Origin of the sequence: Micromonospora sp. NPDC005367 (assembly GCF_040606825.1) — a bacterium.
Classification (GTDB): Bacteria; Actinomycetota; Actinomycetes; order Mycobacteriales; family Micromonosporaceae; genus Micromonospora.
Map to the genome: position 1 here is coordinate 1 of NZ_JBEXFP010000008.1, position 55,776 is coordinate 55,776.

A 55,776-nucleotide genomic window follows, 5' to 3' on the forward strand; every position below is an offset into this window, starting at 1 on the left:
GGCCCGGCCTGGACATCATCATCGGCGGTGACGGCAAGGACTTCACCAACGGCGGTCTCAACGCCAACCAGCGTGGGTACGGTCAGCGGCGGCCGATGGTCAGCACCGGCTTGGTGACCTCGGCGAAGAAGTCGTTGCCCTTGTCGTCGACCACGATGAAGGCCGGGAAGTCCTCCACCTCGATCTTCCAGACCGCCTCCATGCCCAGCTCCGGGTACTCGAGCACCTCGACGTGCTTGATGCAGTCCTGAGCGAGCCGGGCGGCCGGGCCACCGATCGAGCCGAGGTAGAAGCCGCCGTACTGCTGGCACGCGTTGGTGACCTGGGCCGACCTGTTGCCCTTGGCCAGCATGACCTGCGAGCCGCCGGCCGCCTGGAACTTCTCCACGTACGCGTCCATCCGGCCCGCGGTGGTCGGACCGAACGATCCGGAGGCGTAGCCCTCGGGGGTCTTGGCCGGGCCGGCGTAGTAGACGGCGTGGTCGCGCAGGTACTGCGGCATCGGCTCGCCCGCGTCCAGCCGCTCGGCGATCTTGGCGTGGGCGATGTCGCGGGCCACCACCAGCGGACCGGTCAGTGAGAGCCGGGTCTTCACCGGGTACTTGGACAGCTCCGCCCGGATCTCGTCCATCGGCCGGTTCAGGTCGACGCGGACCACCTCGGAGGTGTCCAGCTGCGCGTCGGTGACCTCCGGCAGGTAGCGGGCGGGGTCGGTCTCGAGTCGTTCCAGCCACACACCCGACGGGGTGATCTTCGCGACGGCCTGCCGGTCCGCCGAGCAGGAGACGGCGATGGCCACCGGGCAGGACGCACCGTGCCGGGGCAGCCGGACGACCCGTACGTCGTGGCAGAAGTAGCGACCGCCGAACTGCGCGCCGATGCCGAAGTTGCGGGTCAGCTCCAGCACCTCGGCTTCCAGCTCCAGGTCCCGGAAGCCGTGCGCGGTCATCGAGCCGGAGGTGGGCAGGGCGTCCAGGTACTTGGCGCTGGCGTACTTGGCCGTCTTCAGCGCGTACTCGGCGGAGGTGCCGCCGATGACGATGGCCAGGTGGTACGGCGGGCAGGCGGAGGTGCCGATGAGGCGCAGCTTCTCCTCCAGGAACTGCATCATCCGCGTCGGGTTCAGCAGCGCCTTGGTCTCCTGGTAGAGGTACGACTTGTTGGCCGACCCGCCACCCTTGGCCATGAAGAGGAACTTGTACGCGTCCGGATGCCCGTCCGGGTCCTCGGCGTAGATCTCCACCTGCGCCGGCAGGTTGCTGCCGGTGTTTCGCTCCTCCCACATGGTCAGCGGGGCGAGCTGCGAGTAGCGCAGGTTCAGCCGGGTGTACGCCTGCCAGACGCCCCGGGAGATCGCCTCGGCGTCGCCGCCGTCGGTCAGCACGTGCCGGCCGCGCTTGCCCATCACGATCGCGGTGCCGGTGTCCTGGCACATCGGCAGCACACCGCCGGCGGCGATGTTGGCGTTGCGCAGCAGGTCGAGGGCGACGAACCGGTCGTTCGGCGACGCGGCCGGGTCGTCGATGATCGACCGCAGCTGGGCCAGGTGCGCGGGACGTAGGAAGTGCGCGATGTCGTGCATGGCCTCGGCGGTCAGCGCGGTGAGCGCGGCCGGCTCCACGGTGAGGAACCGGCGACCGCCCGGGCCGTGCACGACGTCGACGCCCTCGTCGGTGACCAGGCGGTATTCCGTCTGGTCGGGGCCGGTCGGCAGCAGGGGGGCGTACGAGAAGGCGGCGGCACTGCTCATGAGCGGAAAGCCTAGGGCAGACCGGTCGATCATTCCCACCCGCCGGGCCCCCCTGGGACGCCGCTCTCACCGAACCTGTGAGCCGGGCAAATCGAGCGGCCGGTCCCGGCGGTGTCGTTGGGAGCCGACGCCGAGGTCAGCCGCTGGTCCCGTCGGGGCAAAGCTCACGTTTCGGCCCGCAGTCGGCGTCGTCGCCGCGATCGCCGGGGGGCGGAGCGCTGCCGGCCGGGCCGGGCGCACCGTCGCCGTCCGACGGATCGGGCTCGCCGCCCGCCGTCGATCCGAACCGGACGTACCCGATCTCCCGCCCCTCACCGATCACCATGCCGGCCGGGCCTACCGCGAGCGCGTTCGCCGAGGTCCGCAGCACGGCCAACTCCCGTCCGGTACGCGGATCCAGGGCGATCAGCCGGGACGGCTTCTCGTCGACGATCACCGCGGCGTGCGGGGTGAGTGTCGCGCCGGCCTTGCCGCCCGCCGGGCGGGTCCAGAGCGTGCGCTCGGCGCCCAGCCCACGGGCGAGGATCGACCGCTGGTCGGCCGCGCGGACCAGCGCGTACCGGTCGTCGACGGCGAGCAGCTTCTCGCGGTCCGCGCCGACCCAGAGCAGCCGGCCGTCGTACCCGTCGAGCACCGCCTCCCGGGCATCCGGGCTGACTCCGATGAGCACGTTGCGTGCGCCCTGCGGATCCTCCCGCTGCACGCAGCCGGCCTTGTCGGCGGTACGCAGGTTGATCCCGGCCCGACGCCAGGTCTCCCGGCCGGTGGCGGGGTCGACGCCGGAGATGGCGAAGTAACAGTTGTCGTCCTGGGAGCGCGCGGAGATGCGCAGCAGCCGCCCGCCGACCACGGAGAGGCGCTCCTCCCGGCCCGGCTCGACGTTCTGCAGCACGGAGCCGGTCGCGGTGTCCACGACGTGCACCCGGCCGTCGACGGGGAAGCCGAGCAGCGGCGGCACCGGCTCCGGTCCCGCTATCTCCTCGTCGAGCCGCTGCGCGGTCAGCCGCCGGGTGCCACGCAGTCCGGGGTTGTCCGCGAAGAGCCCGCTGCCCACGCCGGGCAGGAACGCGGTCCACAGTGGTTTGGTGCCGCGCGGGTCCCAGGCGCTCAGCGTGCAGTCGGTCGGCTGGGCGCAGCGCGCGTCGAGCAGCAGGTTGCGGTACGTCCAGACGGCCACCGCGTCGTCGTCCCGCCGGCGGGTCACCCCGGTGGTCGGGTCGAGCACCTCGTACCCCTTGACCAGCAGCTTGCCCACGACGACGACCGTGTCGCGGTCGGCGCCGGCGACCGCCGCCCAGTCGGCCTTGCGCTCCCAGAGCTGGCCGCCGGTGGCGAGAGCACGCGCCTCGACGCGGGTGCGCTGCTCGACGACCACCGTGTCGCCGGCGATGGTCACGCTCTTCGGTGTGCCACCGATCCGCTGCTGCCAGACCACGTCCGGCTCGGCGATCGGCTCGCTCCGGTCGACCCAGTCCCAGACCCTGGGGAACGGGTTCCAGACTCCGGTCGCGGAGAGGGCGACGACGGCGATCAGCGCGAGCAGCAGAACCGCTCGTACGCTCCGACCCCTCCCCTTCGCCACACGCACACGTTAGCCACGATCACGTAGCTCCCATACGCCCGCACCGCCGTGTCGCCGCGCTTTCTACCGCCGAAGGTGTTAACGGGGTCGCCCGTCCGCCCACTGTCGACCCCCGCCGGGGAGCGGCCCGGCGGCGGCCGGGCCACCGAGGTGTCGGGCAGTGGCCCTGCTCAGCTGCGGGCGGCGGAGCGGACCAGTGGCAGCGTGCGGTACGGAATCTGCTCGGCCAGCGCGATGATCGTCGAGGCGCGGGTGATCCCCTCGGAGGACACGATCTGGTCGATCACCCGCTGGAGGTCGGTGTTCGATCTGGCCACGATCCGGCAGAGCAGGTCACTGGAGCCGGTGATGGTGTGCGCCTCCAGCACCTCGGGGATGCCGGCGAGGTGGGCGGTGACCGGGTCGTGCCCGTGCCGCTGGCTGATCTCCAAGGTCACGAAGCTGGTCACACCGAACCCGATGGCGGCCGGCGAGATCTCGGGGCCGAGGCCGGCGATGACACCCCGGCCGATGAGCTTGTCGAGGCGCGCCTGGACGGTCCCCCGGGCCACACCGAGCCGCCGCGAGCACTCCAGCACACCGATCCGAGGCTCCTGGGCAAGCAGTTCGATCAACCGGGCGTCCAGGTCGTCGAGCTGGACATCTTGACCAGTGTTCATAGAGTTTCACCTTACTCGATGCACAACCTGATCAGCGATTCGGCGAACTATTGCCCAATCGCGGGCGGCACCGCAATCCTCAGCTCAAACCACTCACGGCGGCCCACGAGGCCGGCCGGTACGCAAGGGAGGCCACCATGACCCAGGCGATCGACCGACCCCAGTCCGGCGACGACACGGTCGACGTCGACCGGCTCATCGGCGCCGTCGACCACGACATCACCCGCGACCCCTTCCCGGTCAAGGGCCTCGACCACGTGCACTTCCTGGTCGGCAACGCCAAGCAGGCGGCGCACTACTACTCCACCGCGTTCGGCATGACCTGTGTGGCGTACCGCGGCCCGGAGCAGGGCTACCGGGACCACGCCCAGTACGTCCTGACCAGCGGCTCGGCTCGCTTCGTGCTGACCGGCGTCGTCCGCCCGGACGCCGAGGGCGCCGAGCACGTCGCCAAGCACAGCGACGGCATCAGCGACATCGCCCTCGAGGTGCCGGACGTCGACACCGCGTACGCGCACGCCACCGCCCAGGGTGCGACCGGCCTCGTCGAGCCGCACGACGTGAGCGACGAGCACGGCACCGTCCGGATGGCGGCCATCGCCACGTACGGCGACACCCGGCACACCCTGGTCGACCGGTCCCGGTACACCGGGCCGTTCCTGCCGGGCTTCGTGGCCCGCGGCCCGATCGTGGACCGGCAGCCGATGATCGCCGCCGGCATTCAGCCGAAGCGCTTCTTCCAGGCGGTCGACCACGTGGTCGGCAACGTCGAGCTCGGCCGGATGGACGAGTGGGTGGAGTTCTACAAGCGCGTCATGGGCTTCACCAACATGGCGGAGTTCATCGGCGACGACATCGCCACCGACTACTCGGCGCTGATGAGCAAAGTGGTCGCCAGCGGCACCCGCAAGGTGAAGTTCCCGCTCAACGAGCCGGCGATCGCCCGCAAGAAGTCGCAGATCGACGAGTACCTGGAGTTCTACCAGGGCCCCGGCGCCCAGCACATCGCCGTCGCCACGAACGACATCCTGGCCAGCGTCGACGCGATGCGGGCCGCCGGCGTCGAGTTCCTGGAAACCCCGGACTCGTACTACGACGACCCGGAGCTGCGCGCCCGCATCGGTGAGGTGCGCGCGCCGATCGAGGAGCTGAAGGCCCGCAAGATCCTGGTCGACCGGGACGAGGACGGCTACCTGCTCCAGATCTTCACCAAGCCGGTCCAGGACCGCCCGACCGTCTTCTTCGAGCTGATCGAGCGGCACGGCTCGCTCGGCTTCGGCAAGGGCAACTTCAAGGCCCTGTTCGAGGCCATCGAGCGTGAGCAGGAAGCACGCGGCAACCTGTAACACTTGCCAACGTGACGCAACCCCCGTCGTACCCGACGCCGCCGGCCGGTGGGCCCACGCCCACCGGCGGCGGCTTCACGCCGCCCGCCGGTCCCGCCCGCCAGCCGCATCGCGACCACCCGGGCGCCGTCCCGCCCCCACCGCCGAGTCCGGCCCTGTGCCGCCACGACGGGTTCGGCGGGACGGTCGTCGTTAAGGTGGCTGCGTGAGCGTGCAACCCGGCTGGTACATCGACCCCGCCGATCCCGAGACCCGACGGTACTGGGACGGCGAGGGCTGGATCGGTGCGCCCATCCCCGTCGACGCCACGCCGCCGGAGGGTCCGCCCCCGGTAGAGGCCCCGCCGGAGCCGCCGGAGCCGGTCGCGCCCGGCCCGGCGCCAGTGACCCCGGCCTCCGCGCCACCGGCCGCGGGCTGGCCCGGCCACCCCGGCCCTCCACCGGGGTACGGCCCTGCGGGCACGCCACCCGGTCACGGCCCCCAGGGCCCCGGCTACGGCCCGCCCGGGACGCCACCCGGCTACGGCCCGCAGGGCGGCCCACCCGGCTACGGACCCGAGGGCACGCCCGGTTACGGGCCGGCCCAGGGCACGCCCGGTCACCTGCCTCCGGGCACCCCGCCCGGCTGGGTTCCCCCGGGCTGGGCCGGGCGGATGCCCGAGCCTCGACCGCACGGGCTGCCGCTGGCCGGCTTCGGCCGCCGGCTGGCCGCCCGGCTCATCGACTTCGCCATCGTCCTGGCGCTCAACGTCGTGGTGAACGGCTGGTTCGTCTGGCGGTTCCTGGAGGAGATGGAACCGTACTGGCGTGAGGTCCTCCGGCGGGCGATGGAGGGCAACACGTCCCGCGAGGGGCTGCCCCAGATCGGTGAGCAGGCCGGGGGCCTCCAGTTGGCCATCGTGGCGATCGCCGCCGCGCTCTGGCTCGCGTACGAGGTGCCCGCGACGGCCTCGTCCGGCCAGACGATCGGCAAGCGAGCGATGCGGATCAGGGCGGTCCCACTCACCGCCTACGAGCCCCTCGGCTTCGGCCGGGCGTTGGCCAGGTGGAACACCTACGGCGGCGTGCCCACCCTGCTCTGGTGCTGCTTCGGCCTGGGCGTGCTGATCCAGCTCGTCGACGCGCTCTCCCCCCTCTTCGATCACCCCCTGCGACAGGCGCTGCACGACAAGCGGGCCCAGACCGTCGTCGTCCAGCTGCCGCAGTCGGACCCGAACCGCCCCCTGCACGACCGTTCCGACCCCCAGGAGACACCCCATGACCCAAACCGGAAGAGCTGAGCCGGCGGTACGACTGACCCGCGCCGACCTGGACTCGCTGCCCAGCTACGTACCGGGTCGCAACCCGGCCGACCTGGCTCGGGACCTCGGGCTGCCCGAGGCGATCAAGCTGGCCAGCAACGAGGTTCCGTACGGCCCGCTGCCCGGTGTGGTCGAGGCGGTCACCGAGGCCGCCGCCGGGGCGCACCGGTACCCGGACATGGGCGTGATCGCGCTCCGCGACGCGCTCGCCGAGCGGTACGGCGTGGACGCCGACCGGATCGCGACCGGCTGCGGGTCGGTCGCGCTCGCGGAGCACCTGGCCCGTGCCACCAGCCTGCCCGGCGACGAGGTGCTCTACTCGTGGCGTTCGTTCGAGGCGTACCCGATCATCGCGGCGACCAGCGGCGCGACCAGCATCCGGGTACCCAACGACGCCCACCACGCGCACGACCTGACCGCCATGGCGGCGGCGGTGACCGACCGGACGCGGCTGATCCTGGTCTGCACCCCGAACAACCCGACCGGCACCGCGATCCGCAAGCCGGAGCTGGACCGCTTCCTCGACGCCGTGCCGGACGACGTGCTCGTGGTGATCGACGAGGCGTACCGCGAGTTCGTCACCGACCCGGAGGTGCCGGACGGGCTGACCTACCTGGACCGGCCGAACGTGGCGGTGCTGCGCACCCTCTCCAAGGCGTGGGGGCTGGCCGGGCTCCGGGTCGGTTTCCTGGTCGCCCAGCCGGAGGTGGCGGCGGCGGTCCGCAAGGTGGTCACCCCGTTCTCCACCAGCGCGGTGGCCCAGGCAGCCGCGCTCGCCGCGCTCGCGCAGGCCGACGAGGTCGAGCGCCGCTGCGCCCTGGTCGTCGCCGAGCGGGACCGGGTGACCGAGGCGCTGCGCAAGTTCGTGCCCGACGTCCCCACCAGCCAGGCGAACTTCGTGTGGCTGCCGCTGGGCGACCGGGCGGTGGCGTTCGGCGAGGAGTGCGAGTCGCGCGGCGTGATCGTCCGGCCGTTCCCCGGCGACGGGGTGCGCGTCACCATCGGCACCCCGGCCGAGAACGATGCCTTCCTGGCCGCCGCCGAGGCGGCCCTAGCCTGCCTAGCCTGACACAAAGCGCGAATCACTACCATTTGCGCCTTTAGTCCGTTTTAGTCCTATTTCTGCCCTATGTTCCAAGTAGCCGGCCTGCCGCGCCCCGAGTGGCGTCCGAACCGCGCCGGCCCACTTCGAGAACGGGGTAAGAACCAGTGCGTACTGCCAAGATCTGGACCACCGCCGCGGCCACCGCCGCGGCGGTGGGCCTCCTCGCCACGCCGGCCGCCGCCGCGCCCACCGACACCACGGACAGCACGTTCGAGGTGCTCGTCGGCACCCTCGACGTCGTCACGCCGGCCACCGCCGACCTGGGTACCGGCAACACGGGCGGCACCATCACCGGCGCCCTCGGCACCGTGACCGTCGACGACTCCCGGGGCGCCGCCGACGCCTCGTGGACCGCCTCGGTCACGGCCACCGTCTTCCAGACCGGCGGCGGCAGCCCGGAGGAGACGGTGCTGCCGTCGGAGATCGACTACTGGTCGGGACCGGCGACGGCGACGACCGGCACCGGCACCTTCACACCTGGCCAGGCCGCCGCCGGCGACGCGCAGCCCCTGGACAGCGTCACACCGGTGACGGCGTTCAGCCACGCGGGCGGCACCGGCGGGAACACCGCCGGGTGGAACCCCACCCTGGTGGTCAACGTTCCGCTGGACAGCGTCGCGGGCGAGTACACCGGGACGGTGACTCATTCGGTGGCGTAGCCGCCGGCTGCGGTCGGCCGTGGCGACCACGGTCGTCCTGTTCGGTCTCGCCGGCCCGGGTCTGCCGACTCGGGCCGGCGCGGCCGAGCCGGACGAGGGCAGCATCGGGATCCGGCTGCTGGAGGCACCGACGAACCGGCGCGACGACCCGCGCGCCCTGCGCTACATCGTTGATCACCTTCGGCCGGGCACCACCATCAAGCGGCAGCTACTGATCGTCAACCGCAGCGCCCAGCGTCACGCGGTCGAGCTCTACCCGGCGGCGGCGAGCGTGGACGACACGAAGTTCGTCTTCGCCGGAGGGCGGGCGGCCAACGAGCTGACCTCCTGGATCACCATCGATCGGGACGCCATCGAGTTGGAACCGTGGGAGGAGACCCGGGTCCGGGCGACGATCGCCGTGCCGGCCGACGCGCCCGCCGGCGAGCGGTACGGGGTGCTCTGGGCGTCCGCCGCCTCCTCGCCGTCCCCCTCCGGCGGCCAGGTGACCCAGGTTCACCGGGTCGGCGTGCGGGTCTACCTCGATGTCGGCGAGGGCGGCGAGCCGGTCTCCGACTTCACCATCGGGGAGATGCGCCCGGCCCGCAGTTCGCAGGGCGAGCCGTCGGTCACGGTCCGGGTCGCCAACACCGGCGGACGCGCGGTGGATCTGACCGGGACGGTCATGCTGAGCGACGGACCGGCCGGCAGCCGTGTCGGCCCGTTCCCGGTGTCGGAGGGCACCACCCTGGCGGCGGGTGCCACCGGCCAGGTCAGCGCGCGGTTTCCGGCCGAACTGCCGAACGGCCCCTGGAAGATCGAGGTCAACCTGAAGAGCGGCCGGGTGGAACGGAGCGCGACCGGCCGGATCCAGTTCCCCGACCCCGGCGGCGAGGGTGTACGGGCGACGCTCTACTCCCGGATGCTCACCGGGTGGGGGGCCGTCGCCGCCGTGGCGGGCCTACTGTTCCTGGCCGGACTCGCCGTGCTGGCACGCCGCTTCCGGCGGACACCGACGCGCGTGCCCTGCGAGCGGATCTCCGCGAACCGCTGAGATCGACTGCCGGCACAAGCCCGGCCGGCTCGACGTCGTCACCCGCTTCCGCCGACCGGGGGCGCGCGGTTCGCCCGTCCCGCCGGAGGGCCGACGCCGGCTCGGAGCCGGACGGTGTCGGCCGGGGTCAGCTCGGTCGCCGGTGGCGAACCGCCAGCCAGCCGAGGAGGAGCAGGACGGCTCCGAGGCCGGCGAGCAGCGGGACGGACCCACCTCCGCCGGTGACCGGCAGCTGGCCGCCGTGGGTCGGCTGCGGGGTCGGCGGAGCCGGCTGCGGCGTGGATGGGGTCGGCTGCGGGGAGGCGGGTCGCACCTCGAAGGTGACCCGACCGTTCCTCGGGGGCTCCGTCGGGGCGGCACCTCCGGCCACCGGTGGCTGCACTCGAGCGACCGCCGACGCGGCAGCCGGGTCGAACGCCGGCGTCACCACCAGCATGAGGCCCGCCGCACCGGCGAGCGCCACGCCGACGAGTCGCTCGGCTGCCGTCCTACACATCCGCACGATCCCTTCCCGCAGGAACATGAACCGTCCGTAATGTAACTTTTTCTGAACTAGATGGCGGTTTATTCGGTTTCACTCATCCCGACGCGCCCGAGCGGGGACGCGTCGGGCCCGGCTCACTCCCGGGCGACGCTGCCGGCACCCGACGCCGCTGGCAGGGCGCTGTCGGCGCCGGACGCCGCTGGGGCCACCGGAGGCGTACGGAGAGCCGGAGCGGCGTCCGCCGGCGCGGGGCTTATCAGGATGATGATCACGCCCACCAGGGCTGCCACGAGTCGCACAAGAGTGACTATAAGTAACGTATGTCCGATTTGTCGAGCATGCGAGGCGGCGTTTCGGCTCAGGTCGCGGCAAGCACCAGCGGCTCGGAGGTGAGGAAGTACGCCTGGTCGTCCGCATCCGGATCGACCGGCTGCCGCAGGCGCTCCACGACCACGTAGCCGTGCGCCGCGTACACCGCACCCGGCACGTAGCCGGTCCCGTCCTGCCCGACGGTGAGCGTAAACCGGGACCGCTCGGCGCCGGTCGCGGGATCGAGCGTGATCAGCTCCCGGGCATCGGTCAGCACGTGCACCCGGCCCGGCTGCACGGCGATCACCCGTCCCGGTCCCAGGTCGGGGCGGCGCCACAACTCGGTCCCGTTCCGGGCGGAGCGGCCGACCAGCACACCGTCGACCGTCCCGACCACCTGCTCACCCGCGAGCTGGCTGTCGAGCCCGTCCAGCGCCGGTGCGGCGACCGGTGCCCCGGCCCCGACCAGCCACGCCCGCCCCGCCGCGTCACCCGGGCCGGCCATGCGCAGAGCGGAGCAGCCGGACGTCGCGATGCGGCAGCCGACCGGGGTCACGACCAGTTCGCCGGCCACGCCGGGCGGCCGCCAGCGACTCGTCACCTCGCCGGTGGCCGCGTCCCGGAACTCGACGGCGGCCTCCCCCGCGCACCCGTCCACGCTGACCAACTGCCCGGTCGGCGTGGTACCGACGTCGCTCCGGCACTGCGTCCCGAGCTCCGACCGCCATAGCTCGCGCCCACCGGCCAGGTCGACGCCGCGCGCCTCGCCGTCACCGGTCGCCACCAGCACGTCCCGACCGTCGGCCGTGCGGGTGAGGTAGAGCCCGGCGGGATCCCACACGATCGCCGACCCGGTGCGCCGCACGCCCGACCTGTGCTGCGGCACGGGCCCGTCGGCCCGCCAGGCCACCCGCCCGTCCCGCGCGTCCAACGCCACCAGTCGCCCGTCCGACCACCGGCTGACCACGGTGGTCCCGCTCGCCACCACGCCGACCAGTTCGGCCGGCCAGCGGCGGTACGACCAGAACGGGGTGGTGCGGTGCTCGCCGTCGACCGGGGTGTCCGCGTACACCTGGCGGTGGCCCGCGTACACGCGAAGGCGGCCGTCCACGATCAAGGGAGCAACGGGCAGCCGCCCGATCACTCCCACCGGAGGTTGCGCCGGTGCCGGGTAGTCCGAATGGGCGACCGTGCTGACCTCGGCAGGGGCGAGCACCCGGTAGACCGTCACCGTTACCGCGGCGGCGACGAGCAGCGTTGCGACCGCCCGCACGACACCCCGCCGGCCGTTCCGGAACCCCATGCGCACCTCCGCCCGGCACAGTACTAGGGCGGGTTCCGTGCGGCTCGCCGGAGCGGAGCCGAGGCCCCGGCGGCGGTCCGGCGCAGCCGGACACGGTGTCCCCGGACGTGCCTCGGCGGCACACGCCGGATCCGGAGCGTTGAGATTCAGGCGGCCCGGACCGCGCCGGAACGCCCCGCGACCGCGGCGGTGGCCAGGTCGGCGAGGTCCGTCCGCAGCGCGTGTTCCATCGCGCGCGCCGCCAGCGCGCCGAGGAACAGTGCGGCCACCCGACCGTACGGGTCGACCGGCATCGCCTCCAGCGTGACGCTAACCAGCGTGCGGCCGTGGTGCCGGCGTCCCGCCCTGCGCAGCTCCCAGGTGATCCGGTAGTCGACGCCGACTCCGGACGAGACGAGGACGAGGCGCCGAGGGGGGACCGCCTCCACGACGCAGAACTCCTCGACGAGGAGACCGCCGTCCGGCTGGGAGCGGGGCTCGCGCCATGAGGTACCCGGCCCGAACGGCCCGGGGGTGAGCAGCTCGACCGGGCCGGCGAGGTGTCGCCGGACCCGGCCGGGCAGGTCGGTCAGGAGGCGCCAGACATCGACGGCATGCGCCTCGATACGCCCGGTAACCGTCACTGTCGACATGCCACCTCCCGTGGCGTCGACGGTACGCGGCGTGAGCGCGGTACGGGGGTCTCCGGGCGCAATTCCCGCCGGAGACCCCGAAAAGGTACGTCTGCCGCCGGTACCGGGTCCGCCCGCACGGACCGGAACCTGGGCGACCTGGTCCGCGAGGCCGGCGGTCAGCTGTCGAACTGCCCTGCGCGGATCGCGCCGACGAAGGCCGCCCAGCCGGGCGGGCTGACCGCGAGCGTGGGACCGGTCTGGTCCTTCGAGTCGCGTACCGCGACCACCCCGAGGACGTCGACCAGGTTGTCCGCCACCTCCACACAGAGCCCCTGGTCGTTGGAGCGGCTGCTGGTACGCCAGACGGCACCCGTCAGATCGTGCATCGTGAACTACCTCCCGCTGCGTCGGGACGCCCCGTCCGCGACCGGCGGGACCAGTCGCGGGCCCGTCCGGCGCGACGGGGCGTCGGAATCCGGAGCGATCAACGCGGAAGGTTGTCGGCCCGGTCGCACCGACTGTGCGATCGGCTGATCACGGTTGGGACGACCTGTCGTGCGCCGCTGACCGGCATGTCCGGCCTGGTCAGCGGGGCGGCAGGATGGTGCCGGTGACCTCGCCCAGGGCGATGGTGGTGCCGTCCGGGCCGGGCGCGGTCGCGGTGATCGTGACCGTGTCCCCGTCCTGCAGGAAGGTCCGCAGTTCGTCCCCGCCGAGCTGCACCGGCTCGGCACCGCCCCAGGTCAGCTCCAGGAACGAGCCGACCTGGCCGCGTTCCGGACCCGAGACGGTGCCGGACGCGTAGAGATCACCGGTACGCAGCGACGCTCCGTTGACGGTCAGGTGCGCCAACTGCTGGGCGGGCGTCCAGTACATGGTGGCGAAGGGCGGTTCGCTGACCCGCTCGCCGTTCCACTCGACGACGATCCGCAGGTCCAGCCCGCGGTGCGGCACGTCGCGCAGGTAGTCGACGACCGGTGGTTCCTGCTCGGGCGCGGGCACGAACGCGTCGGTGAGGGCGTCCAGCGGTGTCACCCACGCCGAGACGGACGTGGCGAAGGACTTGCCCAGGAACGGACCGAGCGGCTGGTACTCCCAGGCCTGGATGTCCCGGGCGGACCAGTCGTTGACGAGCACCACGCCGAAGACGTGGTCGGTGAAGTCGTCGACGGAGACCCGGGCGCCGAGCGGACTGGGTACGCCGACCACGAAGCCGACCTCGGCCTCGATGTCCAGCCGGGCGGAGGGACCGTACGTGGGTCCGTCCGCGCCCGGCCGCTGACCCGACGGACGGATCACCGGGGTCCCCGAGACGACCACCGTGCCGGCCCGGCCGTGGTAGCCGATCGGCAGGTGCTTCCAGTTCGGCAGCAGCGGCGGCTGGCCCGGCCGGAAGATCTGCCCCACATTGCCCGCGTGGTGCTCCGAGGAGTAGAAGTCGACGTAGTCGGCCACCTCGAACGGCAGCAGCAGGCGCACCTCGGCCAGCGGCACCAGCAGCGGCTCGACCACGGGCCGGTGCGCCGCCTCGCTGAGCAGCTCGGTGACCCGCTGTCGCACCGCCGTCCACTGCGGACGCCCGAGCGCCATGAAGTCGTTGAGGGTGCTTCGGCCCAGCGCGCCGGCCGCCAGCACCAGGCCGGCCACCTCGGCACCGGCCAGGTCGAGCACGAAGTCCCCGATGCGTACGCCGATCCGCGGCTCCCGCCCGTCGTGCACGAACACCCCGTACGGCAGGTTCGTCACCCCGTACGCCGAGCCTTGCGCACCCGTCACCCAGGTCATACGTCCTCGCCCCCGTTCCCGTCGGTCCCGTTCATCGCCACCGGCCCGTCACGTCCTCGGCCCGTCCAGCAGGCCCAGGCGGTCCAGGTCCGCCAACGGCTCGCCGATGCTGCACGAGCCGTAGCCCACCCAGAGCGGACGCGGCCCGCCCAGCCGGCCCTCGACCGCCTCCAGGAGCGGACGCGGATCGGTGACCGTGAGCAGCTCGGCGACCTCCGCCAGACCCGCGCCCTGCGCGGCGGCCAGCGTGGCGGCCAGCACGTTCACGAAGCCGTGGTGGACGAGGCCGGTCTCCGGCTCCAGGTGGCGGACCGCGTTGTGCAGCCCGGCGGTCAACTTGAACGGCAGGGCCCGGTCCCGGCAGCCGCAGATCACCGCGGCCAGCTCTATCGGAGTCGGGAAGAGTTCGGCGGCCAGCCCGCCGGTGCGGAACTTCGCCGCGATCGGCAGCCCCTCGGCCCGGATCGCGGCGAGCCGGTCCAGCGCCCCCATGAGCCCGAACGTCAACGGAATCTCGGCGTAGACGGCTTCGACCCCCGCGAGCTTGTCGACCACGCGCAGCAGGGCGGCGATTCCGGGCAGGGGGTCCTCGCCCCGTTTCGCCACCGCCACCTCCACCTGGCGGGCTGTCACGCCATCGGGTGGCAGGAAGGACAGCGCGAACGGCAGGCCCTCGACCCCGGTGTCACCGATGACCCCGACGACGAAGCCCTCGGCCGGGTCGACGAGACCGGTCAGTTCGCCCGCGGTGACGGTCGAGGCGGGCACCAGCAGTGGGCCGACCAGGTCGGCGTACCAGGCGGCGCGATGGCGTCGATGTGCGACGACGGCGTCCGGGAGCGCGGCGCTGCCGGGCGGGAAGACGGCCGCGTCGTCCACCAGGCCGTCGAGGAGCGCGGGCACCTGCGTTGACACGGAACAAGAATCTACGGGACGCTACGAGGAACGGACAACAGCGTCCGATTATCGGACGTCCCTAGCCGGTCAACGGGACACACCGGGAGGCGAGATGCCCTACTACCGCAGCGTCGGCGAGGTGCCGCGCAAGCGCCACACCCAGTTCCGCCAGCCCGACGGCAGCCTCTACGCCGAGGAGCTGATGGGGCAGGAAGGCTTCTCCTCCGACTCGTCCCTGCTCTACCACCGGCACGCCCCGACCGCGATCGTGGCCGCCGAGGAGTTCACCCCGCCGGCCTTCACCCGGTCGCCGAACCTGCCGCTCAAGCCACGGCACCTGCGCACGCACAAGCTCGACGGCACCGGCGCCGACCCGGTGCTCGGACGGCAGTACCTGCTCGCCAACGACGACGTACGCATCGCGTACGTGCTGGCCGACCGTCCCTCCCCGCTGTTCCGGGACGCCATCGGCGACCACTGCCTCTACGTCGAGGCGGGCGACATGCGGGTCGAGTCGACGTTCGGGACGCTCGACGTGACCGCCGGCGACTACGTCATCATCCCCACCTCCACGATCCACCGGCTCGTGCCCACCGGCGACCAGCCGGTACGGCTGCTCACCATCGAGGCGTCCGGTCACATCGGCCCACCCAAGCGCTACCTCACCGTCCGCGGGCAGTTCCTGGAGCACTCGCCGTACTGCGAGCGCGACGTCCGCGGGCCGGACGCGCCACTGCTGGTCGACGGCGAGGACGTCGAGGTCCTGATTCGCCACCGTCGTGGTTGGACCCGCCACACCTACGCCCACCACCCGTTCGACGTGGTCGGCTGGGACGGGCACATGTACCCGTGGGCGTTCTCCATCCACGACTTCGAACCGATCACCGGGCGGATCCACCAGCCGCCACCCGTGCACCAGACCTTCCAGGGCCCGAACTTCGTCGTCTGCTCGTTCGTGCCACGCAAGGTCGACTACCACCCGGACGCGATCCCGGTGCCGTACAACCACCACAACGTCGACTCCGACGAGATGCTCTTCTACACCGGCGGCAACTACGAGGCCCGGCGCGGCTCCGGCATCGAGCAGGGCTCGATCTCGCTGCACCCGTCCGGCTTCACCCACGGCCCGCAGCCCGGCGCCGCCGAGCGGGCGATCGGCGTCGACTTCTTCGACGAGCTGGCAGTCATGGTCGACACGTTCCGCCCCCTCGACCTCTGCGACGCCGCCACCGCCTGCGAGGACCCGGGCTACGCCTGGACCTGGGCGCGTCGGGCCTGATCGTCCCTGGGTTTCGCCGGAGCCCGCCCCGCTCCGGGCGGTCAGGCTTGATCCCTCCGCGGGTCGGGCTCCGGCGAACCCCGACCGGGTCGAGCCAGGCCGCGCTAGCAGATCTTCCAAACGTCGCGGGTGGTCAGGCTGGGGTTCGGGTGGCTGGTACGACCTCGGCGATCGCGGCCACGGCGATGGCGAGCACCAGCGGCCACGGGGTGCCGACGACGGCGTAGAGCAGGATCAGCACCGGCGAGGCGAACGCCGCGTAGACGGCGAGGGCGAGGGCACGGTCGGAGCGGAGCAGCCCCGGCAGGACGGTCCGCGCCAGGCCTGGCATCCGGGCGGCGAAGCGCCAGATGACCAACGCCCCACCGAGCGCGGCGAACGCCGCCGCGACACGGGACAGCCCTCCGCTGCCGGGCGCGAGGCAGGCGACCAGCACCGCCGTGATCATCGACCAGCCCGCGCCGTAGAGCACCAGCTGCCGCAGGCCGGCGGAGATCGTACGACCCGAGTCGATCTGCCCCGGGTTCATCGCGGCGGCCTCGGCCAGATGCTCCAGCGCCTCACTCCAGCGCCGCTGCTCCAGCCGGATCACGCCGATGTCGTGCCGCGCCTCGGCAAGCTGCGGGTCCAGGCGCAGCGCCTCCCGGTAGGCCCGCTCAGCGAGGTCGTAGAGCCGCATGTTCGCGGCCACCAGACCGAGCACCAGGTGCGACTCGGGCTCCTCGGGCGTCAGCTCCACCGCCCGCCAGGCCGCGTTCAGCGCCGTCTGCCCATTGCGGGAACCGGCCAGGATCGCGGCGCCGCCGCGCTGGGCGTACGCGTCGTCCGGGCCGCTCGCCAGGATCTCGTCGGCGGACCGGGCCGCCTCCGCGTACCGCTGCAGGTCGGCGAGCGCCATCCCCCGGGCCAGCAGCGGCGCCACGGTGCCCGGGGCGGCGGCGATCGCCGTGTCGGCGGCCGTGAGCGCCTCGGCGGGCCGGCCGGCGGCCAGATGCAGCCGGGCGAGCAGGGTGAGTCCCACCGGGTTCGCCGGCTCGATCGCCACCGCGTACGAGACCTCGGCGACGGCCTCGTCGTAGCGGCCCAGCTCGGCGAGGAGCTTCGCCCGCTGGAGATAGCCGTCGGTGGCGGACTGATCGGACGCGGCGTCGCTGGACATCGCGGCGAGCCTAGGCGGCCGGGGCCTCGTACACCAGAGCCACCGCGATTCCGGCGAGCCCCTCGCCGCGTCCGGTGAAGCCGAGCCCGTCGGTCGTCGCGGCGGAGACGGTGACCGGCGCGCCGACGGCGGCGGAGAGCACCCGTTCGGCCTCCGCCCGGCGCGGCCCGATCTTCGGTCGGTTCCCGACCACCTGGACCGAGACGTTGCCGATCGTCAGCCCCTCGGCGCGGACCCGACGGGCCGACTCGGTGAGCAGCGCCACGCCCGACGCCCCGGCCCACTCCGGCTGGTCCACGCCGAAGTTCGCGCCCAGGTCACCGAGGCCGGCCGCGGAGAGCAGGGCGTTGCAGGCCGCGTGGGCCGCGACGTCCGCGTCGGAGTGACCGGCCAACCCGTCCTGGCCGGGCCAGTGCAGGCCGGCCACCCAGCACGGCCGGCCGGCGGAGAAGGCGTGCACGTCGGTGCCGATGGCCACCCGGGGAACGATCATGATCAGAGGGTACGCGTCAAGCACCGCTGGTCAGCAGATGCTCGGCCAGCGCCAGGTCGAACGGGCGAGTGATCTTGAGGGCGTACTCCGAACCGGGCACGCAGGAGACCGGTACGCCCTGTTTCTCCACCAGGCCGGCGTCGTCGGTGAGCGCGTCACCGGCCGCGGCGTGCGCTGCGGTGAGCACCGACCGGCGGAAGCCCTGCGGGGTCTGCACCGCGCGCAGGGCGGAACGGTCGACGGTGCCGAGCACGACCTCCCCGGCGCCGACCTCCTTGATCGTGTCGACGACCGGCAACACCGGGATGACCGCCGGCCGCCCCGCGCGAACCGCCGCGGCGACCGCCTCGACCAGGTCCGGTGGGGTGAGCGCCCTGGCCGCGTCGTGCACGAGGACGATCTCCGGACCAGGGGGCACCGCCGCGAGGGCGGCGGCCACGGATTCCTGCCGCTCCGCGCCGCCGGGCACGACGCTCACCGGGGCCACCGGAGCGAGCAGCTCACGGACCGCCTCGACCTCGGCCACGGGCGCCGCGACGACGATGGTGTGCACGCTGCGGGCCGCGGCGAGCCGGCGCACCGCGTGCACCAGAAGTGGTTCCCCCGCGAGCAGGCGCAGCGCCTTGGGCCGACCGGGGCCGAGCCGCACGCCGGCACCCGCCGCAGGGACGAGGACCGCGACGTCACCGCGCGGATTGAGCTGCGCGGTCACGTCGCGGTCCTCGGTGGTTTCTTCGCTACGAACTGGGTACGACGATGCTGTGCGGACTAGGCCTCGGCCAGCACCTTGTCGAGGAGCGTCTCCGCCTCGTCCTTGGTGCTCTTCTCGGCCAGCGCGACCTCGCCGACGAGAATGTCCCGGGCCTTGGCGAGCATGCGCTTCTCACCCGCGGAAAGACCCCGCTCCCGCTCCCGACGCCACAGGTCACGAACAACCTCGGCGACCTTCAGCGGGTTGCCGGAGGCGAGCTTCTCCAGGTTGGCCTTGTAACGCCGCGACCAGTTGGTCGGCTCCTCGGTGTGCGGGGCACGGAGCACGTCGAAGACCTTGCCCAGGCCCTCTTCGCCGACCACCTCGCGCACACCCACGATCTCGGCGTTCTCGGCGGGAACCCGGACCGTGAGGTCACCCTGCGCGACCCTCAGGACGAGATACTGCTTCTCCTCGCCCTTGATGACCCGAGTCTCGATTGCCTCGATGAGTGCGGCCCCGTGGTGGGGGTAAACAACGGTCTCGCCGACACTGAAAACCATAGGTTCGAAACCCCTTTCGCTGTGTCTAGGGTAACACGCTCAGGCACCGATGTCTCACCGCTGTCCTGATCGTTGGCGCAGCTCAGGGGCCCTGTGAGAGGTATTTCTTCGACTTGACAGGCAGTCAAATCGATGGTTTGAACACGCTCCGTAGTCTCCGGATGACACCCCGGGACGAGTGAACGGAACGTCGAGATCAAGGGCTATGCGCTTCGTTCATGATATCCCGCCGGCCGCTTCTGCGCCCAGGTGTAGCGGGAGCTGCCCTCGGTACGCGAGGCTGGAAGGCGAGCCAATGTCGGCTCCAAGAGACGGTTCCAGGGGGACGGCGATGAATACGCCGGGCACAGAGGGGAACGGGCTGCCGGACCTGCCGCCGGAGTGGGGTCGGGTGGTCGTACCCGACGACGCCTCGGCGCTGGCGCAGGAGGCCGCCCAGGTCCGACGCGAGCTGCGCGAACGCGCCCGCCTGGCCACCAGGAAGCGCCTAACAGCGCTCCGGATGCCCCTCGTGTGGCTGGTGGTCGCGGTGCTCATCACACTCGCCGGCCTGGCCGCCGTCACCCGGCCCGGTCCGACCCCCGCCCCCGCGACCAGCCCGGCGGCGCCACCCGCCGCGCTCACCGGGCGGCCGCTGCCCGCTCTGGACCTGGTCGACGCGGGGCAGGATCCGGTGCCGCTGCGCGGCCTGCTGCCCGCGATGATCATCCTGGTCGACGGTTGCGCGTGCCCCGAACGAGTGAGCGAGGCGGCCGCCGCCGCGCCGCCCCAGGTGAACCTGGTGGCCGTCAGCGGAGGGCGGTCGGTCCCCAGCGCTCCACCAGCCGGCGGGACCGGCGTACGTACACTCGCCGACCCCGCCGGCGGTCTGCGCTCCTTCCTGCACCTGTCGCCCCGTCCGGACGCTGCGGTGGCCGTGCTCGTCGACCGGTCCGGCGTGGTGGTCCGGGTGCTGCCGGAGCTCGGCCCGGCCGAGGCGTACCGCGCCGACCTCGATCGCCTCGCCGCCTGAGCCACGGCGATCAGCGGCACCACCGGGTGTCAGTCGACCGCGGCGAGCTGCATCTGCACCCGGACCGGCTCGGCGCCCAGGGGCCCGACCTCGACGCGCAGCGGTCCACCGACAGCGATCAGCAGGCTCCTTCGAACCTGGCCGTCGCAGATCGGCCGGAGATCGACGCTCTGGCTGCCCTTGATCGTGACGATCAGCCCACTCGACCCGGTGCACAGGTACTCGAACAGGTACGGGTCGTCCGGCCGGCCGTTCACCTGTCGGATCAAGCTCCGTTCCGGCGCGATGAGGGTGCGCTCACGCCAGAGCGTGTTCGGGTACCGCGACAGCTCGCCACTCCCCCACTGTCCGCTCGGGCCGGGACGGGGCTGGACCTCTCCAGTGCCCCAGCCCTGGTCGAGCGGGTACGCCGCGCCGGTCTCCGGGTCGATGCGGAAGGCAGAGCCGTCCTCCTCCACCCGGAAGACGTACCTGCTGCCGGGATCGACGCGGACGGCGACACCGGTGGCGGGATCCACCACGGCCACCTGGCGGGCGCCGGACCTCGGAGGAACGAGCGGAACACCCAGCGCCAGCGGAGCGGCCAGACCGGCCACCGGAGGAGCCACGCCGGGCGCCCGGGCGGCCAACCCGGGTAACGACACGGCCAGGCCGAGACTTCTCTCGTCCACCGGGGCGTTGGCCCGCCACCACGAGCCGCCCGCGACCAGGGCGAGCACGGTCAAGCCGACCAACACCCCACCGCGCAGCCGGTCCCGCGCCCGCACGTCCACCAACCGAGGGTAAGCCGGACGCTCAGCCCTGTCGATCGAGCAGTACGGCGTAGAGCGTGAGACCGGGGCCGAAGGCGAGCATGAGGATCCGCTCCGGCGGGGTCGGGGCACGACGCAGCCGGTCGAGGATGAGCAGCACCGTCGGGGACGAGCAGTTGCCGTGTTCGTCCAGCGTCGCGCGGGACGCCGCCAGCGCCTCCGGTGGCAACCCCAGCTCGCGCTCCACCACGTTGAGGATGCGGGGGCCGCCCGGATGCACCGCCCAGCCGTCCAGCTCGTCGAGCGTGGCGCCGTGCCGGGCCAGCAGGTCGTCGACCAGGCCACGCACGTGCGTGGAGAGCACCTGTGGCACCTTCGGCGACAACCCCATCCGGAAGCCGGAGTCGGTGACGTCCCAGGTCATGTGGTCGGCGGTGGAGGTGTCGGTGACCGACGTGACCTCGCGCACCGCGTACCCGGGGCCGCCGGGCAGCACCACGGCGGCGACCGCCGCGTCCGAGAAGAGCGCGTGCGAGACGATCTGCTGCGTGTCCACCCGGGCCGTCGACGGCTGAATGTGCAGGCTGGTCAACTCGGCGCAGAGCAGCAGCGCCGGGCGGCCCCGGGCGGTGACGAAGTCGCTCGCCGCGCCCAGCCCGGGCAGCGCCGCGTAGCAGCCCATGTGGCCGACGAACATCCGCTGGGTGCCGGGGGCCATGCCGAGGTCCCGGGCGAGCAGGATGTCCAGCCCCGGGGTGGCGTACCCGGTGCACGAGCAGACGACGAACAGCCCGATGTCACCGGCGTCCAGACCGGCGGCGGTCAAGGCCCGGCCGACCGCCTCCTTGCCCAGCGGCAACGCCTCCACGAGGTAACGACGCATCCGCCGTTCGGTCGGCCAGTCGGAGACGTCCTCCAGCAGCGGATTGACCGCCGCCTGCCGCGTGGTGACCCCGGAGTTGGCGAAGATCCGTTGTGCCAACGACCGGGTGGTGCCGGTGAAGTGCCGGGAGAAGAAGCCCTCCCACAACTCGTCCTGCCGGGCCGACGGCGGCTGCGCCGTCCCGAGGCCTGCGATCACTGGTACCGACACGATCCCCACCTCTCGTCCGACGCCGCCCTCGCCCGGACCGTCCCCACCGGAACGGCCACGGCGGGCCCCACGCTCACCAACGAGGCGCCGAGCCGTCGCGGTCCGGGTCACCTCCCAACGCGGCGATGCCGAGCCAGTCGGCGCAGACGTCCGAGGTGGCCGGATGCAGCGATCCGCAGCGGGCGTCCCGGTAGAGCCGCTCCAGCGGATGGCCTCGCCGGGTCGCCGAGGTACCGGCCGCCTCGAGCATCGACGCGGCGACGTCGGCGGCGGTCGTACCGGCCAGCAGCTTCGCCCGCCACACCCAGCGGTTGGTCTCGGCGTCGCCGGCCGCCTCGTCCACCCGGCGGGCCGCCTCGCGCACCACCAGCTCGGCCGCCGCCACCGCCGCGTCGGCCCGGCCGAGGCGCGCCCGCACCGCCGGCAGCCCGGCGAGGTTGCGGGCGTTCAGGTGCTCGGCGGCCGCCTCGATCGCCGCCCGCGCGACGCCGACGTAGACGGCCGCGTAGCTGGCCACCAGCCAGTGCGGCATGAGCTGGGCGACGACCAGCGCCAGCCCTTCCACCCCACCCAGCAGCCGGTCGGTCGGAACCGTCGCCTCCAGGTGCAGGTCGTGCGAGGCGGTGGCGCGCATGCCGAGCGAGTCCCAGGTCGGCTCGACGGTGAGCCCGGCCCCGGCCGGGACCAGGAACTGGGAGACCACCGACGGGTCGGCGGCGCTGCGCGCGGCGACCAGGTAGCCGTCGGCGTGCCCGGCCCCCGAGCAGAAGGTCTTGCTGCCCTTGACGTGCCAGCCGCCCTCGATCGGCTCGTAGACCGTGCTGAGCTGGGAGAGCCGCGCCCCCGCGCCACGCTCGCTCATCGCCACCGCGTACCAGGAGCCCTCGGCGGCCGCCCGCAGCAGCCGGTCCCGGGCGGCGAGCGCCTCGTCCGGGACGCCGAGCGCCTCGGCCAGTTCCTCGGTGACCGCGCCGAGCGCGCCGGTCACCGAAGCGTGCATGTTGAACACCAGCGCGGTGGCGCCGTTGCCCTTGGCCAGCTCGGTGGCGACGGCCGCGTACTCGGCGAACGTCGCACCGAACCCGCCCAGCTCGCGGGGCACCATCAGCCCGAAGAGGCCCGCCTCGCGCAGATCCTCGAAGTCCTCGACCGGGAAGGTGCCCTCCCGGTCGTACTCGGCCGCGCGGGCGGCGAGTCGCGGCGCCAACCTGCGCGCCGCATCCAACGCGTGCACCGTCATCTACGCCCCCTCTTCGGCGTCCTTACCCCCGCTGGGGTCGGAACTATCCTTTCCGGACCCCCCAGCCCTGGTACAGCACCGCGGTCGAGCGCGTCGGCACCATCCGTGGGGCCCGGCCACCCGGCGCGGTCCCCACGGCGCCCCGCGCCCGGCGCAACAGCCAGCCGAGCAGGCCACCCAGCTGCGGCCGTACACCGCGCAGTTGCAGTGTGACGCCGTGCCGGGCGCACTCGGCGACCAACGCGCGGGCATCCACGAACAACCGTGGGTCGTGGATGCCACGCGGCACGGTCGGCAACCGCTCGCCGATGTGGACCGCCACCAACCGGCTCAGCGCGGTGTCGTTCAGCGTGTCGAGCACGAGCAGACCGCCCGGCCGGAGAAGCCGGCACGCCTCGGCCGCCGCGCGACGCCAGTCCGGCACGTGTTCGAGCATCTCGCCGGCCGCCACCACGTCGGCGCAGCCGTCCGCGAGCGGCACGGCGGTCGCGTCGCCGTTGACCGGCGTGACGCCGTGCCCGGCGGCCTGGGCCAACGCCGAACGGGTCAGGTCGACACCCACGTGCCGGTAGCCCTTCCCGGCGAGGTGGGGCGCGAGCAGCCCGGCCCCACAGCCGAGGTCCACCAGCAACGCGCCGGGACGCTCGGCCGGCGGCACCAGGGCCGCCCGTGCCTCGGCCAGCCAGTGCAGCATCGCGAAGACGCCGTCCGGCCGCCACCACTCGTCGGCCAGGTCGTCGTACTGGCGCGGGTCGTTGCGCGGCAGCACTCGGGGCCGGGTGGGCACCGGAGCCACGTCTCGCATGGAATCGAGCGTGGCACGACTCACGGGTAACATCCAGACTTCCCTTATGTCGACTTCGGTGTTAGGGCTGGTCAGGGCGAGCCATCCGGAACCGGCCGCGGCGGTGACCCTGGTGGCCGGTCTGCTCGCCGTCGGCGTGGGACATCGACCCGCCGGAGTCGCCGCCGTCGTCCTCGCCGTGCTGGCCAGCCAGCTCGCCGTGGGCTGGGCCAACGACGCGCTCGACGCCGACCGGGACACCGCGGTGGGGCGTACCGACAAACCGATCCCCGCCGGCGCGATCAGCCGGCGCACCGTGGCCGTGGGCGCGGTGCTGGCCGCGTCCGCCACCCCGGTGCTGGCACTGTTCACAAACGCCACAGCGGCCTTCTGGGTGACGCTCGCACTCGTCTCGGCGCTGGTCTACGACTGGCCGCTGAAGTCCAGCCCGGCGTCGGTGCTGCCCTACGCGGTCTCCTTCGGCGCCCTGCCCGCCTTCGTGGTGCTGGCGCTGCCCGGGACGCCGGCGCCGCCGGCCTGGCTGGTCGCCGCGGGGGCGTGTCTCGGCGCCGGAGCGCACTTCGCCAACGTCCTGCCCGACCTGGCCGACGACGCCCGCACGGGAGTGCGCGGCCTGCCGCACCGCCTCGGCGCGACCGGCAGCCGGGTGGCCGCCGCGGTGCTGCTGCTCGCGGCGACCGGGACGCTGGTCTTCGGTCCGCCCGGGCCCCCGTCCGGACTCGGGCTCGCCGCGGTTCTCGCCGCCGTCGTGGTTCCGCCGCTCAGTTGGTACGGCGGCCGCGGGGCGGCCCGGGCGGGGCGGCGCCCGGTGGCCGCCTTCCGGGCAGTGATGCTGGTGGCGCTCATCGACGTGGTGCTGCTGGTCACGAGCGGCCGGGTGGTCTGATCGTCACCCCGAGAGGTGGCATCCCCGGGTCGGGGTGCGGCCCTCGATCAGCCCCAATTACCCTGGAGCGCGGTCTGCGCGGGCATGGCCAGCCGTGCCCGGCGTACGCACCGGGTGTGATCGTGACGAGGAGGACCGACGTGACGCGCTCGATCAGGGGTTCCCGGCGGGCGGCTCTGCTGCTGTCCGGGGTGGCGGCGGCGACGAGCCTGCTGCTGTCCGGGTGCGGCGCCGGCCAGATATCGGAGACCGCCGAGAAGGTGCCGTCGGTCCAGGGCGTCAACATCGAGACGGAGAACGGCCAGCTCGCGGTGCGTGGCCTGCTGGTCGAGTTCCCCGGCGTCGAGGGTTACAAGGCCGGCGAGAACGCCCCGCTGAACGCGGTGATCTACAACGACTCGAAGGAGCCGGTAACGGTCACCGTCACCAGCCAGGACGCCCGCGAGGTGGTTCTCACCCGCACCGGCGCGTCGGCCGGCTCGAGCCCGTCCGAGTCGCCCTCGGAGTCGGCTTCGCCGAGCGGCTCGGCGTCGGCCACCCCGTCGGACTCCGCCAGCCCGTCCGGCTCGGCCACCCCGTCGGACTCCGCCAGCCCGTCCGGCTCGGCCAGCCCGTCGGAGTCCGCCAGCCCGTCGCCCTCGGCGCCGGCCGGCGAGCCCGCGCGCTTCGAGATCGCGCCGCTGAGCTACATCCAGCTGAACCAGCAGTCCGACCGCATGCTCCAGTTGGTCGGTCTCAACGAGTCGCTCCTCTCCGGCCAGAACGTGTTCGTCACGTTCGACTTCGGCAACGGCAACACCATCACCGGGCCGGCCCCGATCGCGGTGCCGTTCACCCCGCCCGCCCCGCCGTCGCCGATCGTGCACCGTGAGGGTGGCGAGGAGTCGGAGGGCGGCGCCGGCCACGGCGGCTGACCAGCCGCACGAGCTTCCGAGAACACCCCGGCGTGGTACGCACCACGCCGGGGTGTTTCGTCATCCGGTGGGGTGTACGCCATCTGGTCGTACCCCCGGGCTAGCGTCCTGGTGTGACGACCTCCCGATCCACCACCGCACGCGGCGGCGCGTCGACCGGCACGCGCGGCCGTGCGTCCGGCCGTGAGCCTCGGCCCGCCTACGAGTGCGACGCGTGCGGCCACCAGCCACCCAAGTGGGTGGGACGCTGCCCGGAGTGCGGCGAGTGGGGCTCCGTGGTCGAGAGCACGATCACCGGGCCGACCGTCTCCGGCCGGGTGGTCAGCTCGCGGATGCCGGCCGAACCCGCCCGACCGATCGCCACCATCAGCGCCGCACCCGCCCGGGCCCGCCCGACCGGAGTGAGCGAGCTCGACCGGGTGCTCGGCGGCGGCCTGGTGCCCGGCGCCGTGGTGCTGCTGGCCGGCGAGCCGGGCGTGGGCAAGTCCACCCTGCTGCTCGACGTGGCCCAGCAGTGGGCCGCCGGCGCGGGCAGCCCCTCGCTGGTGGTCAGCGGCGAAGAGTCGGTCAGCCAGGTACGGCTGCGCGCCGAAAGGATGGGCACCCTGCACGATCAGCTCTACCTGGCCGCCGAGAGCGACCTGTCCGCGGTGCTCGGTCACCTCGACGCGGTCAAGCCCGGGCTGCTGGTGCTCGACTCGGTGCAGACCATCTCCACCCCCGGCACCGAGGGCGTGCCGGGCGGCGTGACGCAGGTGCGAGCCGTCACCGCCGCGCTCGTCTCGGTCGCCAAGGAACGGGGCATCGCCACGGTGCTGGTCGGCCACGTGACCAAGGACGGCCAGGTCGCCGGCCCCCGGGTGCTGGAGCACCTGGTCGACGTGGTGCTGCACTTCGAGGGCGACAAGCACTCCTCGCTACGGATGGTGCGCGGCGTCAAGAACCGCTTCGGCGCGGCCGACGAGGTCGGCTGCTTCGAGATGCACGAAGGTGGCATCTCCAGCCTCGCCGACCCGTCCGGCCTCTTCCTGACCCGCTACTCCGAGCCGGTGCCCGGCACCTGTGTCACCGTGGCGATGGAGGGTCGGCGCGCCCTCGTCACCGAGGTGCAGGCGCTCATCGGCGCCACCGTCGCCGGCTCCCCCCGGCGTACGGTCTCCGGACTCGACTCGGCCCGGCTGGCCATGGTGCTGGCGGTGCTGCAACGGCGTACCGAAAGGCTCACCCTGCACGACCGGGAGGTCTTCGCCGCGACGGTCGGCGGCATCCGTGTGGTCGAGCCGGCCGCCGACCTGGCGGTAGCCCTCGCGGTCGCCTCCGGCGGGCTCAACCTGGCCATCGCGCCGCATCTCGTGGCCATCGGCGAGGTCGGGCTCACCGGCGAGGTGCGGCGGGTCGGCGCAGTGCCACGCCGGCTGGCCGAGGCCGCCCGGCTGGGCTTCCGGTTCGCGCTCGTCCCACCCGGATGCGGGCCGGAGTCGACCGGCGTCGCACCGGATCAGATGCGGGTGATGGAGGTCACCGATGTCCGGTCGGCGCTGCAGTGTGCCGCGCGGGCGTCGGCGGAGTGACCGACCGTGACCGCCGGGTCGGACCGCCCGGGTGATACCGGGGCAGCGCGCCACGGGCCGGACAAGAGGGCATCGTGACACATCACAGTAACCACGACAGCACCCACCGCACGTCAGTCCGTAGACTGTGCCCGTGCCGATCGACCGCGATACCACCAAGCCTGCCGGCGCGACACCCCACGCCCGCACCGGCGCCGTGGGCTCGCCCGCCCGTCCGATCAGCGTGAACGTGACCGGCGGCGCCGCGGGTGACCCGCTGCGCGCGAACCTGGCGTTGATGGCGCCCGGCACCGCGCTGCGCGACGGCCTCGAACGGATCCTGCGCGGCCGCACGGGCGCACTGATCGTCCTCGGCTACGACAAGGTCGTGGAGGGGCTCTGCACCGGCGGCTTCCCCCTCGACGTCGAGTTCTCCGCGACCCGCATCCGAGAGCTGTGCAAGATGGACGGCGCGGTGGTGCTCTCCAGCGACGGCACCCGCATCGTCCGGGCCGCGGTGCACCTGATGCCCGACCCGTCCATCCCCACCGAGGAGTCCGGCACCCGGCACCGCACCGCCGAGCGGGTGGCCCGGCAGACCGGCTACCCGGTCATCTCGGTCAGCCAGTCGATGCGGATCATCAGCCTCTACGTGAACGGCCAGCGCCACGTGCTGGACGACTCGGCCGCCATCCTGTCCCGGGCCAACCAGGCCCTGGCCACCCTCGAGCGCTACAAGCTCCGACTCGACGAGGTCTCCGGCACACTCTCCGCGCTCGAGATCGAGGACCTGGTCACCGTACGGGACGCGGTGGCTGTGGTGCAGCGGCTGGAGATGGTCCGTCGGATCGCCGACGAGATCGCCGGCTACGTGGTCGAGTTGGGCACCGACGGCCGACTCCTGGCGCTACAGCTCGACGAGTTGATGGCGGGCGTCGACGCCGACCGGACACTGGTCATCCGCGACTACCTTCCGGCCGGTCGCAAGTCGCGCACCCTCGACGAGGCGCTGGTCGAGCTGGACCTGCTCGGCGCCACCGAGCTGATCGACCTGGTCGCGGTCGCCAAGGCGATCGGCTACCCGGCCGCGTCCGACGCGCTCGACGCGGCGGTCAGCCCGCGCGGCTTCCGGCTGCTGGCCAAGGTGCCGCGACTGCCGGCCGCGGTGGTGGACCGGCTGGTCCTGCACTTCGGCAGCCTCCAGCGGCTGCTGGGCGCGACCGTGGAGGACCTCCAGGCGGTCGAGGGAGTGGGCGACGCACGGGCCCGCGGCGTACGCGAGGGCCTGTCCCGGCTCGCCGAGGCGTCCATCCTCGAACGGTACGTCTGACCGTTCCGAGGCACGTCGGCCCTGCCCGGTCCCCGCGACCCGTCGCCTTCGCGGAGATCGACCCGCCTCGGGCTCAGTCGTTGATGGTCAGCTTGACCGGTTCGCTGAGCTTCGTGTCCACCCGGGCGAAGACCTGGTACGACCCGGGCGGCACCTTCGGCCCCGCAGCCAGCCCGTCCGCACAACGGGTGGTGTCCCGGCCGTTCCACGTCACCTGGAACATGTGCTCGATGTTCGGCGGGAAGGACTTCACGTCCGTACCCTTGACCTGACCACAGGTGTCGGAGGACCAGACCGTCTCCGCACCGGACTTGATGAAGATCTCCTGGAGCGTCGCGCCGACGTCGCGGCTGCACGTCCGTTCGGAGATGTTCCTGATCCGCAGTTGCAGGTCGACGGAGGCTCCGACACCCACCGACGCGGGCAGCGCCACCGGGGTCACCTTGATCTCGGCGTCGGCGCAGCTTCCGTCGTTCGACCCACCGTTGGCCTGAGCCGTCGGAGGCTCCTCGCCCGGGGAGGCCGGCGCGTCGGCGCTCCCGTCTCCGCCGTCAGCGGCTCCGGACGCCTCGGGCGGAGGTGTACCGGTCTTCGGGGTGAGCAGCGTCTGGGTCGGGCTCGGACTGACCGACGAGGTCGGGGTCGCCCCGGCCTGCGACTTCTTGTCGCCGGTGTTACCCGATCCGGTGCACGAGTAGAGCAGGACAATCAGGAAGAGAAGCCCCGCTCCGAGTACAACGGCGCGACGCCGCCAATACACGGCGGGTGGCAGGGGGCCGACCGTCAGACGCATGATGCCCCCACCGTATCCGCGTAGCAGAGTCGTGGTGCGGCACGACTCGCCGGAAGGTTCCCCGTACCGTCAAGATCGGCATCCATTGTCGACAGGGTAGTCGAGCGGGCGCTTCGGATCAGAGGTAGACCTTGCGCTGGTAGACGGCGTGCGCGCCGGCGACCCGGTCAAGGAAGAGCAGCCCCGAACAGTGGTCGATCTCGTGTTGGAGCGCGCGGGCCTCGAAGCCGTCGGTGACCAGACGTACCGGCGCGCCGGTGCCCGGCAGCTCGCCCTCCACCACCAGGCGGCTGGCCCGTTTCACGTCCCCGGTCAGATCCGGCACCGACATGCACCCCTCGCGCCCCGCCTTCCACCGCGTCGCCTCGACCACCCGGGCGTTGCAGAGCACGAACGTGCCGTGCACGGTGACCGCCTTCGGGTGCCCGGTCACCTCCACCGCGAAGACCTGGGCGCCCACACCGACCTGCGGAGCCGCCAGGCCCACGCAACCCGGCGAGACACGCATGGTGGCGATCAGGTCGGCGGCCAGCCGTACGGTCTCCGTCGAGGTCGGATCCACGGCCACGCCGGCCCGGCTGAGCGCCGGATGCGGGGCGCTCACCACCGGGCGAACCGCACCGGGGAAGCCCAACGCCTCCGGCGTCCAGTCGCCCAGCCCGGCGTACTCCTCGCCGGCCGAGGTCGCGTCCGGTCCGCGCATCTCGCCGCTCACAGCAGGTCCGGATCCGCAGGCCGAAGGCTGACCTCGACGCCCAAATCGACGGCGGCCCGGTCCAGCCGGCCGGCCAGATCGTCGGCCGTGCCGGGCGGCAGGTCGACCTCGGCGACCACCACGTAGAGCGAGCCGGCCAGCCGGGTGCTCAAGTCGGTGACGTTGCCGCCGACGCCGGTGACCACCCGCGTCATCGCCGCGACGATCCCCATCCGATCGGCCCCGTGCACCGCCATCACGTACGGCTCGCCACCGGTCGCCCCGCCACCGTCCGGGCTGACCGCCCGTACGGTCGCCAGTAGCTGACCGTCGGCGGCGAGCGGCGCCAGCGCGGCCTCGACCTCGGCGGCGGCGGGACCCACGCAGATCAGCGTCATCGCGAAGTGACCCCGCAAGCGGGTCATCGTGCTGTCGGTGAGGTTCGCGCCCAATCGGGCGAGGGCCTCGGCGACGTCGGCCACGATGCCCGGCCGGTCCCGGCCGATGACGGTGATCGCGAGCTCGTTCATCCGCGCATTCTGCCCGATCCGTCACCCGCGGCGGAGCCGCCCCGCCCAGGCTGCCCACGCTCCGGGAACACCGCCGCGTGACATGATCGACGGACGATGAGTGAGCCGACGTTCGCCACCCTGGTCAGCCGCTGGTACGAGGAGAACGCCCGGGACCTGCCGTGGCGCAAACCGGGCGTCAGCCCGTGGGCGATCCTGGTCAGCGAGGTGATGCTCCAGCAGACGCCGGTGGTCCGGGTGCTGCCCGCGTACGAGGCGTGGCTGGCTCGGTGGCCGGTGCCGGCCGCCCTGGCAGCGGACACTCCCGCCCAGGCGATCCGGATGTGGGGCCGGCTCGGCTACCCGCGCCGGGCGCTGCGGCTGAGGGAGTGCGCCACGGCGATCGTGGAGCGGCACGGCGGGGAGGTCCCGGATCGGCTGGACCAGCTGCTGGCCCTGCCGGGCGTCGGAACGTACACGGCACGTGCCGTCGCCGCGTTCGCGTACGGGCAGCGGCATCCGGTGGTCGACACCAACGTACGCCGAGTGGTCTGCCGGGCCGTGGCCGGCGAACCCGACGCCGGACCTGCCACGCGCCCCGCCGACCTGCTCGCCACCGAGGCGGTGCTGCCCGCGGAGCCGGCCGCCGCGGCACTGGCCAGCGCGGCCTTCATGGAGCTGGGAGCGGTTGTCTGCACCGCCCGGTCACCGCGTTGTGACCAGTGCCCGGTCGAGTCGACCTGCGCCTGGCGCGCCTCCGGGAAGGCCGCGCCGACCGGTCCCACCCGCCGCCCCCAGCGGTACGCGGGCACCGACCGGCAGGTACGTGGTCTGCTGCTCGGTGTGCTGCGGGAGTCCACCGGACCGGTGCCCCGGCCCAGACTCGACCAGATGTGGACCGACGGCGCACAGCGCACCCGCGCGCTCGCCGGTCTGGTGCAGGACGGCCTGGTGGAGCCGGTCGGGGACGACTCCTACCGCCTCGTCGGGGACGGCCCCGCCCTCCACTCCCCGATCTGACCCACTGACCTCTCCGCCCCCGCCGGCACGGCCGCCTGGCCGCCAGCGGCCAGGCGCTGGTCGGGGGTCGACGGCGGGGTCTTTGATCGACTCGGCTTCCTTGAAGTCGGGGTGTCCGGGCGCGCCGGAAGGCCCGACTTCCTTGACCCGAGGCCGCGGCTGGGCCGGGAATGGAAAAAGGCGGGGCCCCGGCGGCTCTCGCCACCGGGGCCCCGCCCCTACTACCGCTAACCGACGTTACGCCGCCGCGTCGTCCGCGCCCGCGGTGGCCGCGCCACCGAGGTCCGCCGGCACGGCGTCCGGAACGGTGTCCGGCTTGTCCGCGCCCCGGAAGACGAGCTTCGACTTGTCGATGTCGCTCGGGTCGCCCTCGCAGTCCACCACCACGATCTGACCCGGGGTCAGCTCGTTGAACAGGATCCGCTCGGAGAGGTTGTCCTCGATGTCGCGCTGGATCGTGCGACGCAGCGGACGTGCACCGAGCACCGGGTCGAAGCCCTTCTTCGCCAGGTACTTCTTGGCGTTGTCGGTCAGCTCCAGACCCATGTCCTTGTTCTTCAGCTGCGTCTCGATCCGCTGGATCATGATGTCGACGATCGAGAGGATCTCCGACTCGCGCAGCTGGTGGAAGACGATGGTGTCGTCGATCCGGTTCAGGAACTCAGGCCGGAAGTGCTGCTTGAGCTCGTCGTTGACCTTCTGCTTCATCCGGTCGTAGTTGGAGTCGGAGTCCTCCGACGCCTGGAAGCCCAGCGACACCGCCTTGGCCACGTCTCGCGTACCGAGGTTGGTGGTCAGGATGATGACCGTGTTCTTGAAGTCCACGATCCGGCCCTGACCGTCGGTGAGCCGACCGTCCTCCAGGATCTGGAGCAGCGTGTTGAACACGTCCGGGTGGGCCTTCTCGATCTCGTCGAAGAGGACCACCGAGAACGGCCGACGCCGCACCTTCTCGGTCAGCTGCCCGCCCTCGTCGTAGCCGACGTAGCCGGGAGGGGCACCCACCAGCCGGGAGACCGTGTAGCGGTCGTGGAACTCGGACATGTCCAGCTGGATGAGGGCGTCCTCGCTGCCGAACAGGAACTCGGCCAGCGCCTTGGAGAGCTCGGTCTTACCGACGCCGGACGGACCGGCGAAGATGAACGAGCCCGACGGACGCTTCGGGTCCTTCAGGCCGGCGCGGGTACGCCGGATCGCCTTGGACACCGCCTTGACCGCGTCCTCCTGGCCGATGACGCGCTTGTGCAGCTCGTCCTCCATGCGCAGCAGGCGCGAGGTCTCCTCCTCGGTCAGCTTGTAGACCGGGATGCCGGTCCAGTTGCCGAGCACCTCGGCGATCTGCTCGTCGTCCACCTCGCTGACGACGTCCAGGTCACCGGCCTTCCACTCCTTCTCCCGCTGCGCCTTCTGGCCGAGGAGCTGCTTCTCCTTGTCCCGCAGCTGGGCAGCCCGCTCGAAGTCCTGCGCGTCGATCGCGGACTCCTTGTCGCGGCGGACCTGGGCGATCCGCTCGTCGAAGTCGCGCAGGTCTGGCGGAGCGGTCATCCGGCGGATCCGCATCCGGGCGCCGGCCTCGTCGATCAGGTCGATCGCCTTGTCCGGCAGGAACCGGTCGGAGATGTAGCGGTCGGCCAGCGTCGCGGCAGCGACCAGAGCCGCATCGGTGATCGACACGCGGTGGTGCGCCTCGTAGCGGTCCCGCAGCCCCTTGAGGATCTCGATGGTGTGGGCCAGCGAGGGCTCACCCACCTGGATCGGCTGGAAGCGGCGCTCGAGAGCGGCGTCCTTCTCCAGGTGCTTGCGGTACTCGTCGAGGGTGGTGGCGCCGATGGTCTGCAGCTCGCCGCGGGCCAGCATCGGCTTGAGGATGCTCGCCGCGTCGATCGCACCCTCGGCGGCACCCGCACCCACCAGGGTGTGGATCTCGTCGATGAAGAGGATGATGTCGCCGCGCGTACGGATCTCCTTGAGCACCTTCTTGAGGCGCTCCTCGAAGTCACCGCGGTAGCGGGAACCGGCGACCAGCGCGCCGAGGTCGAGCGTGTAGAGCTGCTTGTCCTTCAGCGTCTCGGGCACCTCGCCCTTGATGATCTTCTGGGACAGCCCCTCCACCACGGCGGTCTTACCGACGCCGGGCTCACCGATCAGGACCGGGTTGTTCTTGGTACGGCGGGAGAGCACCTGCATGACCCGCTCGATTTCCTTCTCGCGCCCGATGACCGGGTCGAGCTTGCCCTCGCGGGCGGCCTGGGTCAGGTTACGGCCGAACTGGTCCAGCACGAGGCTGGTGGACGGCGCGGCCTCACCGGAGGCGGCGCCGGCGGCAGCCGGCTCCTTGCCCTGGTAGCCGGAGAGCAGCTGGATCACCTGCTGGCGGACCCGGTTGAGGTCCGCACCGAGCTTGACCAGCACCTGGGCGGCGACGCCCTCACCCTCGCGGATCAGACCGAGCAGGATGTGCTCCGTGCCGATGTAGTTGTGGCCGAGCTGCAGCGCCTCACGCAGCGACAGCTCCAGCACCTTCTTGGCCCGCGGCGTGAACGGAATGTGCCCGCTCGGCGCCTGCTGACCCTGGCCGATGATCTCCTCGACCTGCTGCCGGACGCCCTCCAGGGAGATGCCCAGGCTCTCCAGAGCCTTGGCCGCGACGCCCTCGCCCTCGTGGATCAGGCCCAACAGGATGTGTTCCGTACCGATGTAGTTGTGGTTGAGCATCCGGGCCTCTTCCTGGGCCAGGACGACAACCCGTCGCGCTCGGTCGGTGAACCGCTCGAACATGCCCTCGTGCTCCTCACGTGCCGTGCGCCTTGATGGTCAAAGATCTTGGCGGGGCCGGTGCGCGAACGTCCGGGACGGGCGTCCGTGCCTCATTACTCTATCGCCGCGGACCGACTCAGCTGAGGTCGTGTGTCTCCGGCAGCAGCCGCGTACGCGTCGTTTTGCACAACCGTGCGCGCTCAGGAGGTGTTCCGGTACCCCCAGCGCTACGCGCAGAGCGAAATTCTCACCGTCACTCGAACGAGCTGTCCGAGGTTTCCGGCGGGCCAGATCCGCGTCGGCGGCGGCTCCTCGACGGACCGCCGGCGGTCATCCACAGGCTGTGGATAAAAACTCCACCGGCTGTGGACAACCCCGCCCCGCGGGGGTTTCTTCCCCGGCACGGGAGGCGGTACCGGTGCCAGACCCGGCCGTCGGGGCGCGGCGGACGGAACGGACGGACACCGCAGTCAGGGACGGCCCGGACATCCGCCCCAGGTGGCTGTCCGGGCTGCCAGGAGGCGCCCGCACGGGGGCCGGAAAATGTGGCGACGCCGGCCCGGAGAGTGCTCCGGCCCGGCGTCGTTCGCCGCTGTGGTCGACCCGGTCAGCGCCGGGCGTGGTACTCGTCGACGATCTCCTGGGGGATCCGGCCTCGGTCGGAGATGTCCTTGCCCGCCTTCTTGGCCCACTCCCGGATCGCCCGGTTCTGCTCCCGATCGGCGGTCGCGCCGCCCCGGCCGCGTGCCGCCCGGCCACCGACCACTACGCCGCCACGGCCGACCTTCGTGCCCGCTCCCACGTACGGCGCGAATACATCACGCAATTTCTCGGCGTTCGCACTCGACAGGTCGATCTCGTACTGAACGCCATCCAACGCGAACTTGACCGTCTCGTCCGCGTCCCCGCCGTCCAGGTCATCGACCAGCTTGTGAATGATCTGCTTGGCCACGTCCCACATTCCTTTCGAGCAGGGTGCTCCTGCTAACTCAGAGCACAATAACCCGTACGACGCGCGCCGCGTCAATAGGATGCGGTATGACGACCCGGCCGCGACCGGCGACTACTCGGGCCGGACCAAGGGGAACAGGATCGTTTCCCGAATTCCCAGCCCGGTGAGCGACATCAAGAGGCGATCGATTCCCATTCCCATACCGCCGGCCGGCGGCATTCCGTACTCCATCGCCCGAAGAAAGTCCTCGTCGAGCCGCATCGCCTCGTCGTCGCCACGCGCGGCCAGCTGCGCCTGGGCCACCAGCCGCTCCCGCTGCACCACCGGGTCGACCAGCTCCGAGTACGCGGTGGCCAGCTCGAAGCTGCACACGTAGAGGTCCCACTTCTCGGCCAGTCCCGGCTCGCTGCGGTGCGCCCGGGTGAGCGGGCTCGTCTCCACCGGGTAGTCCCGGACGAACGTGGGTTCCCGCAATCCCGGCACGACCAGTTCCTCGAACAGTTCCTCGGCGAGCTTGCCCGGCCCCCACTTCGGATCGACGGCCAGTCCCACCTTGTCGGCGTACTCGACGAGGCGGGCGCGCTCGGTGCGGACCGTCACTTCCTCGCCGAGCGCCTCGGAAAGCACCCCGAACAGGGTCACCGACCGCCACTCGCCGCCCAGGTCGAACTCCCGCCCATCGGGGTGGGTGACCACGGTCGAGCCGCTCACCGCGATCGCCGCCTGCTGCACGAGATTTCGAGTCAGCTCGGCCATCGTGTCGTAGTCGCCGTACGCCTGGTAGGTCTCCAGCATCGCGAACTCCGGGGAGTGCGAGGAGTCGACACCCTCATTCCGGAAGTTGCGGTTGATCTCGAAGACCTGATCGACACCACCGACCACGGCGCGCTTCAGAAACAGTTCCGGCGCGATTCGCAGATACAGATCGGTGTTCAACGCATTGCTGTGCGTCACGAATGGGCGCGCCGCGGCCCCACCGTGCAGCAACTGGAGCATCGGGGTCTCGACCTCGATGAAGCCCCGTCCGTGCAGGGAATCACGCAGGCTCCGGACGGCCGCGGCCCGGGTACGGACCATCTGCCGCGCCTGCGGGCGCACGATCAGGTCGACGTAGCGCTGCCGGACACGGGCCTCCTCGGAGAGCGGCTTGTGCGCCACCGGCAGCGGACGCAGCGACTTGGCCGTGACCGCCCACTCCTCGACCAACACGGAGAGCTCACCGCGGCGGCTGGTGATCACTTCGCCGGTGACGCCGACGTGGTCACCGAGGTCCACCAGGCGCTTCCAGTCCTCCAGCCGCTCCGGGCCGACCCGGTCCAGGGAGAGCATCGCCTGCAGCTCGGTGCCATCACCGTCGCGCAGCGTCGCGAAGCAGAGCTTGCCGGTGTTCCGCACGAAGATCACTCGACCGGTGACCGATACCTGGTCGCCGGTCGCGGTGTCGGTCGGCAGCTCGGCGTAGCGCGCACGCACCTCGGCGAGGGTGGCCGTCCGGGGGTAGCCGATCGGGTACGGCTCGACACCGTCGGCGAGCATGCGTTCCCGCTTCTCCCGGCGGACCTTCATCTGCTCCGGAAGGTCGTCGGCGGGGTCCACAGGTAGGGCGTTCTGCTCGGTCACGGCATGCTTCCTCGTCAGGAGATACGGGGGGTCACGCCCGAGCGTACTCAAGCCCCCAGTCGATCGTTACGGGATAACCTCCGCGCCATGGTTGATCACACTCAAGCCCTCTCCTTCGGGGCCGCCGCGGCCGAATACGACCGCTTTCGGCCGCACTATCCGGAACCGGCGCTGCGGTGGGCACTGGAGGGCCTGGCCGGGAGCAGCGATTCGCACAGTGGACCGACTCCGCCACGCCGGCCCGTCCGCGTCGTCGATCTCGGCGCCGGCACGGGCATCCTGACCCGGGGCGTACTGGCCCTCGGTCACGAGGTGGTGCCGGTGGAACCCGATCCGGGCATGCGTGCCCAACTCGACGCGAGCACCCCCGGCACGACGGCGCTCCCGGGCAGCGCCGAGGCCGTGCCGCTACCCGACGGTGCGGCGGATGCGGTGCTGGTCGGGCAGGCGTACCACTGGTTCGATCGGGACCGCGCGCACGCCGAGATCGCCCGGCTGCTCCGGCCCGGCGGCACCTTCGCACCGGTCTGGAACACCCGCGACGACCGGGTCGGCTGGGTGGCCGAGCTGGGCCGGATCGCCCACATGGGGGGAACCGCCGGGAACGTGATCGAGAAGTACACCGATTTCGGCCCGGAGTTCGAGCCGATCGAGGTGGGCGAGTTCAGCCAGCGCACCACGCTCACGCCGGAGGACGTGGTCGCCCTGATCAGGACCCGCTCGTACTGGCTGACCGCGCCGGCCGACGAGCGGCAGAAGGTGGAGCGGGAACTGCGGGAACTCCTCGCCACCCATCCCGACCTGGCCGGCCGGGAGACGGTGGAGCTGCCGTACCGGACGATCGTGCTGCGGGCCCGGCGGCGCTGAGCCGGCCGATCACGTGTTGCGTTCGTAGATCATCCGCAGCCCGATCAGCGTGATCATCGGCTCGTGGTGGGTGATGGTCCGGCACTCGTCGATCACCAGTGAGGCGAGGCCGCCGGTGGCGATCACCGCTCTCACGTCGCCGAGCTCCTCGACCATCCGCTCGACGATCCGGTCCACCTGGCCGGCGAACCCGAAGTAGAGGCCGGACTGGAGGCACTCGACGGTGTTCTTGCCGATCACCGACCGCGGCCGGGTCGCCTCCACCTTGCGCAACTGGGCCGCCCGTGCGGCGAGCGCGTCGAAGGAGATCTCGATGCCCGGGGCGAAGGCGCCACCGAGGAACTCACCGCGGTCGCTTATGACGTCGAAGTTGGTGGTGGTGCCGAAGTCGACCACGATCGACGGACCGCCGTAGAGCGTGTACGCGGCCAGGGTGTTCACCACCCGGTCCGAGCCCACCTCCTTGGGGTTGTCGATCGCCAACTGGACCCCGGTCCGCACCCCCGGCTCGACGATCACGCTGGGCAGCTTGTCGTAGTAGCGGGCGAGCATCGAACGCAGCGAACGCAGCGCCGCCGGGACGGTGGAACAGGCGGCCACTCCGGTGATCTCGACGGCATCCCCCGCGAGCAGGCCCCGGAACATCAGGCCCAGCTCGTCGGCGGTCGACCGGGCGTCCGTCTTGATCCGCCACGAATGCACCAGCTTGTCGCCGTCGAAGGTCGCCAGCACGGTGTTGGTGTTTCCGATGTCGATGCAGAGCAGCACGGACGAAGCCTAGACAACGCTCGTCCATGCGGGGCGCGGAGCGGGTCGTGCTATGGCCACGGCGACGCTTTGGAGCTGATGACGTAGACGATTCAGCACGAGCCGGCGGACGCCGCGCCGCCGTTGGGCGAGCGCCGCGAAGGCGCCGCTCGCCGGCCGACCTCGTCGAACGGAGCCTGCGCTCACCGCCCGACCTGCCACGCAGTCCTACCCACCGGCCGCCGTTCCAGCCACCACCGCACCGCGCGCCGGCCTCCGGCGGACCGACCGAGCGGCGCGCGATGACGTCAACGACTCAGCTCCAAAGGATCCGAACAGAACATCCGTCCCCCGGGTCCGACGCGCTCCTCGAGCCCGCGAGCGCCGTTCCGCGGCCGGGCAGGCGCTCACCGCTCCGCGGGCGGCCACGCGCTCCGCCAGCGCTATTCGGTGCGCAGATCCAGGGCGATGTCGAGGATCGGCGACGAGTGGGTCAACGCGCCGACCGAGAGGTAGTCGACTCCGGTCGCCCCGTACTCGGCCGCCACCGGCAGGGTCAGCCCGCCCGTCGCCTCCAGCTCCGCCCGGTCTCCCACCTGCGCGACCACCTCACGCAGCTGAGCCGGGGTCATGTTGTCCAGCAGCAGGAAGTCGGCACCCGCCTCGACCGCCTCCACCGCCTCGGCGACGGTGTCCACCTCCACCTGCACCGGCACGTCCGGGAACGCCTCCCGGACCCGCCGGTAGGCGGCGGGGATCCCACCCGCAGCGAACTTGTGATTGTCCTTGATCATGGCGACGTCGTAGAGGCCGAGCCGCTTGTTGGTGCCGCCACCGGCGCGCACCGCGTACTTCTCCAGGGACCGCAGGCCCGGCGTGGTCTTCCGGGTGTCCAGCACCGTCGCCTTCGTGCCGGCCAACGCGTCGGCCCAGGCGCGGGTGTGGGTGGCCACTCCGGACATGCGGGAGAGCAGGTTGAGCGCCGTCCGCTCGGCGGTGAGCAGCAGCCGGGTGGGCCCCGTCACCGTCGCCAGCACGTCGCCGCGGGCCACGCGCTGACCGTCGCGGGCCACCAGCGACACCTCGACGGTACGACCGGCGCCCGTCACCTCGCCGACCAACTCGAAGACGGCGGCGGCCACGACCAGACCCGCCACGACGCCGTCCGCGCGCGCCACCAGGTCGGCGGTGTCGGTCTGCTCCGCCGGAATGGTCGCGACGCTGGTGACGTCGAGGAAGTCCGGTCCCAGGTCCTCGGTCAACGCGCCGACGATCAACCGGCGCACCCCGTCCGGGTCCAGACCGTCGACCCGCAACGCCTGCTCCGTCGACTCCCTCATCGCGTCCCCTCCCACTGCTGCGTCAACCGGCCCTGCGCACCGACCGCCTCGACGAGGTGACCCAGCCACCGGTCTTCGGCCGCCGGGAAGTCCTCCCGCCAGTGACACCCGCGGGTCTCCTGCCGGGCGTACGCGGCGGCGACCAGCGTCGACGCCACCGTGAGCAGGTTCGTCGCCTCCCAGTCGGCCATCCGCGATCGTCCCCGCCCGGCACCCAGGTCGGAGAGCACCCCCGCCGTCGCGGCGAGCGTCTGCGCCGAACGGAGCACCCCCGCACCCCGGGTCATGGCCCGCTGCAACGCCGACGTTCCCTCCGCCGGAACCACCCAGCCCTGGCCGCCGACCCAGGCCCCGGTCTCCGCCGGCCGAGCCTGCTCGGGCAGCCCGGCGGCGATGTCCTCGGCGATCCGGCGGGAGAAAACCAGCCCCTCCAGCAGCGAGTTGCTGGCCAGCCGGTTCGCACCGTGCACCCCCGTGCAGGCGACCTCACCGCAGGCGTACAGGCCGGGGATGGAGGTGTGGCCGCGCAGATCGGTGCGTACCCCGCCGGAGGCGTAGTGCGCGGCCGGCGCGACCGGGATCAGATCGGTGGCCGGGTCGACCCCGATGGCCAGGCAGGACGCCACGATGGTCGGGAAGCGCCCGGCCAGGAAGTCACCGCCCAGGTGCCGGGCGTCGAGGAAGACGTGGTCCGCGCCGGTGGCGAGCAGCACCCGGTGGATACCCTTCGCCACCACGTCCCGCGGCGCCAGCTCGGCGAGCTCGTGCTGGCCCACCATGAACCGCTTGCCGTCGCCGTCGACCAGGTACGCGCCCTCGCCGCGCAGCGCCTCCGACACCAGCGGCTGCTGGGCGCGACCGGCGCCGGGCACCCTCGCCTGCTCCGGCACGATCAGGGCCGTTGGATGGAACTGGACGAACTCGACGTCGGTCACCGCCGCGCCGGCGCGCATCGCCAACGCCACGCCGTCTCCCGTGGAGACCGCCGGATTCGTGGTGGCCGCGAAGATCTGCCCCATGCCGCCGGTGGCCAGCACCACCGCCCGCGCCAGGATCGCGCCGACCCCGTCCTCGCTGCCCTCGCCGAGCACGTGCAGGGTCACCCCGCACGCCCGGCCGAGCCCGCCGGGACCGTCGCCCGGGGCCCGCAGCAGGTCCAGCACGAGCGCGTGCTCGACCAGCCGGATCCATGGATCGCGGCGTACGGCGGCGTGCAGCGCCCGTTGCACTTCGGCGCCGGTCGCGTCACCACCGGCGTGCACGATCCGGTCGGCCCGGTGCCCGCCCTCCCGGGTGAGCATCAGCGAGCCGTCCGGGTTTCGGTCGAACTCGGCGCCGATCCGCATCAGCTCACGTAGCCGGATCGGCCCCTCCTCCACCAGAACCCGGACCGCGGCCGGGTCGCAGAGGCCCACCCCCGCGATCTTGGTGTCCGAGGCGTGCGCGGCCGGGGTGTCCGCCGGGTCGAGCACCGCGGCGATGCCGCCCTGCGCCCAACGGGTCGAGCCGTCGTCGATGTTGACCTTGGTGACGACGGTGACGTGCAGGCCCGCCTCCCGCAGGTGCAGCGCCGCGGTGAGTCCAGCCACGCCCGAGCCCACCACGACCACGTCGGTGGTCTCCACCCAGCCCGGCGCGGGCGCGGCCAGCAGCCTCGGCAGAGCCGGCAGGTCGACGGTCGGAAGCTCCATGGACACAGTCAACCCCGAACGAGGCTCGCGAGAGGCGGCGGGGGCGGGACGAGTGGTTTGGGCTACCCCGTCCGTACCCGCGGTCAGCTGGTGCGGACGGGCAGACCGGCCGGGCCGACGCCCCTGAGCGAGCCGGTCACCGTACGGTGGCTGAGCCAGAGGTAGCAGCGCACCCCCCGGTCGCCGACCCGCCACCGCCCCTCGCCCGGCGGGCGCACCACCACCCCGCTGCGCAGCCGCAGCTCGGCGTCGTCGGGCACGCCGACGAACCGGCCGAGCACCGAACGGCACCCGGCGTAGAGGGGCAGCCAGTCCGCCTGTCGCGTCGGGTACCCGCCCTCCGGCGCCCGCCACACCCCGACGAACTCCGCGTCGTGGCGGGTCGCGCAGTCGATCGGTACCAACCCCTGCACGCCCCCGCCCTTGCCGCCACGGGTCTGCTGGCAGCCCAGCCGCAGCGGGTACGGGCTCTTCAGCACGTCGCGGAGGCTGCCCGTACGGGTCACCACGGTCGCGGCGGCCTCGACGGTGCTCAGCTCGGAGAGGTCGCACCGGTACCACCGGGAGCCGGCCGCCCAGCTCAAGCCGGAGGGCACCGCCACGGAGAGCCTCAGACGGCCGGCCCGCCAGTCGTCGCCCACGTACCCACTGGCCCGGGTGTCGCAGTCGGCGAAGGCGCCCCGCAGCTCGGCGGAGCTGCCCGACGGCGGCGCGGGTGACGCCGCCGGAAACGCGCCCACGTGCACGGTCTCCACCCGATGCGGCTCGGCGCAGTCGATCGGCTGGTACGCCGCCAGGGACACCACGTCGATGAAGTCGGCCACCTGGCACACCCCGACCGCCGGGGTGAACGCCGCCGCGGCCGGCAGTGCGGGCCAGTCGTCGGTGAGGTCGCCGTCCCCGTCACCTGTCCCGCAGGCCGCCAGCAGGACCGCCATGGTGGCGACCGCGGACAGGACGGTCATCGAACGGCGCATCGCGGCCTCCCCCAGGCACCGCCCGCCTCCCGGCAGGTGCGACAAGGGTAACCAGGAATGACCTTTCGGTGACAGACCGCGTCGGCCGCCCGAACCGGTCGGGACGGCCCATCCGCGGAACGGTCAGACCACGGCGTACGGGTTCGGGACCGGGTCGCCGGCGGTGCCGGGAACGGCGGTCGACGGGTCGGCCGTCAGGTCCACGATCCGGTTGTCCGCGTCCACGTGCACCACCCGCGGCCGGTAGGTCCGCGCCTCAGCGTCGTCCATCTGCCCGTACGAGATGAGAATGACCAGGTCACCGGGGTGCACCAGGTGCGCCGCCGCGCCGTTGATGCCGATCACGCCGCTGCCCCGCTCGCCGGGGATCACGTACGTCTCCAGCCGGGCACCGTTGGTGATGTCCACGATCGCCACCTGCTCACCCGGGAGCAGGTCGGCGGCGTCGAGCAGATCCTCGTCCACCGTGACCGAGCCGACGTAGTGCAGGTCCGCCTGGGTGACCGTAGCGCGGTGGATCTTCGACTTGAGCATGGTTCGCAGCATCGGGGTGGGCCTTTCGCGGAACAGGGGGTTCAGGAACGGGGGGCGAGACTGATCGGCATGTTGTCGATCAGGCGAGTGCTGCCGACCCAGGCGGCGATGAGCAGCCGCGCCGGGCCGTCCACCGGCCCCGGCTCCAGGTCCGGGTCGGTCAACACCAGGTAGTCCAGCTGCGCGCCGGGCGTACCGGCGCCGAACGCCTGGTGCGCGGCGCTGAGCACCACGCCCGCGTCCCGCCCCTGCTCGGCGGCCTCGGCACCGGCACGCAGCGCGCCGGACAGGCTCAGCGCGGCGGCCCGCTCGACCTCCGAGAGGTACCGGTTGCGGCTGGAGAGGGCGAGCCCGTCCGGTTCCCGTACGGTCGGCACGCCGAGCACCTGCACCGGCACGTCCAGATCGCGGACCATCCGCCGGATCAGGGTCAGCTGCTGGTAGTCCTTCTCGCCGAAGAAGGCCAGGGCGGGCCGGGTGAGCTGGAACAACTTCAGCACCACGGTGAGTACCCCGTGGAAGAAGCCGGGGCGGCTCTGCCCCTCCAGTTCCGCACCGAGGCTGCCCGGGTCGACCCGGACCCGGGGCTCACCGCCCGGGTAGATCTCCTCCCGGCTCGGCGCGAAGACCACATCCGCCCCGGCCCGCCGGCAGACCTCCAGGTCGGCGGCGAGCATACGCGGATAGCGGTCGAAGTCCTCGTTCGGGCCGAACTGCAGCGGGTTCACGAAGATCGTCACCAGCACGTGGTCGGCCTGCTCCCGGGCCGCGCGCAGCAGCGTCTCGTGCCCCTCGTGCAGGGCACCCATGGTCATCACCACGCCGACCGTGCCGGTCAGCCCGGCGCGCACCTTCGCGAGTTCCTCGCGAGTCGTCACCAGTTCCATGTGGCGGCCACCTCCCGGATCCTCGTCAGCGTGTGCGCGCCTCCCGCCATTCCCCGGGCCGTCACCTGGCCACCTGCCCCTGGGTGTCGGCCAGCACACCGAGCAGCGATGCCGCGTCGGCCGGGGCCAGCCGGCCACTGGCGATGGCCCGGTCAGCGGTACGCCGAGCCAGCGCCAGGTAGGGGGCCACCGACTCGGGCGCGGTGGCGGCGAGCCGGTCGAGGTGCCGCTCGACGGTGCCGGCGTCGCCGCGGGAGACCGGGCCGGTCAGCGCGCCGTCGCCGTAGTGCAGGGCGTTCTCCAGGGCGGCCCGCAGCAGCGGGGCGAGCACCTTCTCCGGCTGGGTCACCCCGGCGTCACGCAGCCGGTCGGCCGCCTCGTTGACCAGGGTCACCAGGTGGTTGGCGCCGTGCGCCAGGGCCGCGTGGTAGAGCGGGCGGTCGGCCTCCCCGACCCACTCCGGCACCCCGCCGAGATCGGCGACCAGCCGTGCCGCCAGCTGCCGAAGGTCGGCGGGAGCGGTCACCCCGTACGAGATGCCGGCGAGCCGACCGAGGTCCTCCGGCGTACCGGTGAAGGTCATCGCCGGGTGCAGGGCGAGCGGCCGGGCACCTACCGCGGCGGCCGGGTCGAGCACGGCCAGCCCGTGCGCCCCCGAGGTGTGCGCGACCACCTGCCCGGGGTGGAGCAGGCCACCATCGGCCAGGGTGGCGACCACGCCCGCGAGGGCGTCGTCCGGCACCGCGATCAGCAGCAGGTCGGTGGCGGCCCGGGCCACCTCGGCGGCGGAGCCGGGCGCGACGCCGGGCAGCAGCGCGAGCCGGTTGCGGTTCACCCGGGACCCGCCGGTGGCGGCGACCACTCGGTGCCCGGCGGTGGAGAGCGCGGCACCCAGCACGGCGCCGACGCGGCCGGCGCCGATGACGCCGACGGTGAGGCTGCGGGGAAGGACGCCCGGACGGGCGGAGCCCACGGTGGCGGCGGCCCGCCTGGGGGCGGCCGGGCGTGGGCGCAGCGGTGCGCTCATGGCGATGATCCAGTCCTCGAGAGGGGTACCGGTCGATCGCAAGTATGCGCCGGGGCGCCGGTATCGAAACCCCTGATGTGAAAACCTTCACCACCCAGGGCCGGCCCGTCCGGCGGGACCTGATACGGCGGGGACGAGGCGCGGTCTCACGCCAGGTGACCGTAGGGTCGGCACCGTGACGGGCCCGGACCGAGGAACGAACTGATGCCGATCCGCTGGCGGGATGCGATGGACCGGGCGCTCTACGGCCCGGGCGGATTCTTCGTCTCCGGATCCGGCCCCGCCGACCACTTCCGCACCTCGGTGCACGCGTCCCCGGCGTTCGCCACCGCGCTGCTCCGCGTCGTCGAACAGGTCGACGCCGCGCTGGGCCACCCGGACCGGTTCGACGTGGTCGACGTGGGCGCCGGTCGCGGAGAGCTGCTGCGAGCTCTCTTGGGGCTGGCTGCCGGGTCCGGTGCTGGGTCCGGTTCGGGGGTTTCCGGGGCCGCCGCCCGTCCCGCACCCTCCGCTGATTCGCCCCAGGGCCTGCATCCGCCGCTGGCAGAACGATTGCGGCTCACGGCTGTCGAGGTGGCACCGCGACCCGGCGGCCTGCCGGACGAGATCTACTGGGTCGATCAGATTCCCCCTGGGATCACTGGGCTGCTCCTGGCCACTGAGTGGCTGGACAACGTGCCGATGGACATCGCCGTGCACGGGTCCGACGGGTGGCGGTATCTGCTGGTCGATCCCACCTCGGGGGCGGAGACCGTGGGTGACCCGGTCGGTCCGGAGGATGCCGAGTGGCTGGCGACCTGGTGGCCGATATCCGGCGGTGGCGTCGCCGACGATGTGGGCTTGCTGCCGGGGCCGGTTACGGACGGGTCGGGCGGCCCGGAAAGTCGGACGACGATCGGCATGCGGGCCGAGATCGGACGAACCAGGGACGAGGCGTGGGCCGGTGCTGTCGCCAAGCTCGACCGGGGGCTGGCGTTGGCGGTGGACTACGGACACCTGCAGGCGGAGCGGCCGTTGGACGGGACACTGACCGGGTACCGGGGCGGGCGACAGGTGGCGCGGGTGCCGGACGGTTCCTGCGATGTCACCGCGCACGTCGCCATGGACTCGGTCGCCTCCGCCGGTGAGCGGGTCGCGCGGCGCGCGTACTCCATGTCGTTTCAGCGGGAGGCGCTGCGAGCGCTCGGGGCCGACGGCGGCCGACCACCGCTGACGTTGGCCGCCACCGACCCGGCCGGGTACGTGCGGGCGCTCGCCGCAGCGTCCACGGTGGCCGAGCTGACCGACCCGGCCGGCCTGGGCGGGCATCGGTGGCTGTGGCAACCGGTCGACATGGCTTTCGACCCGGGCGTGGCACGATGACGGGCATGACCACCGACGCCGGGGACCTCCGCGAGCTGACCGTCGGTACCGGGGCCGGCCTGGTGGCGGGCACCGGCGGTGAGCAGCTCGGCACCGACATGGTGCTCAACATCGGCCCGCAGCACCCGTCCACGCACGGCGTGCTGCGGCTGAAGCTGGTACTCGACGGTGAGCGGGTGGTGTCGGCCGAGCCGATCGTCGGCTACATGCACCGGGGTGCGGAGAAGCTCTTCGAGGTACGCGACTACCGGCAGATCATCGTGCTGGCCAACCGGCACGACTGGCTGTCGGCGTTCTCCAACGAGCTGGGCGTGGTGCTCGCCGTCGAACGGTTGATGGGTCTCGAGGTGCCGGAGCGGGCGACCTGGCTGCGGATGGCCCTCGCCGAGCTGAACCGGGTGCTCAACCACCTGATGTTCCTCGGCTCCTACCCGCTGGAGATCGGCGCGATCACGCCGATGTTCTACGCCTTCCGCGAGCGGGAGACGCTCCAGACGGTGCTGGAGGAGGTCTCCGGCGGCCGGATCCACTACATGTTCAACCGGGTCGGCGGGCTGAAGGAGGAGGTGCCGTCCGGCTGGACCGGCCGGGCGCGAGCCGCGATCGGCGAGGTACGCCGGCGCCTGCCCGACCTGGACCATTTGATCCGGCGCAACGAGATCTTCCTGGCCCGTACCGTCGGCGTCGGGGTGCTCTCCCGGGAGGACGCCGCCGCGTTCGGGGCGTCCGGACCGGTCGCCCGCGCCTCCGGGCTCGACCTGGACCTACGTCGGGACGAGCCCTACCTCGCGTACGACGAGTTGGACGTCCCGGTGGTGACCAAGACCGCCGGGGACTGCCATGCCCGGTTCGAGGTTCTGCTCGACCAGGTGTACGTCTCGCTCGACCTCGCCGAGCAGTGTCTGGATCGGGTCGACCGGCTCACCGGACCGGTGAACACCCGGCTGCCGAAGGTGGTCAAGGCCCCCGAGGGGCACACGTACGCGTGGACCGAGAACCCGCTCGGCATCAACGGCTACTACCTCGTGTCCCGGGGTGAGAAGACGCCGTGGCGGCTCAAGCTGCGCACCGCGTCGTACGCCAACGTGCAGGCGCTCGCGACGCTGCTGCCGGGCTGCCTGGTGCCGGACCTGATCGCGATCCTCGGCTCGATGTTCTTCGTGGTCGGCGACATCGACAAGTAGGTCGAGCGGTGCCGCTCAGCGCCAGCGGGAACCGCCACCACGGGGTCCCTCGTCGCGGGGTGGATAGCCGCGGGGCGGGTAGTCGTAGGAGTCCTCGTCGACCCGCGCGCGGCGGCCCACCCGTTCCGGCTCGGCGTCGACCGGTCCGCGCTGGCGCGGCGGGCGCCACTCGTCGGGCACCGGCACCCCACCGGCGGGCAGCGCCCGCTCCTCCGGCTCGACCCAGCCGCCCCGCCGGCCCTCGTCGTACCCGCGGTGCGGCTCGTCCCGGCGGACCGCCGCCCAGCGGTCGGCGACCCGGTACTCGCTGCCGGCCGCGTCCGCGTGCACCTCGGCCCGCCGCTCGCCCATCCGCACCTCCCGGCCCCGGTCGTCGTCCCGGACCGACGCCCAGCGGTCACCGGCGCGCAGCTGCGACCAGTACTGTCCGGTGTCGTCGACCTGCGCCGGCCGGTCCGGCTCCGCCCGGTCCAACTGGTCGTCCGGGGCCGACCAGCCCCGCTCGTCCCGCCGGCCGGCGCGACCACTGTCGTCGCGCGGATCGTCCCAACCGGCCTCGTCGCGCGGACCGCCGGTGCCCGCCCACGGGCGCTCGTCACCGGATCTGGGGCGCTCGTCCGAGCCGGCGTACCCGGACCAGGACCGCTCCTGCGGGCCGCGCTCCTCGGGGGCGCCCCACTGCCGCTCGTCGGCCGGCGGCGACCAGCCGCCCGAGTACCCGCCGCCGTAACGCCCGCCGGCCGGCTCCGCCGGGCCACCGTCCACGATGGTGTGCCGGGTGGTCACGTGCACCGTCTCGGTGTGCCGGACCACACCCGTCTGCCGGGGCGGCTCCGGTCGGGCGTCCTGCTCGCCCGGGCGGGACGCGGCTCCGTAGACGCCGGCCGCTGCGGCACCCGCGCGCTCTCCGCCGTACCCGGCCGAGTCGGCCCGTCCCCTGCCGTAACCGGCGGCACCCGCGCGCTCCCCGGGGGAGCCGGCGCGCGCGCCGTAGGTTCCGGGGGACTGCCACTCCGGCTCGGGGTCCGGACGGTCGGTGCCGTGCCGGCCCGATACCGAACGGGGGGCCGGCTCCTCGTCGTCCGCCCAGCCGGGTCGGCTCTCCTCTCGGGGCGGCCGAACCCGACCGGCCGGCACCTCCGCCTCCGGCTCGGCGACCGGTAGCCGCGCCCGGCCTGACCCGACTGGCTCCTCGGCACCGGCGACAGCCGCACCACCGACAGCGGCACCACCGACAGCGGCACCACCGACAGCGGCACCACCGACAGCGGCACCGGCGAGGGCGGCACCGGTGGCCTCGAGCCTCCGGTGCACCGCGGCCACCGCCTCCTGAGCCCGCTGGGCCTGGTCGAGGGCCTGGTTGCCACGCTGGGCCGCGGCGACGATCTCGCCGCGCAGCTCACGGCGAAGCTGGTCCATCTCGTCGAAGACTTCCGCCAGACGCTCCTGACCGCCCTCACCGTCGGATCGAAGCGCGATCGACAGGCCGATCAACACCACAGCCACGATCGCAAGCACCGCCGCGAAACGCAGCGGCCCGTTACCGTCGGCGACCAGCAGGATCAGCGCCGCCACCGGCGCCAGTCCCACGCCGATCCAGAACAGGGGCGTCAGGAGCGAACGGCTGCGCATGGCTTCGGGGGCCGGCATGGCTGTGCAGCCTACCGAGAGTTGGCTTCAGGTGGGAACGGCCCCGGGACGCCGCATCCGTCACCGCGCAGGGCCTGGAAAAAGGGCCGGCCCGACCGGCCGAAGCCGATCGGGCCGACCCGATGGACAGGTCAGCTGGTGGCCAACGCCGCGTCCGAGGAGAGGACGAGGCCCGCGCTGGCGCTGCCGGCCTTCAGGGCGTTCTTGGTCTGCGGTCCACCGGCGTCCAGCGAGCTGAAGGAGCCCGCCTGGAAGTTGTAGACCTGGACCAGGCCGGCCTGGCAGGTGACCCGCTGCGGGCACTCCGGGGGCCCGGCCAGCACCGTCGCCTGACCGGAGCACTTGGCGGCCAGCTCGGAGAGGGTACGGACGCCGTACTTGTCGGAGAACGCCTTGGTGACCGCGAAGGCGTTCTGGTCCTGGGCCGCCGACGGCTTGCCGAAGGTGATGCCCACCTTGTCGCCGGCCGCCCGCAGCGCGGTCACGGTCTTGTCGAGGTCCGGCGAGGCGACCGGCTTGACACCTGACCCGTTGGCCTTGGTGTTGAGGAACTCGGCCATGCTCGCCGCGTACTCCGGGACGACCTGGATCTCGCCCTTCTCCAGGGCGGGCTCGTACAGCTCGCGGCTGCCGATCTGCTGCACGCGGACCTGGTAGCCGGCGGCGGTGAGCGCGATCCGGTAGAGCTCGGCGAGCGTCTCGCTCTCGCTGAAGTTGGCGGCGCCGACCACGAGCGGGCCGCCTGGGCCCTTGGCGATACCCGCGGTGAGGTTGTTCGCCGAGGCGAACTCCTCCGCCGCCGTCTTCGGGGTCTTGCGGTCGACGTCGACCGCCTTGTTGAGCTGGACGAGCTTCGGCGTGTCCAACGCACCCGAGACCTTGTCGAGCGCGGCGAGCAGCTGCGGGTTCGCCGCGTCGGCGTTGACCGCCGGGATGACGTTGTCGCTGTTCTGCTGCTTCTTGTCGTCGGCGAGGACCATCAGCTGGTCGCCCGCGACGGGGGCGCAGCCCGCCCCGCTCGCCTCCTGCTTGGGCGCGTCGGTGCCGGACGAGCCGGCGCCACCACAACCGGTCAGGAGCCCGGCCGCGGTGAGCGCCGCGGCCGCACCGACGGCCAATCGAATACGTGCGTGCATTACTGCCCGCCTTCCGTGTCCCGGCGCGACCCTTCCGGGCCGGCCGCGTGTCCGACGGGCGATCGTTCGGATGCCCGCGATTCCACCCAACATCCTCCGGCCGGCTACGACAACCGGACGGGACCTTCGTCACCTGATCGTCACCAGCCGGGCGGTATCCGGACGGTCGGCGGCGTGAGCCGCGCCACAAGAGCCCGGTCGGGCCCGCCGCGAGCACGGCCTCGCCCGTGGCGCGGCGCCTCGTCGTCCGCCCTCCGTCGGGTACCGGCGGGTCAGCCGCCGGCCACCGCGTCGGCGGCACGGCGGTTCGCACCGCGACGGGCGGCGCGCAACGAGCGCGGCGTGACGGCCCGCTCGACCAGGGCCAGCACCACCTCCACCAGAATGGCGAGCGCGGCCACCAGCACACCCCCGGCGAGGATCTGGCCACCCCCGGCGGCGATGTCCAGCCCGAACCCGGCCCGGATGATCTGGCCCAGCCCGCCGCCGTTGACGAACGAGGCGAGCGCCGCGGTGGCCACCACCTGCACGGCGGCGGTACGGAACCCGGCCGCCAGATACGGCACGGCGAGCGGCAGCTCCACCCGGCGCAGCACCTGCCAACCGGAGAGACCCATGCCACGCGCCGCGTCCCGCGCCTCCGGATCGGCCTGCCGCACCCCCGTGTACGCGTTGGCCAGCAGCGGCGGCAGAGCGAAGACCGCCAACGCGACGATCACCGACGGCCGGCCGAATCCGAGGAAGGTCAGCGGCAGGATGGTGAGCAGGGCGAGCGTGGGGATGGCGAGGGTCACGTTGGCCACCAGCACCACCAGGCCGCCGGCCCGCCCGGTGTGACCGAGCCAGAGCCCGATCGGCCAGGCCACCAGGCAGCCCAGCGCGACGGCGGCGGCGGAGAGGATCAGGTGCTCGCCGAGCCGGTCCAGCACCCCGCCCGGGTTGGTCCAGTTCAGCGGGTCGTTGAGCCAGACGACCGCCTGCTCGATGACACTCATGACGATCTCCGGTTGAGCCATGGGGTGAGCAGCCGGCCGAGCCCGGCGAGGATCAGGTCCAGCACCAGGGCGAGAAGGACGCAGAGCAACGTCCCGGCCATGATCTGCGCCTTGTAGAAGTTGTTCTGGAAGCCGGCGAAGATCACCTGTCCGAGTCCGCCGCGACCCACGACCACGCCGACGGTGACCAGCGCCACAGTCGAGACGGTGGCCAGCCGCAGGCCGGTGAGGATCCCCGGCAGGGCGAGCGGGAGTTCGATCCGGAACAACCGCCCCCACCTGCCGTAACCCATGCCTTGGGCCGCCTCACGGATCTCGGGCGGCACCTGGGTCAACCCGGCGACCGTGTTACGCACGATCACCAGCAGGGCGTACAGCACCACCACGGTGAGCACGGTCACCGTGCCGATGCCCAGGTAGGGGGCGATGAACGCGAACAGCGCCAGGGACGGGATGGTGTAGAGCACCCCGGTGAAGGCGAGGATCGGGCCGGCGAGGGGACGGAACCAGTACGCCAGCACCGCCAGCGGTACGGCGATCAGAGCGGCGATCAGCACCGCGCGGGCAGTCAGCGAGGCGTGGTCGCGCAACGCGGCGACGAGCGTGTCAGAGTTGTCCCGCAGGTACTGCCAGGAAAACCAGGGATTGCCCGGGTCGGCCCGGTAGCTCAGGCGGAAGGACATACGTGGACGTTACCCCGGAGAACTCCGGCGCCGGCGGGCGCGCGGCCCTCGGTGACCAGCGCGCGGCGTCGATCACCTTGGAGGGCGTCCGCAAGCGCTACCCGGACGGGACCGAAGCCGTACGCGGGCTGAGCCTCGAGGTCGGTGCCGGCGAACTGGTGGTGCTCATCGGTCCGTCCGGCAGCGGCAAGTCGACGGTGCTGCGGATGATCAACCGGATGATCGAGCCCACCGGCGGCCGGACCCTCCTCGGCGACGAGGACGTCACCCGGGTCGACCCGGTGCGGCTGCGCCGCCGGATCGGCTACGTCATCCAGAACGTCGGACTCTTCCCGCACCAGACGGTCCGGGCGAACGTCGCGACCGTCCCGAGGCTGCTCGGCTGGCCCCGGGACCAGGTCCAGAGCCGCGTCGACGAGCTGCTGGAGCTGATCGGCCTCGAACCGGGGACGTTCGGAGGCCGGTACCCGCACGAGCTCTCCGGCGGGCAGCGGCAGCGGGTCGGGGTGGCCAGGGCGCTCGCCGCCGACCCGGTGGTGCTGCTCATGGACGAGCCGTTCTCCGCCGTCGACCCGATCACGCGGACCCGGCTGCAGGAGGAGTTCCTCCGGCTGCAGGCCGAGGTGCGCAAGACGATCGTGCTGGTCACCCACGACCTCGACGAAGCGGTCCGGCTCGGCGACCGGATCGCGGTGCTCTCCGAGGGCGGCCACCTGGAGCAGTACGACTCGCCGGCGGCGCTGCTCGGCACCCCCGCCACCCCGTTCGTCCGCGAGTTCGTCGGCGCCGACCGGGGCATCCGCCGGCTGGTGGTCACGCCGCTGCGTCGGGAGACGCTGGAGCCGGTGCCCACCGACGCGGCACCGGACGCGCCGGCCGTGCCACTGGACGGCTCGGCGTACGACGCGCTCGCGGCGCTGCTCACCTCGGCGGCGGAGCGGGTGCTGGTCACCGACGAGGGACGCCCCGTCGGCTCGCTGGACCGCCGGCGCCTGCTCGATCTGGCCGCCAGCCCGGAGTGAGGCAGGGCCTCATCGGGCCGGCCCCGATCGGCCCCCGGGCCCGGCCCGGGGGCGGTCGTCAGGCGCGGCCGCCCAGGCTGGCCGTGCCGATGATCCAACCGGTGAGGAAGCCGTAGCCGGCGCCCGCCGAGGCGGCCTGCAACGCGCCGAGCATCGACGACCCCGGTCCGAGGAACACCGCGAGCAGGCCCGCGAGACCGCCGGCCAGCACGAACGCCGCCCAGCCGGAGAAGAACTGGCTGAACCCGCCGGGCACCCGGGCCACCTGCGAGGCCGGCAGCACGTAGAGCAGGGCCGCCGCGAGGATCACCAGCAGGATCGCCCGCAGGTCCGCGGCGAGCACCCCGCCCGCCTGGTCCCCGGCGTCGATCCGCCAGGCCGGCCAGCCGAGCACCCGCAGGTACCAGCCGGCCGCCGAGTTCGGGTCGGTGTGGTTCCCGGCCCAGTTGACGTACGCCGGACTGCCGGCGACGGCGACGAGCACGAGTGCGGCGAGCGCGCCGGTGCCGGCGGCCGTGCCGTACCGGCTCAGCGCGCCGGTCCGGTTGGTGAGCGCCATGATGCTGTCCGTTCCCGGCCCGCGTGTACCGCTCCCGTCAGTGCTTCATCAGGTAGTCGATGAAGGCGGCCCGCAGCAGCGGCTCCGACTCCTCGTCGCCGTGGCCGGTCAGCTGACGGAAGAGCGCGGCGGCCTCGTCGACGGTCGGCCCGACGGAGTTCGGGGCACCGTCGAGCACGGTGGCCTCGTCCGCGTTCGGCAGGTGCCGCAGCACCGACCAGAAGAAGCCGATGTCGAGCCGCTCCCGGGCACGCGCGAACGACCGCTCCCGCAGTTCCTCGGTGGGGAGTGCGTCCAACTCCTCGAAGGAGTGACCGCCGGTGGGGGTGGCTGGTGTCTGGCTCATGCCGCCGAGCCTAACCGCCGAGATCACCTCCGGCTCGTCGGACGTGGCCCCAGCTCAGCGGGCGTCGTCCCACCGCCGGGTCTCGCTCTCCCAGTGGGGTGACCGCCACGGGTCCATCGGCGATTCCGTGGCCGGCGTCGGCAGGGCCGGCGGCCAGTTCTCCACCGGACCGGGCACCGTCCAACCCGAGCTGATCGGGCCGTCGCCGGCCGGCTCCGGCGTCTCCACGGTGGCCGATCCGGGGCGGCCGTACCGCTCGATCAGCCGGGTGATCAGCAGCCCGACGCCCAGGGCCACCCCACCGACCGCCCACCGGCTCACCGTCCAGTCGCGGGACTCGGCGTACGCGAGGAACGCCGACACCAGACCGACTGCGAAGAGGGTGCCGAAGATCCCGCCGCGACGACCGTACGCGCTGGTGCCGGCGAGCAGTGCCACGCCGACGGCGAGCACCGTCCAGTCCAGGCCGGTGGCGGGGACCACGGGTGCGGCGTCGTTGGCCGCGACGAGCACCCCGGCCAGCATGGCCAGCAGGGTCGAACCGATCAGCGCACCCGCGGTGACGAACGCGGCGGCCACCCCACGGCGACGCGCCGGATCCGCGACCGGGCGGAACCGGCCGACGAGCCGACGGACCGCCCGAATCGCGCCGAAGAAGCCACCGAGGACGGCCACCGCGGCGAACCCGGCGACCAGGTAGTACGCGTGACGGCGCGGGTCGTACTCGCCCTGCACGAGCACCGGCGTCGAGCGGCGCTCGATGTACACGATCACGCCCGCCGCCGCGGCGAGGCTCGCCGTCCAGCCCGGCACGTGCAGCACCACCACGGCCAGCGCGATCAGCAGACCGCCGATCGCGGCGACCACGGCGGCCGGGGCCACCGCGGCCACCAGGCCCCGGTCGCTCTGCTCGGCGAAGTGCAGTCCGGCGGCGACCGCGACCGGCCCGATGGCGAGGTTCACCGCAGCGGTACGCAGGCTCAGCCCGGCGGCGAGGGCGAGCAGCCCGAGGGCGGCCACGTCGACCAGCAGCGACTCCAGCTCCGCACCGCGCAGGACGGCCGGATCCTCGCGCCAGAGCAGCCAGGCGCAGGCGGCCAGCCCGATCAGCAGCACGATCTCCCAGCCGACGTGCACGCCCACCCGGTCCCGGCCGGGCTCACCGTGGAACGGGTCGTCGAAGACGTTGTCGAGCACGGCGGCGGGCACTCCGGACGAGGGCTCGGCTGGCGTCTCCCGGCCCGGTTCGTCGTACCCCATGACGCCGCCTCCCCCTGGCCGGTCGTCCTGGTCCGACGCTCGGGCGGACCGGCGGCGGCCGTTGCTGTCCGGTCGGAGGCACCGTACCCGCGTGGCGAGCCGCACGTAACCCCCCGACCACGGCGGAGACCGGTCAGCGCTGGCCGGGGCGGCTCTCTCGGTCGTCGGGCTCCCGCTCGTCCTCGGGTCGTTCCGGCACCCGGCAGGAGCGCTCCAGCCACAGTGCGGCGGCCACCAGGGCGAGCGAGGCGACCAGCCCGCCGGCCGCGGGCGCCCGGTCCTCGGTGGCGGCGCGGGTGGACTCGACGAAGAGCCAGGCGGTCAGCCCCGCGTAGAAGCCGGCGAAGATGGCACCCGCCAGCGACGACGCCTTGGCCAGCACCACGAACCGGGCCACCATCAGCGCGTTGACCGGTTCCCGGCCCGGCCGGCGCTCGATGCGGCCCCGGGTGTTGATCGCGGCGTACCCCTCGAGGACGGCGAGCACGGCGAGCGTGACCACCGGCAGCCAGGGCAGCCGAGGTATGCCGTTGTAGTAGAAGGTGCTGATCAGTAGCCAGGCCGCCGCGGC

At 72.7% G+C, this 55,776-nt stretch carries 55 protein-coding genes (1 of these 55 only partly in view); 16 read left to right on the forward strand and 39 right to left on the reverse strand.

Annotated features, from left to right (window positions below; all coding sequences use genetic code 11):
* Positions 1–82: 82 nt before the first annotated feature.
* The 3 genes from ABZS42_RS08125 to ABZS42_RS08135 form a co-directional block, all read right to left on the reverse strand.
* The gene (locus tag ABZS42_RS08125) at positions 83–1,750 is read right to left on the reverse strand and encodes a fumarate hydratase (RefSeq protein WP_355143232.1); all 1,668 of its coding nucleotides are present in this window, start codon (positions 1,748–1,750) and stop codon (positions 83–85) included.
* Between the two features lie 136 nt (positions 1,751–1,886).
* Entirely contained in the window at positions 1,887–3,296 is a 1,410-nt protein-coding gene (locus tag ABZS42_RS08130; protein ID WP_355143366.1) for a PQQ-binding-like beta-propeller repeat protein, read from the reverse strand.
* Positions 3,297–3,502: 206 nt separating this feature from the next.
* The gene (locus ABZS42_RS08135; protein ID WP_076467030.1) at positions 3,503–3,991 is read right to left on the reverse strand and encodes an Lrp/AsnC family transcriptional regulator; all 489 of its coding nucleotides are present in this window, start codon (positions 3,989–3,991) and stop codon (positions 3,503–3,505) included.
* A 137-nt stretch (positions 3,992–4,128) separates the two neighbouring features.
* On the opposite strand from ABZS42_RS08135, the gene hppD reads away from it, so the two are divergent.
* The 5 genes from hppD (at position 4,129) to ABZS42_RS08160 (ending at position 9,434) form a co-directional block, all read left to right on the forward strand.
* A complete protein-coding gene (gene hppD / locus ABZS42_RS08140) occupies positions 4,129–5,337 on the forward strand; it encodes a 4-hydroxyphenylpyruvate dioxygenase (protein WP_355143233.1) in 1,209 nt (402 codons plus the stop codon).
* A 205-nt stretch (positions 5,338–5,542) separates the two neighbouring features.
* The gene (locus ABZS42_RS08145; RefSeq protein ID WP_355143234.1) at positions 5,543–6,616 is read left to right on the forward strand and encodes an RDD family protein; all 1,074 of its coding nucleotides are present in this window, start codon (positions 5,543–5,545) and stop codon (positions 6,614–6,616) included.
* Positions 6,594–7,706 (forward strand): histidinol-phosphate transaminase, encoded by a 1,113-nt coding sequence (gene hisC / locus ABZS42_RS08150; RefSeq protein WP_355143235.1) that lies wholly within the window; start codon positions 6,594–6,596, stop codon positions 7,704–7,706. The genes ABZS42_RS08145 and hisC overlap by 23 nt, the downstream gene beginning before the upstream one ends.
* Positions 7,707–7,846: 140 nt before the next feature.
* Complete coding sequence (locus tag ABZS42_RS08155) at positions 7,847–8,401, forward strand: hypothetical protein (protein ID WP_355143236.1); 555 nt, start codon at positions 7,847–7,849, stop codon at positions 8,399–8,401.
* 19 nt (positions 8,402–8,420) lie between these two features.
* Positions 8,421–9,434 carry a hypothetical protein gene (locus ABZS42_RS08160; protein ID WP_355143237.1) on the forward strand — a complete coding sequence of 338 codons (1,014 nt, stop codon included), beginning with the start codon at positions 8,421–8,423 and terminating at the stop codon, positions 9,432–9,434.
* 127 nt (positions 9,435–9,561) lie between these two features.
* On the opposite strand, the gene ABZS42_RS08165 is transcribed toward ABZS42_RS08160, so the two are convergent.
* From ABZS42_RS08165 to ABZS42_RS08195, 7 genes are all read right to left on the reverse strand, one after another.
* Positions 9,562–9,957 carry an LPXTG cell wall anchor domain-containing protein gene (locus ABZS42_RS08165; RefSeq protein WP_355143238.1) on the reverse strand — a complete coding sequence of 132 codons (396 nt, stop codon included), beginning with the start codon at positions 9,955–9,957 and terminating at the stop codon, positions 9,562–9,564.
* Between the two features lie 95 nt (positions 9,958–10,052).
* Complete coding sequence (locus ABZS42_RS08170; RefSeq protein WP_355143239.1) at positions 10,053–10,217, reverse strand: hypothetical protein; 165 nt, start codon at positions 10,215–10,217, stop codon at positions 10,053–10,055.
* Between the two features lie 59 nt (positions 10,218–10,276).
* Positions 10,277–11,530 (reverse strand): PQQ-binding-like beta-propeller repeat protein, encoded by a 1,254-nt coding sequence (locus ABZS42_RS08175; protein WP_355143240.1) that lies wholly within the window; start codon positions 11,528–11,530, stop codon positions 10,277–10,279.
* Between the two features lie 146 nt (positions 11,531–11,676).
* The gene (locus ABZS42_RS08180; protein ID WP_355143241.1) at positions 11,677–12,162 is read right to left on the reverse strand and encodes an SRPBCC family protein; all 486 of its coding nucleotides are present in this window, start codon (positions 12,160–12,162) and stop codon (positions 11,677–11,679) included.
* Between the two features lie 158 nt (positions 12,163–12,320).
* Positions 12,321–12,530 (reverse strand): DUF397 domain-containing protein, encoded by a 210-nt coding sequence (locus ABZS42_RS08185; protein WP_355143242.1) that lies wholly within the window; start codon positions 12,528–12,530, stop codon positions 12,321–12,323.
* 199 nt (positions 12,531–12,729) lie between these two features.
* The gene (gene fahA, locus ABZS42_RS08190; RefSeq protein WP_355143243.1) at positions 12,730–13,929 is read right to left on the reverse strand and encodes a fumarylacetoacetase; all 1,200 of its coding nucleotides are present in this window, start codon (positions 13,927–13,929) and stop codon (positions 12,730–12,732) included.
* Positions 13,930–13,977: 48 nt separating this feature from the next.
* Positions 13,978–14,844, reverse strand: coding sequence for a hypothetical protein (locus tag ABZS42_RS08195; protein WP_355143244.1), 867 nt, complete (start codon positions 14,842–14,844; stop codon positions 13,978–13,980).
* Between the two features lie 94 nt (positions 14,845–14,938).
* Between ABZS42_RS08195 and ABZS42_RS08200 the strand changes: the two genes are divergently transcribed.
* Positions 14,939–16,105 (forward strand): cupin domain-containing protein, encoded by a 1,167-nt coding sequence (locus tag ABZS42_RS08200; protein WP_355143245.1) that lies wholly within the window; start codon positions 14,939–14,941, stop codon positions 16,103–16,105.
* A 133-nt stretch (positions 16,106–16,238) separates the two neighbouring features.
* Here the strand turns inward: ABZS42_RS08200 and ABZS42_RS08205 are convergent, their stop codons facing one another.
* Genes ABZS42_RS08205 through ABZS42_RS08220 form a run of 4 tightly spaced genes read right to left on the reverse strand, consistent with a single transcriptional unit; the run spans position 16,239 to position 19,011 of the window.
* Entirely contained in the window at positions 16,239–17,264 is a 1,026-nt protein-coding gene (locus ABZS42_RS08205; RefSeq protein WP_355143246.1) for a tetratricopeptide repeat protein, read from the reverse strand.
* 10 nt (positions 17,265–17,274) lie between these two features.
* Positions 17,275–17,760: a 2-C-methyl-D-erythritol 2,4-cyclodiphosphate synthase gene (ispF, locus tag ABZS42_RS08210; protein ID WP_355143367.1), complete on the reverse strand. Its 486-nt coding sequence runs from the start codon at positions 17,758–17,760 to the stop codon at positions 17,275–17,277.
* Positions 17,761–17,773: 13 nt separating this feature from the next.
* Positions 17,774–18,469: a 2-C-methyl-D-erythritol 4-phosphate cytidylyltransferase gene (ispD, locus tag ABZS42_RS08215; protein ID WP_355143247.1), complete on the reverse strand. Its 696-nt coding sequence runs from the start codon at positions 18,467–18,469 to the stop codon at positions 17,774–17,776.
* A 56-nt stretch (positions 18,470–18,525) separates the two neighbouring features.
* On the reverse strand, positions 18,526–19,011 hold the full coding sequence (locus ABZS42_RS08220; protein ID WP_076467066.1) for a CarD family transcriptional regulator: 486 nt from the start codon (positions 19,009–19,011) through the stop codon (positions 18,526–18,528).
* A 331-nt stretch (positions 19,012–19,342) separates the two neighbouring features.
* Here ABZS42_RS08220 and ABZS42_RS08225 point away from each other — a divergent pair, with 331 nt between their 5' ends.
* A complete protein-coding gene (locus ABZS42_RS08225) occupies positions 19,343–20,023 on the forward strand; it encodes a hypothetical protein (protein ID WP_355143248.1) in 681 nt (226 codons plus the stop codon).
* Between the two features lie 29 nt (positions 20,024–20,052).
* Here ABZS42_RS08225 and ABZS42_RS08230 read toward each other — a convergent pair whose 3' ends face one another.
* From ABZS42_RS08230 to ABZS42_RS08245, 4 genes are all read right to left on the reverse strand, one after another.
* Complete coding sequence (locus ABZS42_RS08230; protein WP_355143249.1) at positions 20,053–20,796, reverse strand: hypothetical protein; 744 nt, start codon at positions 20,794–20,796, stop codon at positions 20,053–20,055.
* A gap of 22 nt (positions 20,797–20,818) precedes the next feature.
* A complete protein-coding gene (locus ABZS42_RS08235; protein WP_355143250.1) occupies positions 20,819–21,877 on the reverse strand; it encodes a type III polyketide synthase in 1,059 nt (352 codons plus the stop codon).
* Positions 21,878–21,941: 64 nt separating this feature from the next.
* Positions 21,942–23,108 carry an acyl-CoA dehydrogenase family protein gene (locus ABZS42_RS08240; protein ID WP_355143251.1) on the reverse strand — a complete coding sequence of 389 codons (1,167 nt, stop codon included), beginning with the start codon at positions 23,106–23,108 and terminating at the stop codon, positions 21,942–21,944.
* Positions 23,109–23,151: 43 nt separating this feature from the next.
* Positions 23,152–23,913, reverse strand: coding sequence for a methyltransferase domain-containing protein (locus ABZS42_RS08245; RefSeq protein ID WP_355143252.1), 762 nt, complete (start codon positions 23,911–23,913; stop codon positions 23,152–23,154).
* Positions 23,914–23,959: 46 nt separating this feature from the next.
* Between ABZS42_RS08245 and ABZS42_RS08250 the strand changes: the two genes are divergently transcribed.
* From ABZS42_RS08250 to disA, 4 genes are all read left to right on the forward strand, one after another.
* Positions 23,960–24,799: a UbiA family prenyltransferase gene (locus tag ABZS42_RS08250; protein WP_355143253.1), complete on the forward strand. Its 840-nt coding sequence runs from the start codon at positions 23,960–23,962 to the stop codon at positions 24,797–24,799.
* Positions 24,800–24,939: 140 nt separating this feature from the next.
* Positions 24,940–25,713 carry a hypothetical protein gene (locus tag ABZS42_RS08255; protein ID WP_355143254.1) on the forward strand — a complete coding sequence of 258 codons (774 nt, stop codon included), beginning with the start codon at positions 24,940–24,942 and terminating at the stop codon, positions 25,711–25,713.
* Positions 25,714–25,826: 113 nt separating this feature from the next.
* Positions 25,827–27,284 carry a DNA repair protein RadA gene (gene radA / locus ABZS42_RS08260; RefSeq protein WP_355143255.1) on the forward strand — a complete coding sequence of 486 codons (1,458 nt, stop codon included), beginning with the start codon at positions 25,827–25,829 and terminating at the stop codon, positions 27,282–27,284.
* Between the two features lie 133 nt (positions 27,285–27,417).
* Positions 27,418–28,593, forward strand: a complete 1,176-nt coding sequence (gene disA, locus ABZS42_RS08265; protein WP_355143256.1) for a DNA integrity scanning diadenylate cyclase DisA — start codon at positions 27,418–27,420, stop codon at positions 28,591–28,593.
* 73 nt (positions 28,594–28,666) lie between these two features.
* Here the strand turns inward: disA and ABZS42_RS08270 are convergent, their stop codons facing one another.
* The 3 genes from ABZS42_RS08270 to ABZS42_RS08280 form a co-directional block, all read right to left on the reverse strand.
* Positions 28,667–29,386, reverse strand: coding sequence for a hypothetical protein (locus tag ABZS42_RS08270; RefSeq protein WP_355143257.1), 720 nt, complete (start codon positions 29,384–29,386; stop codon positions 28,667–28,669).
* A 118-nt stretch (positions 29,387–29,504) separates the two neighbouring features.
* On the reverse strand, positions 29,505–30,089 hold the full coding sequence (locus tag ABZS42_RS08275) for a peptide deformylase (RefSeq protein WP_355143368.1): 585 nt from the start codon (positions 30,087–30,089) through the stop codon (positions 29,505–29,507).
* A gap of 8 nt (positions 30,090–30,097) precedes the next feature.
* Positions 30,098–30,610 carry an ACT domain-containing protein gene (locus ABZS42_RS08280; protein ID WP_355143258.1) on the reverse strand — a complete coding sequence of 171 codons (513 nt, stop codon included), beginning with the start codon at positions 30,608–30,610 and terminating at the stop codon, positions 30,098–30,100.
* A 96-nt stretch (positions 30,611–30,706) separates the two neighbouring features.
* Between ABZS42_RS08280 and ABZS42_RS08285 the strand changes: the two genes are divergently transcribed.
* On the forward strand, positions 30,707–31,609 hold the full coding sequence (locus ABZS42_RS08285) for an A/G-specific adenine glycosylase (protein ID WP_355143259.1): 903 nt from the start codon (positions 30,707–30,709) through the stop codon (positions 31,607–31,609).
* 237 nt (positions 31,610–31,846) lie between these two features.
* Here ABZS42_RS08285 and ABZS42_RS08290 read toward each other — a convergent pair whose 3' ends face one another.
* From ABZS42_RS08290 to lysS, 3 genes are all read right to left on the reverse strand, one after another.
* Positions 31,847–34,387 carry an ATP-dependent Clp protease ATP-binding subunit gene (locus ABZS42_RS08290; RefSeq protein WP_355143260.1) on the reverse strand — a complete coding sequence of 847 codons (2,541 nt, stop codon included), beginning with the start codon at positions 34,385–34,387 and terminating at the stop codon, positions 31,847–31,849.
* 586 nt (positions 34,388–34,973) lie between these two features.
* A complete protein-coding gene (locus ABZS42_RS08295) occupies positions 34,974–35,318 on the reverse strand; it encodes an Lsr2 family protein (RefSeq protein WP_165947327.1) in 345 nt (114 codons plus the stop codon).
* Between the two features lie 111 nt (positions 35,319–35,429).
* Positions 35,430–36,938 carry a lysine--tRNA ligase gene (gene lysS, locus ABZS42_RS08300; RefSeq protein ID WP_355143261.1) on the reverse strand — a complete coding sequence of 503 codons (1,509 nt, stop codon included), beginning with the start codon at positions 36,936–36,938 and terminating at the stop codon, positions 35,430–35,432.
* A gap of 87 nt (positions 36,939–37,025) precedes the next feature.
* Between lysS and ABZS42_RS08305 the strand changes: the two genes are divergently transcribed.
* On the forward strand, positions 37,026–37,805 hold the full coding sequence (locus ABZS42_RS08305) for a class I SAM-dependent methyltransferase (protein ID WP_355143262.1): 780 nt from the start codon (positions 37,026–37,028) through the stop codon (positions 37,803–37,805).
* A gap of 9 nt (positions 37,806–37,814) precedes the next feature.
* Here ABZS42_RS08305 and ABZS42_RS08310 read toward each other — a convergent pair whose 3' ends face one another.
* The 7 genes from ABZS42_RS08310 to ABZS42_RS08340 all read right to left on the reverse strand — a co-directional run bounded on the left by ABZS42_RS08310 (position 37,815) and on the right by ABZS42_RS08340 (position 45,008).
* Positions 37,815–38,573 carry a type III pantothenate kinase gene (locus ABZS42_RS08310; protein ID WP_355143263.1) on the reverse strand — a complete coding sequence of 253 codons (759 nt, stop codon included), beginning with the start codon at positions 38,571–38,573 and terminating at the stop codon, positions 37,815–37,817.
* 422 nt (positions 38,574–38,995) lie between these two features.
* Complete coding sequence (gene nadC / locus ABZS42_RS08315) at positions 38,996–39,892, reverse strand: carboxylating nicotinate-nucleotide diphosphorylase (RefSeq protein ID WP_355143264.1); 897 nt, start codon at positions 39,890–39,892, stop codon at positions 38,996–38,998.
* Positions 39,889–41,583 carry an L-aspartate oxidase gene (locus ABZS42_RS08320; protein ID WP_355143265.1) on the reverse strand — a complete coding sequence of 565 codons (1,695 nt, stop codon included), beginning with the start codon at positions 41,581–41,583 and terminating at the stop codon, positions 39,889–39,891. The genes nadC and ABZS42_RS08320 overlap by 4 nt, the downstream gene beginning before the upstream one ends.
* A gap of 83 nt (positions 41,584–41,666) precedes the next feature.
* The gene (locus ABZS42_RS08325; protein WP_355143266.1) at positions 41,667–42,560 is read right to left on the reverse strand and encodes a septum formation family protein; all 894 of its coding nucleotides are present in this window, start codon (positions 42,558–42,560) and stop codon (positions 41,667–41,669) included.
* Positions 42,561–42,683: 123 nt separating this feature from the next.
* Positions 42,684–43,106 carry an aspartate 1-decarboxylase gene (panD, locus tag ABZS42_RS08330; protein ID WP_076467099.1) on the reverse strand — a complete coding sequence of 141 codons (423 nt, stop codon included), beginning with the start codon at positions 43,104–43,106 and terminating at the stop codon, positions 42,684–42,686.
* Between the two features lie 29 nt (positions 43,107–43,135).
* Complete coding sequence (gene panC / locus ABZS42_RS08335) at positions 43,136–43,981, reverse strand: pantoate--beta-alanine ligase (protein WP_355143267.1); 846 nt, start codon at positions 43,979–43,981, stop codon at positions 43,136–43,138.
* A 61-nt stretch (positions 43,982–44,042) separates the two neighbouring features.
* Entirely contained in the window at positions 44,043–45,008 is a 966-nt protein-coding gene (locus tag ABZS42_RS08340) for a DUF2520 domain-containing protein (protein WP_355143268.1), read from the reverse strand.
* A 204-nt stretch (positions 45,009–45,212) separates the two neighbouring features.
* Here ABZS42_RS08340 and ABZS42_RS08345 point away from each other — a divergent pair, with 204 nt between their 5' ends.
* Positions 45,213–46,370: an SAM-dependent methyltransferase gene (locus ABZS42_RS08345; RefSeq protein ID WP_355143269.1), complete on the forward strand. Its 1,158-nt coding sequence runs from the start codon at positions 45,213–45,215 to the stop codon at positions 46,368–46,370.
* Positions 46,367–47,554 carry an NADH-quinone oxidoreductase subunit D gene (locus tag ABZS42_RS08350; protein WP_355143270.1) on the forward strand — a complete coding sequence of 396 codons (1,188 nt, stop codon included), beginning with the start codon at positions 46,367–46,369 and terminating at the stop codon, positions 47,552–47,554. Before ABZS42_RS08345 ends, ABZS42_RS08350 begins: the two co-directional genes overlap by 4 nt.
* Positions 47,555–47,569: 15 nt before the next feature.
* Here the strand turns inward: ABZS42_RS08350 and ABZS42_RS08355 are convergent, their stop codons facing one another.
* The 4 genes from ABZS42_RS08355 to ABZS42_RS08370 form a co-directional block, all read right to left on the reverse strand.
* Positions 47,570–49,204, reverse strand: coding sequence for a hypothetical protein (locus ABZS42_RS08355; RefSeq protein ID WP_355143271.1), 1,635 nt, complete (start codon positions 49,202–49,204; stop codon positions 47,570–47,572).
* A gap of 131 nt (positions 49,205–49,335) precedes the next feature.
* On the reverse strand, positions 49,336–50,340 hold the full coding sequence (locus ABZS42_RS08360; protein ID WP_355143272.1) for a glycine betaine ABC transporter substrate-binding protein: 1,005 nt from the start codon (positions 50,338–50,340) through the stop codon (positions 49,336–49,338).
* A gap of 272 nt (positions 50,341–50,612) precedes the next feature.
* Positions 50,613–51,335 (reverse strand): ABC transporter permease, encoded by a 723-nt coding sequence (locus tag ABZS42_RS08365; RefSeq protein WP_355143273.1) that lies wholly within the window; start codon positions 51,333–51,335, stop codon positions 50,613–50,615.
* Positions 51,332–52,018, reverse strand: a complete 687-nt coding sequence (locus tag ABZS42_RS08370) for an ABC transporter permease (protein WP_355143274.1) — start codon at positions 52,016–52,018, stop codon at positions 51,332–51,334. Before ABZS42_RS08370 ends, ABZS42_RS08365 begins: the two co-directional genes overlap by 4 nt.
* 2 nt (positions 52,019–52,020) lie before the next feature.
* Between ABZS42_RS08370 and ABZS42_RS08375 the strand changes: the two genes are divergently transcribed.
* Complete coding sequence (locus ABZS42_RS08375) at positions 52,021–53,040, forward strand: ATP-binding cassette domain-containing protein (protein WP_355143276.1); 1,020 nt, start codon at positions 52,021–52,023, stop codon at positions 53,038–53,040.
* A gap of 58 nt (positions 53,041–53,098) precedes the next feature.
* On the opposite strand, the gene ABZS42_RS08380 is transcribed toward ABZS42_RS08375, so the two are convergent.
* The 4 genes from ABZS42_RS08380 to ABZS42_RS08395 form a co-directional block, all read right to left on the reverse strand.
* Entirely contained in the window at positions 53,099–53,599 is a 501-nt protein-coding gene (locus tag ABZS42_RS08380) for a hypothetical protein (protein ID WP_355143277.1), read from the reverse strand.
* Between the two features lie 37 nt (positions 53,600–53,636).
* Entirely contained in the window at positions 53,637–53,945 is a 309-nt protein-coding gene (locus ABZS42_RS08385) for a hypothetical protein (RefSeq protein ID WP_355143278.1), read from the reverse strand.
* A gap of 54 nt (positions 53,946–53,999) precedes the next feature.
* Complete coding sequence (locus ABZS42_RS08390; protein ID WP_355143279.1) at positions 54,000–55,205, reverse strand: ABC transporter permease; 1,206 nt, start codon at positions 55,203–55,205, stop codon at positions 54,000–54,002.
* A 133-nt stretch (positions 55,206–55,338) separates the two neighbouring features.
* A protein-coding gene (locus tag ABZS42_RS08395) for a DUF3180 domain-containing protein (protein WP_355143280.1) crosses the window boundary here: on the reverse strand, positions 55,339–55,776 show its 3' portion. The gene runs 90 nt beyond the window's last position; the window shows 438 of its 528 coding nt (coding positions 91–528); its start codon lies beyond the right edge, outside the window — the gene reads right to left on this strand; it ends in the stop codon at positions 55,339–55,341.

Coding starts and splice junctions, on each gene's coding strand:
- ABZS42_RS08125 (WP_355143232.1), bottom strand. CDS start 1,750: ATGAGCAGTGCCGCCGCCTTCTCGTACGCCCCCCTGCTGCCGACCGGC.
- ABZS42_RS08135 (WP_076467030.1), bottom strand. CDS start 3,991: ATGAACACTGGTCAAGATGTCCAGCTCGACGACCTGGACGCCCGGTTG.
- hppD (WP_355143233.1), top strand. CDS start 4,129: ATGACCCAGGCGATCGACCGACCCCAGTCCGGCGACGACACGGTCGAC.
- hisC (WP_355143235.1), top strand. CDS start 6,594: ATGACCCAAACCGGAAGAGCTGAGCCGGCGGTACGACTGACCCGCGCC.
- ABZS42_RS08165 (WP_355143238.1), bottom strand. CDS start 9,957: ATGTTCCTGCGGGAAGGGATCGTGCGGATGTGTAGGACGGCAGCCGAG.
- ABZS42_RS08175 (WP_355143240.1), bottom strand. CDS start 11,530: ATGGGGTTCCGGAACGGCCGGCGGGGTGTCGTGCGGGCGGTCGCAACG.
- ABZS42_RS08180 (WP_355143241.1), bottom strand. CDS start 12,162: ATGTCGACAGTGACGGTTACCGGGCGTATCGAGGCGCATGCCGTCGAT.
- ABZS42_RS08185 (WP_355143242.1), bottom strand. CDS start 12,530: ATGCACGATCTGACGGGTGCCGTCTGGCGTACCAGCAGCCGCTCCAAC.
- fahA (WP_355143243.1), bottom strand. CDS start 13,929: ATGACCTGGGTGACGGGTGCGCAAGGCTCGGCGTACGGGGTGACGAAC.
- ABZS42_RS08200 (WP_355143245.1), top strand. CDS start 14,939: ATGCCCTACTACCGCAGCGTCGGCGAGGTGCCGCGCAAGCGCCACACC.
- ABZS42_RS08205 (WP_355143246.1), bottom strand. CDS start 17,264: ATGTCCAGCGACGCCGCGTCCGATCAGTCCGCCACCGACGGCTATCTC.
- ABZS42_RS08220 (WP_076467066.1), bottom strand. CDS start 19,011: ATGGTTTTCAGTGTCGGCGAGACCGTTGTTTACCCCCACCACGGGGCC.
- ABZS42_RS08225 (WP_355143248.1), top strand. CDS start 19,343: ATGAATACGCCGGGCACAGAGGGGAACGGGCTGCCGGACCTGCCGCCG.
- ABZS42_RS08240 (WP_355143251.1), bottom strand. CDS start 23,108: ATGACGGTGCACGCGTTGGATGCGGCGCGCAGGTTGGCGCCGCGACTC.
- ABZS42_RS08245 (WP_355143252.1), bottom strand. CDS start 23,913: ATGCGAGACGTGGCTCCGGTGCCCACCCGGCCCCGAGTGCTGCCGCGC.
- ABZS42_RS08250 (WP_355143253.1), top strand. CDS start 23,960: ATGTCGACTTCGGTGTTAGGGCTGGTCAGGGCGAGCCATCCGGAACCG.
- ABZS42_RS08270 (WP_355143257.1), bottom strand. CDS start 29,386: ATGCGTCTGACGGTCGGCCCCCTGCCACCCGCCGTGTATTGGCGGCGT.
- ABZS42_RS08275 (WP_355143368.1), bottom strand. CDS start 30,089: ATGCGCGGACCGGACGCGACCTCGGCCGGCGAGGAGTACGCCGGGCTG.
- ABZS42_RS08280 (WP_355143258.1), bottom strand. CDS start 30,610: ATGAACGAGCTCGCGATCACCGTCATCGGCCGGGACCGGCCGGGCATC.
- ABZS42_RS08285 (WP_355143259.1), top strand. CDS start 30,707: ATGAGTGAGCCGACGTTCGCCACCCTGGTCAGCCGCTGGTACGAGGAG.
- ABZS42_RS08290 (WP_355143260.1), bottom strand. CDS start 34,387: ATGTTCGAGCGGTTCACCGACCGAGCGCGACGGGTTGTCGTCCTGGCC.
- ABZS42_RS08305 (WP_355143262.1), top strand. CDS start 37,026: ATGGTTGATCACACTCAAGCCCTCTCCTTCGGGGCCGCCGCGGCCGAA.
- nadC (WP_355143264.1), bottom strand. CDS start 39,892: ATGAGGGAGTCGACGGAGCAGGCGTTGCGGGTCGACGGTCTGGACCCG.
- ABZS42_RS08320 (WP_355143265.1), bottom strand. CDS start 41,583: ATGGAGCTTCCGACCGTCGACCTGCCGGCTCTGCCGAGGCTGCTGGCC.
- ABZS42_RS08325 (WP_355143266.1), bottom strand. CDS start 42,560: ATGCGCCGTTCGATGACCGTCCTGTCCGCGGTCGCCACCATGGCGGTC.
- panD (WP_076467099.1), bottom strand. CDS start 43,106: ATGCTGCGAACCATGCTCAAGTCGAAGATCCACCGCGCTACGGTCACC.
- panC (WP_355143267.1), bottom strand. CDS start 43,981: ATGGAACTGGTGACGACTCGCGAGGAACTCGCGAAGGTGCGCGCCGGG.
- ABZS42_RS08340 (WP_355143268.1), bottom strand. CDS start 45,008: ATGAGCGCACCGCTGCGCCCACGCCCGGCCGCCCCCAGGCGGGCCGCC.
- ABZS42_RS08345 (WP_355143269.1), top strand. CDS start 45,213: ATGCCGATCCGCTGGCGGGATGCGATGGACCGGGCGCTCTACGGCCCG.
- ABZS42_RS08350 (WP_355143270.1), top strand. CDS start 46,367: ATGACGGGCATGACCACCGACGCCGGGGACCTCCGCGAGCTGACCGTC.
- ABZS42_RS08355 (WP_355143271.1), bottom strand. CDS start 49,204: ATGCCGGCCCCCGAAGCCATGCGCAGCCGTTCGCTCCTGACGCCCCTG.
- ABZS42_RS08360 (WP_355143272.1), bottom strand. CDS start 50,340: ATGCACGCACGTATTCGATTGGCCGTCGGTGCGGCCGCGGCGCTCACC.
- ABZS42_RS08365 (WP_355143273.1), bottom strand. CDS start 51,335: ATGAGTGTCATCGAGCAGGCGGTCGTCTGGCTCAACGACCCGCTGAAC.
- ABZS42_RS08370 (WP_355143274.1), bottom strand. CDS start 52,018: ATGTCCTTCCGCCTGAGCTACCGGGCCGACCCGGGCAATCCCTGGTTT.
- ABZS42_RS08380 (WP_355143277.1), bottom strand. CDS start 53,599: ATGGCGCTCACCAACCGGACCGGCGCGCTGAGCCGGTACGGCACGGCC.
- ABZS42_RS08385 (WP_355143278.1), bottom strand. CDS start 53,945: ATGAGCCAGACACCAGCCACCCCCACCGGCGGTCACTCCTTCGAGGAG.
- ABZS42_RS08390 (WP_355143279.1), bottom strand. CDS start 55,205: ATGGGGTACGACGAACCGGGCCGGGAGACGCCAGCCGAGCCCTCGTCC.